The 57,671-nt window shown below is 35.6% G+C and carries 49 protein-coding genes, 1 tRNA gene, 1 pseudogene and 1 riboswitch (1 of these 52 only partly in view); of the genes and pseudogenes, 39 read left to right on the plus strand and 12 right to left on the minus strand.

What is annotated here, in order from left to right; translation table 11 throughout:
* Window positions 1-191 precede the first annotated feature (191 nt).
* Both KHA93_RS03445 and KHA93_RS03450 read left to right on the plus strand, forming a co-directional pair.
* Complete coding sequence (locus KHA93_RS03445; protein ID WP_213109439.1) at window positions 192-404, plus strand: hypothetical protein; 213 nt, start codon at window positions 192-194, stop codon at window positions 402-404.
* A 28-nt stretch (window positions 405-432) separates the two neighbouring features.
* On the plus strand, window positions 433-1,326 hold the full coding sequence (locus KHA93_RS03450; protein ID WP_213109440.1) for an MBL fold metallo-hydrolase: 894 nt from the start codon (window positions 433-435) through the stop codon (window positions 1,324-1,326).
* A gap of 58 nt (window positions 1,327-1,384) precedes the next feature.
* On the opposite strand, the gene KHA93_RS03455 is transcribed toward KHA93_RS03450, so the two are convergent.
* From KHA93_RS03455 to KHA93_RS03465, 3 genes are all read right to left on the minus strand, one after another.
* Window positions 1,385-1,810, minus strand: a complete 426-nt coding sequence (locus KHA93_RS03455; RefSeq protein WP_213109441.1) for a GNAT family N-acetyltransferase — start codon at window positions 1,808-1,810, stop codon at window positions 1,385-1,387.
* Between the two features lie 2 nt (window positions 1,811-1,812).
* Complete coding sequence (locus tag KHA93_RS03460; protein WP_213109442.1) at window positions 1,813-2,328, minus strand: YjcG family protein; 516 nt, start codon at window positions 2,326-2,328, stop codon at window positions 1,813-1,815.
* 111 nt (window positions 2,329-2,439) lie between these two features.
* The gene (locus tag KHA93_RS03465; RefSeq protein WP_213109443.1) at window positions 2,440-3,159 is read right to left on the minus strand and encodes an alpha/beta hydrolase; all 720 of its coding nucleotides are present in this window, start codon (window positions 3,157-3,159) and stop codon (window positions 2,440-2,442) included.
* A gap of 181 nt (window positions 3,160-3,340) precedes the next feature.
* Here KHA93_RS03465 and KHA93_RS03470 point away from each other — a divergent pair, with 181 nt between their 5' ends.
* The 4 genes from KHA93_RS03470 (at window position 3,341) to KHA93_RS03485 (ending at window position 7,381) form a co-directional block, all read left to right on the plus strand.
* Window positions 3,341-4,369: a TAXI family TRAP transporter solute-binding subunit gene (locus tag KHA93_RS03470; RefSeq protein WP_213109444.1), complete on the plus strand. Its 1,029-nt coding sequence runs from the start codon at window positions 3,341-3,343 to the stop codon at window positions 4,367-4,369.
* 104 nt (window positions 4,370-4,473) lie between these two features.
* A complete protein-coding gene (locus KHA93_RS03475; protein ID WP_213109445.1) occupies window positions 4,474-4,989 on the plus strand; it encodes a DUF1850 domain-containing protein in 516 nt (171 codons plus the stop codon).
* Complete coding sequence (locus KHA93_RS03480; RefSeq protein ID WP_213109446.1) at window positions 4,973-6,919, plus strand: TRAP transporter permease; 1,947 nt, start codon at window positions 4,973-4,975, stop codon at window positions 6,917-6,919. The genes KHA93_RS03475 and KHA93_RS03480 overlap by 17 nt, the downstream gene beginning before the upstream one ends.
* Before the next feature lie 390 nt (window positions 6,920-7,309).
* Window positions 7,310-7,381, plus strand: a tRNA-Val gene (locus KHA93_RS03485).
* A 116-nt stretch (window positions 7,382-7,497) separates the two neighbouring features.
* Here the strand turns inward: KHA93_RS03485 and KHA93_RS03490 are convergent.
* Window positions 7,498-9,056, minus strand: a pseudogene (locus KHA93_RS03490) (IS1182 family transposase); the annotation flags it as partial.
* 310 nt (window positions 9,057-9,366) lie between these two features.
* On the opposite strand from KHA93_RS03490, the gene KHA93_RS03495 reads away from it, so the two are divergent.
* From KHA93_RS03495 to KHA93_RS03505, 3 genes are all read left to right on the plus strand, one after another.
* Entirely contained in the window at window positions 9,367-10,596 is a 1,230-nt protein-coding gene (locus KHA93_RS03495) for an MFS transporter (RefSeq protein WP_233711032.1), read from the plus strand.
* A gap of 30 nt (window positions 10,597-10,626) precedes the next feature.
* The gene (locus tag KHA93_RS03500) at window positions 10,627-11,277 is read left to right on the plus strand and encodes a PadR family transcriptional regulator (RefSeq protein ID WP_213109448.1); all 651 of its coding nucleotides are present in this window, start codon (window positions 10,627-10,629) and stop codon (window positions 11,275-11,277) included.
* A 324-nt stretch (window positions 11,278-11,601) separates the two neighbouring features.
* Window positions 11,602-12,972 (plus strand): TrkH family potassium uptake protein, encoded by a 1,371-nt coding sequence (locus tag KHA93_RS03505; RefSeq protein WP_213109449.1) that lies wholly within the window; start codon window positions 11,602-11,604, stop codon window positions 12,970-12,972.
* A gap of 50 nt (window positions 12,973-13,022) precedes the next feature.
* On the opposite strand, the gene KHA93_RS03510 is transcribed toward KHA93_RS03505, so the two are convergent.
* Window positions 13,023-13,943, minus strand: coding sequence for a prenyltransferase (locus KHA93_RS03510; RefSeq protein ID WP_233711033.1), 921 nt, complete (start codon window positions 13,941-13,943; stop codon window positions 13,023-13,025).
* Window positions 13,944-14,157: 214 nt separating this feature from the next.
* Here KHA93_RS03510 and KHA93_RS03515 point away from each other — a divergent pair, with 214 nt between their 5' ends.
* From KHA93_RS03515 to KHA93_RS23470, 3 genes are all read left to right on the plus strand, one after another.
* A complete protein-coding gene (locus KHA93_RS03515) occupies window positions 14,158-15,462 on the plus strand; it encodes a uracil/xanthine transporter (RefSeq protein WP_213109451.1) in 1,305 nt (434 codons plus the stop codon).
* 21 nt (window positions 15,463-15,483) lie between these two features.
* Window positions 15,484-16,245 (plus strand): (S)-benzoin forming benzil reductase, encoded by a 762-nt coding sequence (locus KHA93_RS03520; protein WP_213109452.1) that lies wholly within the window; start codon window positions 15,484-15,486, stop codon window positions 16,243-16,245.
* A 316-nt stretch (window positions 16,246-16,561) separates the two neighbouring features.
* Complete coding sequence (locus KHA93_RS23470; RefSeq protein ID WP_267916888.1) at window positions 16,562-16,690, plus strand: hypothetical protein; 129 nt, start codon at window positions 16,562-16,564, stop codon at window positions 16,688-16,690.
* 150 nt (window positions 16,691-16,840) lie between these two features.
* Here KHA93_RS23470 and shc read toward each other — a convergent pair whose 3' ends face one another.
* Entirely contained in the window at window positions 16,841-18,721 is a 1,881-nt protein-coding gene (gene shc / locus KHA93_RS03525) for a squalene--hopene cyclase (protein WP_213109453.1), read from the minus strand.
* Window positions 18,722-18,853: 132 nt separating this feature from the next.
* On the opposite strand from shc, the gene KHA93_RS03530 reads away from it, so the two are divergent.
* The 9 genes from KHA93_RS03530 to KHA93_RS03565 all read left to right on the plus strand — a co-directional run bounded on the left by KHA93_RS03530 (window position 18,854) and on the right by KHA93_RS03565 (window position 26,508).
* Window positions 18,854-19,936, plus strand: coding sequence for a DUF2515 family protein (locus tag KHA93_RS03530; RefSeq protein ID WP_213109454.1), 1,083 nt, complete (start codon window positions 18,854-18,856; stop codon window positions 19,934-19,936).
* Window positions 19,839-20,330, plus strand: coding sequence for a CBO0543 family protein (locus tag KHA93_RS23800; protein ID WP_432806301.1), 492 nt, complete (start codon window positions 19,839-19,841; stop codon window positions 20,328-20,330). Before KHA93_RS03530 ends, KHA93_RS23800 begins: the two co-directional genes overlap by 98 nt.
* A gap of 75 nt (window positions 20,331-20,405) precedes the next feature.
* The gene (locus KHA93_RS03535) at window positions 20,406-21,569 is read left to right on the plus strand and encodes a mannitol-1-phosphate 5-dehydrogenase (RefSeq protein WP_213109455.1); all 1,164 of its coding nucleotides are present in this window, start codon (window positions 20,406-20,408) and stop codon (window positions 21,567-21,569) included.
* A gap of 109 nt (window positions 21,570-21,678) precedes the next feature.
* A complete protein-coding gene (locus tag KHA93_RS03540; RefSeq protein ID WP_213109456.1) occupies window positions 21,679-22,527 on the plus strand; it encodes a basic amino acid ABC transporter substrate-binding protein in 849 nt (282 codons plus the stop codon).
* Window positions 22,528-22,693: 166 nt separating this feature from the next.
* Window positions 22,694-23,353 carry an amino acid ABC transporter permease gene (locus tag KHA93_RS03545; RefSeq protein ID WP_213109457.1) on the plus strand — a complete coding sequence of 220 codons (660 nt, stop codon included), beginning with the start codon at window positions 22,694-22,696 and terminating at the stop codon, window positions 23,351-23,353.
* Entirely contained in the window at window positions 23,350-24,072 is a 723-nt protein-coding gene (locus tag KHA93_RS03550) for an amino acid ABC transporter ATP-binding protein (RefSeq protein ID WP_213109458.1), read from the plus strand. Before KHA93_RS03545 ends, KHA93_RS03550 begins: the two co-directional genes overlap by 4 nt.
* 97 nt (window positions 24,073-24,169) lie before the next feature.
* Entirely contained in the window at window positions 24,170-25,114 is a 945-nt protein-coding gene (locus tag KHA93_RS03555; RefSeq protein WP_233711034.1) for an AEC family transporter, read from the plus strand.
* 59 nt (window positions 25,115-25,173) lie between these two features.
* On the plus strand, window positions 25,174-25,788 hold the full coding sequence (locus KHA93_RS03560) for a hypothetical protein (RefSeq protein ID WP_213109459.1): 615 nt from the start codon (window positions 25,174-25,176) through the stop codon (window positions 25,786-25,788).
* Window positions 25,789-25,806: 18 nt separating this feature from the next.
* Window positions 25,807-26,508, plus strand: a complete 702-nt coding sequence (locus KHA93_RS03565) for an SDR family oxidoreductase (protein WP_213109460.1) — start codon at window positions 25,807-25,809, stop codon at window positions 26,506-26,508.
* A gap of 17 nt (window positions 26,509-26,525) precedes the next feature.
* On the opposite strand, the gene KHA93_RS03570 is transcribed toward KHA93_RS03565, so the two are convergent.
* Complete coding sequence (locus KHA93_RS03570; protein ID WP_213109461.1) at window positions 26,526-27,716, minus strand: ROK family transcriptional regulator; 1,191 nt, start codon at window positions 27,714-27,716, stop codon at window positions 26,526-26,528.
* A gap of 179 nt (window positions 27,717-27,895) precedes the next feature.
* Here KHA93_RS03570 and xylA point away from each other — a divergent pair, with 179 nt between their 5' ends.
* Complete coding sequence (xylA, locus tag KHA93_RS03575) at window positions 27,896-29,221, plus strand: xylose isomerase (protein WP_213109462.1); 1,326 nt, start codon at window positions 27,896-27,898, stop codon at window positions 29,219-29,221.
* Between the two features lie 60 nt (window positions 29,222-29,281).
* Complete coding sequence (xylB, locus tag KHA93_RS03580; protein ID WP_213109463.1) at window positions 29,282-30,781, plus strand: xylulokinase; 1,500 nt, start codon at window positions 29,282-29,284, stop codon at window positions 30,779-30,781.
* A gap of 24 nt (window positions 30,782-30,805) precedes the next feature.
* Here xylB and KHA93_RS03585 read toward each other — a convergent pair whose 3' ends face one another.
* On the minus strand, window positions 30,806-31,237 hold the full coding sequence (locus KHA93_RS03585; RefSeq protein WP_213109464.1) for an OsmC family protein: 432 nt from the start codon (window positions 31,235-31,237) through the stop codon (window positions 30,806-30,808).
* 77 nt (window positions 31,238-31,314) lie between these two features.
* On the opposite strand from KHA93_RS03585, the gene KHA93_RS03590 reads away from it, so the two are divergent.
* The 9 genes from KHA93_RS03590 (at window position 31,315) to KHA93_RS03630 (ending at window position 44,829) form a co-directional block, all read left to right on the plus strand.
* Window positions 31,315-32,370 (plus strand): M42 family metallopeptidase, encoded by a 1,056-nt coding sequence (locus KHA93_RS03590; RefSeq protein ID WP_213109465.1) that lies wholly within the window; start codon window positions 31,315-31,317, stop codon window positions 32,368-32,370.
* Window positions 32,371-32,551: 181 nt separating this feature from the next.
* A complete protein-coding gene (locus KHA93_RS03595) occupies window positions 32,552-33,499 on the plus strand; it encodes a homoserine kinase (protein ID WP_213109466.1) in 948 nt (315 codons plus the stop codon).
* Between the two features lie 105 nt (window positions 33,500-33,604).
* Window positions 33,605-35,185, plus strand: coding sequence for a peptide chain release factor 3 (locus KHA93_RS03600; RefSeq protein WP_213109467.1), 1,581 nt, complete (start codon window positions 33,605-33,607; stop codon window positions 35,183-35,185).
* A gap of 572 nt (window positions 35,186-35,757) precedes the next feature.
* Window positions 35,758-37,023: a group II intron reverse transcriptase/maturase gene (gene ltrA, locus KHA93_RS03605; protein WP_213109101.1), complete on the plus strand. Its 1,266-nt coding sequence runs from the start codon at window positions 35,758-35,760 to the stop codon at window positions 37,021-37,023.
* Between the two features lie 1,099 nt (window positions 37,024-38,122).
* Window positions 38,123-38,404 (plus strand): alpha/beta-type small acid-soluble spore protein, encoded by a 282-nt coding sequence (locus tag KHA93_RS03610; RefSeq protein ID WP_213109468.1) that lies wholly within the window; start codon window positions 38,123-38,125, stop codon window positions 38,402-38,404.
* Between the two features lie 122 nt (window positions 38,405-38,526).
* On the plus strand, window positions 38,527-41,619 hold the full coding sequence (locus KHA93_RS03615) for an efflux RND transporter permease subunit (RefSeq protein ID WP_213109469.1): 3,093 nt from the start codon (window positions 38,527-38,529) through the stop codon (window positions 41,617-41,619).
* A gap of 144 nt (window positions 41,620-41,763) precedes the next feature.
* On the plus strand, window positions 41,764-42,342 hold the full coding sequence (locus KHA93_RS03620; RefSeq protein WP_213109470.1) for a DUF2087 domain-containing protein: 579 nt from the start codon (window positions 41,764-41,766) through the stop codon (window positions 42,340-42,342).
* Between the two features lie 88 nt (window positions 42,343-42,430).
* Window positions 42,431-43,651, plus strand: a complete 1,221-nt coding sequence (locus KHA93_RS03625; RefSeq protein WP_213109471.1) for an MFS transporter — start codon at window positions 42,431-42,433, stop codon at window positions 43,649-43,651.
* Between the two features lie 197 nt (window positions 43,652-43,848).
* Window positions 43,849-44,019, plus strand: a riboswitch (yybP-ykoY riboswitch).
* A gap of 30 nt (window positions 44,020-44,049) precedes the next feature.
* Window positions 44,050-44,829, plus strand: coding sequence for a TerC family protein (locus tag KHA93_RS03630; protein ID WP_213109472.1), 780 nt, complete (start codon window positions 44,050-44,052; stop codon window positions 44,827-44,829).
* Window positions 44,830-44,873: 44 nt separating this feature from the next.
* On the opposite strand, the gene KHA93_RS03635 is transcribed toward KHA93_RS03630, so the two are convergent.
* Complete coding sequence (locus KHA93_RS03635; RefSeq protein ID WP_213109473.1) at window positions 44,874-45,074, minus strand: alpha/beta-type small acid-soluble spore protein; 201 nt, start codon at window positions 45,072-45,074, stop codon at window positions 44,874-44,876.
* 211 nt (window positions 45,075-45,285) lie between these two features.
* On the opposite strand from KHA93_RS03635, the gene KHA93_RS03640 reads away from it, so the two are divergent.
* Window positions 45,286-46,641 (plus strand): TrkH family potassium uptake protein, encoded by a 1,356-nt coding sequence (locus KHA93_RS03640; RefSeq protein ID WP_213109474.1) that lies wholly within the window; start codon window positions 45,286-45,288, stop codon window positions 46,639-46,641.
* 68 nt (window positions 46,642-46,709) lie between these two features.
* A complete protein-coding gene (locus tag KHA93_RS03645; RefSeq protein ID WP_213109475.1) occupies window positions 46,710-47,696 on the plus strand; it encodes a diaminopimelate dehydrogenase in 987 nt (328 codons plus the stop codon).
* Window positions 47,697-47,957: 261 nt separating this feature from the next.
* Here the strand turns inward: KHA93_RS03645 and KHA93_RS03650 are convergent, their stop codons facing one another.
* Together KHA93_RS03650 and KHA93_RS03655 are read right to left on the minus strand one after the other, a co-directional pair.
* Entirely contained in the window at window positions 47,958-49,715 is a 1,758-nt protein-coding gene (locus KHA93_RS03650) for a B12-binding domain-containing radical SAM protein (RefSeq protein ID WP_213109476.1), read from the minus strand.
* Window positions 49,716-49,923: 208 nt separating this feature from the next.
* Entirely contained in the window at window positions 49,924-50,961 is a 1,038-nt protein-coding gene (locus tag KHA93_RS03655) for an acyltransferase family protein (protein WP_213109477.1), read from the minus strand.
* A 234-nt stretch (window positions 50,962-51,195) separates the two neighbouring features.
* Here KHA93_RS03655 and KHA93_RS03660 point away from each other — a divergent pair, with 234 nt between their 5' ends.
* The 5 genes from KHA93_RS03660 to KHA93_RS03680 all read left to right on the plus strand — a co-directional run bounded on the left by KHA93_RS03660 (window position 51,196) and on the right by KHA93_RS03680 (window position 55,396).
* Complete coding sequence (locus tag KHA93_RS03660; RefSeq protein ID WP_213109478.1) at window positions 51,196-51,450, plus strand: aspartyl-phosphate phosphatase Spo0E family protein; 255 nt, start codon at window positions 51,196-51,198, stop codon at window positions 51,448-51,450.
* Window positions 51,451-51,531: 81 nt separating this feature from the next.
* A complete protein-coding gene (locus KHA93_RS03665; protein ID WP_213109479.1) occupies window positions 51,532-52,290 on the plus strand; it encodes a sugar phosphate isomerase/epimerase family protein in 759 nt (252 codons plus the stop codon).
* 396 nt (window positions 52,291-52,686) lie between these two features.
* Entirely contained in the window at window positions 52,687-53,574 is an 888-nt protein-coding gene (locus tag KHA93_RS03670) for an SMP-30/gluconolactonase/LRE family protein (RefSeq protein ID WP_213109480.1), read from the plus strand.
* A gap of 181 nt (window positions 53,575-53,755) precedes the next feature.
* A complete protein-coding gene (locus KHA93_RS03675) occupies window positions 53,756-54,337 on the plus strand; it encodes a DinB family protein (protein WP_349772253.1) in 582 nt (193 codons plus the stop codon).
* A gap of 279 nt (window positions 54,338-54,616) precedes the next feature.
* Window positions 54,617-55,396 (plus strand): SDR family oxidoreductase, encoded by a 780-nt coding sequence (locus KHA93_RS03680; protein ID WP_213112759.1) that lies wholly within the window; start codon window positions 54,617-54,619, stop codon window positions 55,394-55,396.
* A gap of 384 nt (window positions 55,397-55,780) precedes the next feature.
* On the opposite strand, the gene KHA93_RS03685 is transcribed toward KHA93_RS03680, so the two are convergent.
* Window positions 55,781-57,671: the 3' portion of an ATP-dependent Clp protease ATP-binding subunit gene (locus KHA93_RS03685; protein ID WP_213109481.1), read on the minus strand. The gene runs 230 nt beyond the window's last position; only the last 1,891 of its 2,121 coding nucleotides appear in the window; its start codon lies beyond the right edge, outside the window; it ends in the stop codon at window positions 55,781-55,783.

The raw sequence follows: 57,671 nt of genomic DNA on the forward strand, positions 1-57,671 counted from the left end.
TTTGCTTGTAGGCGATTACGGGCGCCTTGCGCTTTTCTTGACTATTGGCTATAATATGCGCCGAGGAATCGCGTACCGCGGCAAAGGAAAGCATGTATTTGGAGCGGTAATCAATATATAATTTAAAAATGGGCATATTTATTCAATAAAATAGGGTATAGTTAAGGAAAGTACTTGTAGGGGTGAAAAGGATGGGATATATTGCACCTATACATAATTATCAATACACGCAATACCATGAAAGATTAAGGGCGAAAGCGAATAAAATAGAACCTTATCCGATCAATAAAGTTCAAAAAGTAAATTTGACTCCAGATAATAACTATAATGGCATTGAAAAAAAGTTTACATATTCAATAGAAAAAGTTACAGGAAAAGGGCGACATTTCAGCGAATATGTATAAAAGCATATTTGAAAGGAATGTCTTTTTTATGTTGACGAAAATATCCGAATCTTGTTTTTGTATTAAAGGTCATGTAAATATTGGGTACATCACAAAAAATGGTCAGGGATTATTAATCGACTGCGGATTGGATAAAGGAGCCGCCAAAAAAATCGTTAAAATCCTAAAAGAGAATCAACTCCCACTTCATTACTGTATTATTACTCATGGTCATGTTGATCATTATGGGGGAGCTGCTTACTTGCAAAAGGAATTGCAAGTTGAGCTATATTCTTCGAAGCTTGAATCATCATTTGTCGCCAATCCGATCCTTGAGCCAATTTATTTATGGAATGGCGCAATGCCAATTAAAGAATTGAGAAATAAATTTTTGGAAGGGGAAGAGGCACATATAGCAAGTTTTTTAAATGAAGGATTTCAGCAGATTGGTCCTTTTTCATTTAATGTTCTTTCTTTTCCGGGGCATAGTTATGGACAAATTGGGATATTTATTGATGAGATATTGTTTGCTGCAGACTCATATTTTGGAGTAGAGGTTCTAAAGAAACATAAAGTGCCCTTTATCGTAGATGCTAAGGCAACGTTGGAGACGCTAGAAAAAATATATAATTTTATCTGTCAAGGGGCTTTACCTGGCCACGGTGAGTTTGAAACTGATATTAAACGAACAATTTATGCAAATATTGAATGTCATGAAAATATTCTTAAATACTTACTTTCAAGGCTTGAAGTTGAAGAAAATGGTATTTCAATGGAGAATTTACAAACAATCTTTTTCCATCAATATGAATTGAGTCCTGCCAATGTTGGGGCATGGCTTTTATATAGAACGTCTTATACTGCTTATATTTCAACATTAGTTGAAAAAGGACTTGTTACCATTTCCATTCATGATCATAAATTATGGTTACGATGTTCATAAAATAAACTTATTAAAAACGTAAAGCCTCGGTCTTCTTATCACCGACCAAGGCTTGTTTTTACGTTATAATTTTTTCCATCGTCTTATGTGGAATGCCAGCATCTAAAAATTCATCAGAGACGACGGTATATCCTAACTTTTCATAAAATGGTATTGCATAGGTTTGGGCGTTGAGCTTTAGAATTACGATACCACTTTCTTTTGCATGATCCTCAATGGCTCCCATAATGATTTTCCCAGCCCCAGATCCGCGATTAAGTGATAATACACATATACGTTCTATCTTCCCTTTTCCGTCCAATACTCTAAAACGGCCAGCTCCAATCGGAGTTCCTTCAGAATATAAAACAAAATGGTCAGAATGAGGTTCGAACTCGTCTATCTCAAGTTCATATGGAACTTTCTGTTCTTCTACAAACACTTTATTTCTTATGTTATAAGCATCTTGAAGCTGAGTTTCTGTACTGACTTTTACAACGTTCATATTTACTGTGGATCCCTTCCTAGTCGAAATGTTTCATATACTGTCCAAGATTCATTTTCTAATTGGTAAACAAGATGAAAGCGGTCGATCATTTCCTCATGTTCGATTCCAAGCATACGTAAGGAACCATAAACATCTGAATGTTCATCATTCGATAACTTTTGACCGATTGTCACGTGTGGAACAAAAGGATGCTCGGATTCTCCATCTGGAATTTGCGCGTAACAATCATTATGGAGTCCTGTTAATTCTTCAATATTCTCTGCTTTAAAATATATCGTATTAGTGATAGGTTGGAATGAGCTTACTTTATTGATTTTTAAATTGAAAGGTTCATACTTTTTAGCAATTTCCTCAAGCTTTTCAGTTATTGCATCCGCATCCAAATCAGTATTAAATGCTTCTTTAATAGTTAAATGCGGAGGGATTAGGGCATAGTGTGGATCATATCGCTTTCGATAGGAATTTGCTAAATCTTGTAATTTTTTGGATGGAAAAATAACGATGCCATATTTCATTTTCTTTTCCTCCTTCTTTCATACTAATGTTATGTTTTGGCAATTATAACATTCAATATCACTATATCAAATATTTAAATTTCTTCATATAGCATTGATGCAGAAATGTGATTAAGCAAACATTTTTTGCAAAGCTCTTTTTACATCAGGTTGCCAATATTTCCACGAATGTCCACCGTCAAACTCATCATAAAACGTATGGAAACCTTTTTCTTTGAATAACTGATGAAGCTGTCTGTTTGGTGTCAGGAAATCACGATTATTCGATATTTTTACAACCGTTTCCTCTTTTCCGATAACTTGATACACGTCAAGAAGTGAGGCATTTTGATGGTTTTTAACAGCTTCAAGCACTGTCTCATTTACAAATGGAGAATGTAAGATTACTTGGCCAAAAATATTAGGATATTTTAAGGCAGCCATTAGCGAAACTGTCCCAGCTAAGCTATCTCCCATAAGTGTTCTACCTTTACCCATTCCGGTTGTAGGATATTCCTTATCTAGCCATGGGACAAGCTCGTGAGCTAAAAAACGAATATAAGCTTGATGTTGTTCACCCGATGGATGGTACTTATTTCTTCTGTCAGTAACATTTTTATAATGTATCCCAACGATAATAATATTTTCAATTTGTTTTTGATCAATCAGCTCATCAGCATAGCGGGCCAAACGTCCCATTTGAAAATAGTCTTTTCCGTCTTGAACGATGAGTAAAGAGTATTTATTAAGCGGTGAAAAAGTAGCAGGTAAATATACTAACAACGATAATGTTTCACCTAGTTCATTGCTCTTAAAATCAATATCATTAATGGTTCCTTGCGGGGATGGCATTGTCATTCCTCCCTAAAAACTTGTTGGTGAATATTTTACCACAGAAATCTTTATGAAGTGATAAAAGATGCATGTAATGTTCTTGTTATAGGTATAAAGCTCTGAAATGCCCGTTTTTTGTTCACTTAAAAGAAATTTATGATAATATTGTGGACATAATTATCCTAAAGGAGGAGAATACGTGAAAATAAAGAGTCTTTTTTTAGGTGCAGCACTTATAATCATTCTGTCAATCCTTTTAACCGGTTGTGGAAGTAGTCAAAAGGATGGTGGAAATAAATCAGGTGGTAATAAAGGAACTGAGAATGCTGAAAACGGAAAAAAGGATTATGGAATTAAATTCCTAAGTATTGCAACTGGTGGTACAGGAGGAACGTATTATCCACTTGGCGGAAATTTTGCCAGTATGATTCAAGATGCAACTGGGATTGATTCAAATGCAGTAACTTCCAATGCATCCGCCGAAAATATGGCACTTATGAAGAAAAAAGAAGTAGAGGTTGCTTTTACGCAAACAGATATCGCAACGTATGCAAATGAAGGTACGATGATGTTCAATGGTGAAAAAGTTGATAACATAAGAGGGCTTGGTACGTTGTACCCCGAGACCATCCAAATCGTTACTACTTCTAAGACAGGAATTAAATCAGTAGAAGATTTAAAAGGTAAATCCGTTTCAATTGGAGAAGCGGGGTCCGGAACGAGAGCAAACGCCGAACAAATATTAGAGATGTATGGCATGACAGTAGACGATCTAAAATCACGTAATCTGTCATTTGATGATTCCACTACAGGGATCCAAGATGGAACAATCGATGCTGCGTTCATTACTGCAGGAACACCGACTGGGGCAGTTGAAGGATTAGCTGCTACAGAAGATGTGGCTATTGTTCCAATTGATAGTGATAAAATTGATGCATTAATAGATAAATATCCGTATTATTCTAAGGAAACGATCTCATCTGGAACATATCCGTCCATTAAAACGAATATTGAAACTGTTGCTGTTCAGGCGATGCTCGTTGTCCGTAGCGATTTGAAAGATGATCTTGTGTACGATATAGCAAAAGCCATTTTTGAAAATACAGATAAAATTGGCCACGCAAAAGGGAAGCTGATCAAAGCTGAAAATGCACTAAATGGTATGGGAATTGAAATCCATCCTGGTGCAAAAAAATATTTTGATGAAAAAGGTGTTTCAGCAAAATAATAAGGTGGGAATATAGGAATAGACCGTTTCTTGCCATCCGGTCTATTCTTTCTACTTTCATTTTTTGCAACACATGTTAGGGTGGAAACCTGGAGACTATGATTGTGAAATATGTAAAAATCGTATTTATTGTCATTATCATGTTTATTATTTTTTGTATACCCTTCCAAAAATCTTTTGTGATTGAAAAAGGTATCTCTGGAAAGGTCCTCGCCTATTTTCCAATACATCAAACAAACAAAACCTTTCACATACTTTATACTCATTCCATTCATAAATCCGACGTGAAAGAGACTTACATTATTTTAAACAATAATAAAATACGCCAAATCGAGTTAATGTATGAAGATACATCGATAGGTATGCCTTCAAATGCAGAAGAAGGTGAGACATTTGAGATGGTTGAAGGAAAATATGTTATACGTAATATGAAAAGAGATTTTCAATCAATAAATATGCGTGTTGCCCAAGTAGTAGGCGATCACACATTATTTGTGAACGGATGCCAATTAAAGTTGTCTTCAATAGTGGAGCCTGGTTCATTAGTAAAGATGAAAGTAAGGCGTTTATCGTTGTGGCAGTCATGGAGAGGAGTGAATATTGTTGGTAAATCAACATGAAACCTTAACAGTAGAAAAACAACAAGAAATATTAGAGAAATATGATCCAGATTCAGCAACAAGAAAATTAAAAGGGTCGATGGGCGTCGTAGTTTTCGTAGGTTTGCTTGCATTTTCAATTTTTCAACTGTATGCATCTATAACCCAAACCGTACCAAGACAAGTATTATTGTCCATCCATCTAGGATTTGCTTTATCTCTAATCTTCATATTATTTCCAGCTAGTAGGAAAATGAGAAAAAAAGATTCAGTAGTTTGGTATGATTATATATTATCAATACTTGCAGTTGGAGTAGGTGCTTATTGGCCATTAATGTTAGATACCATTGTAAACAGAGTAGGTGTCTTGACGACTCTTGATTTAACTGTTGGAACAATTGGGATTATATTAACGCTAGAGGCAACAAGAAGGGCAGTAGGACTACCAATTACAATCATCGCTACATTATTTATCGCATATGCTTATTTTGGTCAGTCGATGCCCGGATTTTTAGCTCATCGAGGCTTGAACTTTGAAGGACTTGTAAACACAATGTTTTTTACTTCACAAGGGATTCTTGGTACGCCATTATACGTTTCCGCAACTTTTATTTTCTTATTTTTGCTATTTGGTGCGTTTCTTGTAAAAACAGGGGTTGGACAATATTTTAATGATTTAGCATTATCTATTGCTGGAAAAAGAATTGGTGGTCCAGCAAAAGTAGCTATTTTTTCAAGTGCTTTACAAGGAACAATCAGTGGAAGTTCTGTTGCAAACGTTGTTACCTCAGGCTCTTTTACGATTCCGATGATGAAAAGATTAGGGTATCGGAAGGAATTCGCGGGAGCTGTCGAAGCAGCTGCATCGACTGGAGGACAAATCATGCCACCAGTTATGGGAGCAGCAGCCTTTTTGATGGTAGAATTTATTGGTGGAATTAGTTACTGGGATATTGCAAAAGCTGCAGCTATACCAGCCATTCTTTATTTCTCAGGTATATGGATTATGACTCACTTTGAAGCAAAAAGGGTTGGTCTTAAAGGACTGACAAAAGAGCAGCTTCCGAATCGAAAAGAAGTTTTGTCAAAAATTTATTTACTAATCCCGATATTATTGGTTATTTTTCTCTTAATGAGTGGAGTAAGTGTTATGAGGGCAGCTCTTTGGTCCATTGTTGGTACGATTGTTGTTAGTGCTCTCCGCAAAGATACTCGTATTGGATTTAAAAAAATTATTGAAGCTTTAGTGGACGGTGCTCGAACTGCATTATCGGTAGCTGCAGCAACTGCTTCTGCAGGAATTATTGTAGGAGTTGTAACGAAAACAGGTCTTGGATTAAAACTAGCCAATGGTCTAGTTGGACTCGCGAATGAACAATTGCTTTTAACCTTATTTTTTACAATGTTAACATCCATTGTATTAGGAATGGGATCTCCAACGACTGCTAACTATGTTATTACTTCAACAATTGCCGCTCCAGCTATTATATTACTTGGAGTCCCGGCGCTGTCTGCTCACCTTTTCGTATTCTATTTTGGGATTGTCGCTGACATCACACCTCCAGTAGCGTTAGCTGCATTTGCCGCAGCTGGAGTGGCAGGGGGAGAACCGATAAGAACTGGGGTAAATGCATCTAAACTCGCAATTGCTGCTTTCGTCATACCATATATGTTTGTCTTATCTCCAGAATTATTAATGATTGATACAACAATCCCATATTTAATATGGGTTGTGTTTACGGCATTTACAGGAATGATTGGAATTGGTGCAGGAATTATCGGGTATTGGTATAGAAAACTGTATTGGTTTGAGCGGTTACTTGCAGTAGCTGCAGGGCTAATGCTCATGTACCCAGAAGGAATGAGCGATACAATTGGAATGATATTATTTGTGATATTAGTTGTAAGCCAAATCATGACGAAAAATAAGGGAAAGTATAGATTGGCTTAAATGTGTCTGCTTTCTTGACGGAATATCATGTACGGTCATGATGAGGTGATTATTGTGACCGTATTTTTTCGGATTACCGTCTGTAATTTTAATTTACTGGCCAGTGATTTTAGTTTACTGTCCACGAACCTGTGATTACTGGCCATAGATATAGTTTTACTGTCCGCGATCTCGATAATACATGCCGTAGATATATTTTTACTTTCAGTCACCCCGACTATACTGCTCATCTACTAAATTTACTATCTGTCATGTCTTAAAGCTGATTTTTCTGTAATTGAGAGATCATCAAAAAATGACAATCTTATGGATAAACAAGAAATCCTGAAAAAATCGTTGACTCATACCCAAGTTCATTGTATATTATTAATTGTCTAGTTTAATACATATGATCCGATAGTTCAGTGGGAGAATACATCCTTGACAGGGATGGGGTCGGGGGTTCGAATCCCTCTCGGATCATCATAGAAAAGGGGCTGGGACAAAACAGCTTCTAAATGAAAAAAAGTGAAATCGACGATGCGATTTCACTTTTTTTCACTATATTTCTCATATATGTGGACAAGATCTTACGATCTTGCCGCATATTTTCTTAAATTTACGGCCATTAATGCGAGGCCGATGTCGTTTTCAACTTTCGATTTTCCACGTACAGAAAATCGAGTGAAACCTAAATTAGCCTTCAGAAATCCAAAAATTGGTTCCACGTCAATTTTACGTTGACGATAAATAGCACCTGTTTTTTCTTCTAAAAGCTTCGCTCTAATATATTCTTTTTGTTGTTCCCACTTCTCATTTATCATCAGCTTACGTTTTTTTCCTTCTTGCGCATTTGTACAACTTTTTCGAAGTGGACAATCCGTACAGTTTTCACATTCATAGATTTTAAACGTGCGTTGGAAACCTGTTTTGTCTGTTGGATTCGAATAATATTTAAACTTCACTTGTTGTCCATTCGGACAAGTATAGGCATCGCTTTTTTCATCGTATGCCCAGTTGCCCGATTTAAACGGATCCTTTTTGTACTTTCTTTTTTGTTCGTTTAAATAGTTTCCATACGTAATCAATGGTGTACGCATGCGCATGGATAGAATATTATCATAATTTTGTTCGCTACCATATCCGGCATCTGCGACGATATGTTTAGGTAATTAGAAATTCTGCTCAATTAGATCTAGAAATGGCATAAGTGTTTTCGTGTCCGTTGGATTTGAGAAAATGCCGAAGGCAAACGTATACTGTCCTTCGGACGCAATTTGGAGATTATAACCGGGCTTTAATTGACCGTTTTGCATATAATCATCTTTCATTCGCATAAATGTCGCATGGTGGTCTGTTTTCGAATAACTATTCCGTGTACTAAATATTTCGAAGTCTTTTTGTTATTTTTTCTTTCGTTCAATCCATTCATAAACTTGTTTCACAATTTGTTTCGGTGTTTTTCGTTCGCTACGCAATTTTTTGCGTCCATAGACATCATTAGAATTTTCGATTTTCCCCGTATATTCTTCAATGACTTCTTCTATGTTTTCGGCGATATGAGATAGCTCTTCAATTGAAAGTTGTTCGTTGTTTTCTCGTGTCATTTCAGGGGTGATTTGTTTTTCAAGTAGCTCATTGTAAAGCTGATTCGACTTCTCAACCAGATTCTTATGATATTTTTCAGCGGATTTCTTCCATACAAAGGTGAATTTATTGGCGTTAGCTTCGATTTTTGTACCATCAATAAAAATTGCTTCCTGATCGATTAGCTTTTCTTGCACAAGCTGACAGCGGAATTGAATAAAGCACTGACGAATCAACTCTTTCATTTCTGGATGTATACGGAATCGATTGATTGTGCGATAACTTGGCTCATAGCCTTGGGCTAGCCACATCATATGCATACTATCTTTCACAAGATCCTCGATTTTCTTCTACCAGAGAAAGCGGATTGCGTATAACCACATAAAATTATTTTAAGCATCATGCGTGGGTGATAGGCAGGGCAACCTGTATGGCGTAAGAAAGAGTCGAAGGCTCTCTCAGGAATACTTTCTACTAAATGATGAATAGAAAAAGCAACATCGTTTTCTTGTAATTTCACTTCTAAATCTAAAGGTAAAATCAGTTGATTTATGTTATAATCTTTAAACATAAGGACACTTCTTTCTGATTTAAATTTGGTATGGGTACTTAAATTTTATCAGAAGATGTCCTTTTTATTATGAAAAAAAATCAAAGCCTGTGAAATTTTACTCCTCGTAAAATTTCACAGGCTTTTTAGTGTTTAGAGGAGGGTTTTGTCCCAGCCTCTTTTTTCTTTTTTCATTACTATAGAAAACGATCTTACTTAAAAGGAAAAAAACGCATAGAACATTATTATATATAAATGTTTATATATAAATATTTACATATATAAAATAATGAGCTACACTTTTGGTAACAATTATAAGTTGAAAGGGAAGATGAATTTGTTACTTAAAGAAAATATCGCGTTTCGAAATTTATTTATTGGAAGAATTCTATGTATATTTGCTGATTCGGTTTTGTTTTTTTCTTTATTAAAATGGTTAGAGGTCCAATCAACATCCAGTAATAATTTTACATTGTTTTATATTGCTTTTTATCTCCCTGTATTTCTTTTTGCACTGCCTATTGGTGCTTGGATCCATAATAAAACATTACAAAAAGTAATGATGTATTCAAATTTTGTGCAAGTTTTCGTGATTATCCTTTTTTTATTATTTATTCCCTACATGTCTTATCAATGGGCTTATCTTTTATTAATCGTTATAAGTATTTTAGGCCTGTTTTTCGTACCTGCTAATCAATCACTTTTACCACATATTGTAGAAAATGATGATCGTCCAAAGGCTAATAGTTTATTACAATTAGGATATACAGCAGTAAAAATACTAGGACAAATATTTACAGCTTCAATGATTAAAGCATCTTTTTCACCAGTATCACTATTAACAGTCTCTGTTGGCTTATTAATTGTTTCAATATTTTTTATTAAAAACATAAAACCAATGGTAAGGATGGAACAAATAATAAAACAAAATCAATGGAAATTAATAATAGAGGGGGTTAGTTATGTCGTAAAACAACCTCAATTAAAGGCATTATTTTTATTCTTAGCATTGGCAATGTTATTTGCGACATCGGTTGATTTAATTTTAATTTCTTTTTTGAGTGATATACTGCATGTAGGAGTCGAAAATTTAAGTTTTATTGGAACTGCATCGGTATGTGGGATAGCTATTGGAGCAACAATTGTTCCTAAATTCTATAAAGAAGTAGAGAGAAAATGGCTCATGATACCACCATTATTTGCATTGAGCATTAGCATAGGTAGCCTTTTTTTTATCACAAATTGGGTTCTAATTCTACCGTTTTTCTTTTTTCAGGGGATTGCGTTAGGTTGCTTTAATGTAACGTTTGTCACGTACTTACAAGATGTTATTTCAAGTGATAATTACACTAGGACCTTTAGTCTGTACAACATGATGCTCAGCTCAATGGCATTGCCGGGGATAATGATGGCGGGATTATTTATTAATAACATAGGTGTTCTAAAAACGATCCTTGTTATTTCTTTTATTATATTTGTGATCGGCATTGTAGGAATCTATTTTACTCCTAAATTGGGGCATGGGCAGATAAAAGAAAAAAATCTTAATGAAGCAATGTGAGATTAGAAAGATATTGAAAGGGTGAAAGTAATGTCTTTGCGCTTTGGAATACTTGGATTATTAAGTGAGTGGGAGGCCAGTGGATATGATATAAAAAAAGAATTCGATGATCTCATGAGTATTTTCTGGCATTCTCATTTATCGCAAATATACCCGGAATTAAATAAACTTGAAAAAGAAAATTTAATCAGTAGCAAATTAATTGCTCAAGAAGGAAAACCTGATAAAAAAATATACACAATTACAGAAAACGGTAAAGAAGAGTTAATGAAATGGTTACTTGCTCCGACTGAATCTCCGAAACTTAAAGATGTTTTCCTGATGCAAACCTTCTTTATGGATAATATTTCTGTTGAAGAGGTAGTTTTCAAACTCAAAATGTATAAAAAAGAGCGTACTCAAAGATTAGATAAGATGAAGCAAATTATGATTGAAAGATTGAAAAGTATAAAAGAAAGGAATGTAATGAAGGCAAGAATCTTAATGAGTTCAGTAGTGTTAAAACGTGGATACGAACAAGAACTACAATATATTAGATGGTGTGAGGATACAATTAATTTAGTAGAGTCATGTAAGTTTCTATGGGAAAAATCTGAAGGGAAAAGATCAACAATCATACCCTTTTCAGACGTTGAAGAAATGTTTATGAATTATTTTTCGGATATGATAGAAGAATATTAGAATTTTACATAAAAAAATTGTTGAGATTAAGGAATGGGATTTGAAATTCCTCTCGGATCTTATAAGAAAAAGGCGCTTTTTATTACGGATAGCGTCTTTTTCATTTTTTTTGCCTTAGATATTTTGTTTTATTTATATCTATACAATGTAATCCATAAATTATAAGAAAAGTAAAATTTGAAGAAAAAGGGGGAGAATAAAAAATAAATGCTTCTTTACATTATGCTGACTCTAAAAGTGGAATGGTAAATTACTGATTAGTAACTCGTTGAGTGAGAAACTTACGAAGAAACATTAATGAATTTTCATTTAGGGGGCGTACGAATGCATTTTAGTTTAAAGCGTGCTAAAGAACTTTACCATGATGTTAAATGGAAAAGGATAAATCCTGCCCAAACATTAGCTTTAGGATTTTTTTTCCTCATTATAATTGGCACGTTGCTTTTAATGCTCCCTTTTGCAACAAAAGATCGACACCATCTTGATTTTATTGATGCTTTGTTTGAAGCCACTTCGGCTATTTGTGTGACAGGCTTAATCGTAGTGGATACTGAAACTACTTTTACTCTATTTGGGCAAATCGTATTAATGATCTTGATTCAAATCGGTGGACTTGGCTTTATGAGTTTAGGAATTCTTATCGCGTTATTTCTTGGGAAAAATATTGGCTTAAAACGTAGGCTATTAATTCAAGAATCGTGGAATCTTCTTTCAATCGGGGGAATTATTAAAGTCGTTAAATTCGTATTTCGCTTCACAATTATTATTGAAGGAATTGGAGCGATCATTTTAGCGATTCGATGGGGAGGCGAATACGGTTTTCCGCTGTCGATTTACTACGGTATATTTCATTCAATCTCTGCTTTCAATAATGCAGGGTTTGATCTTATGGGACATTTTCAAAGCGTCACAAAATACGCGGGAGATTTCACTATCATATTGACCCTTAGTTCGTTATTGATAATTGGAGGAATAGGCTATACTGTCTTTTTGGATGTTGTAAAGAAAAAATCGATAAAAAAACTTTCATTACACTCAAAAATTGTTCTGTTAACGACACTCATTCTTAACGTTCTGGGTACTTTATTAATATTTACTTTAGAATATCATAACCCTGGCACAATTGGAGATTATTCATTAAAAGATAAAATACTATCTTCTTATTTTCAAGCAGTAGTTCCAAGGACAGCTGGTTTTAATGCTGTGAACATGTCTGAACTAACATTAAGCTCACAATTTATTACAATTATCCTTATGTTTATTGGTGGGGGCTCAGGAGGAACAGCAGGAGGAATAAAAGTTACCACTTTCGCAATTATTCTTCTTGCTGTATGGAACCATATAAGAGGGCATTCAGATGTGAATATTATGGAACGACGTATTCCAAAGGATCTTATATATAAAGCTTTTACGATAACTGTTTATTCTGTATCCATTGTCCTTTTGATTTTGTTTATATTAACATTGACTGAAAAAGCACCGATGAATGTCTTACTGTTTGAAGTAGTGTCTGCTTTTGGAACTGTAGGAATATCGTTAGGATTGACACCTGAATTAAGTGATGTCGGAAAAGTGGTAATATCGATATTAATGTTTATGGGTAGAGTTGGCCCTCTTACTATTGCTTTTGCCCTTGCAAAAGCTAACAATACACAACCATATAAATATCCTGAAGAGAGAATCATGCTTGGATAATTGCAAAACAAAAGCCCTAAAAACACTTAGGGCTTCTTCCCATATCAAATTTAAATGTTAAAAGTCATAATAGATGCGATGGTCATAACAATACCTGTAATAATGTATATTTGTATTGTTTTTTGATTTGCTTCCAGTAGTTTAGGAATGTTATTCATATGTTGTCTTGTGATTTTAATTGATTTAATAGCAAGTGGTAAACTAATGAAGCCTAAAAGCCAAAATGGATTTTTTAATAAAATGGCAAGAAACAATAAACTTAAATAAGCTCCACCGTATAATAATCCATAAATGATAAGCCCATTTTCCTTGCCAATTCTAACAAGCCAGTTGCGCTTGCCACCTTGTATATCGGCTTCATAGTCTGGATATTGGTTAATCCATAGAACCGCCGTAATTAAAAATGCGACTGGAAGACCTGCAATTACAACTTCCCAGCTCCAAGTGCCAGTAAGTAATAAAAAAGTTCCACACATGATTAACGGTCCGAATGCTAAGCCGACTGCAAGTTCACCCATGCCCCGATAATTTAATTTAAAGGGTGGAAGGCTATAAAAGACGGCTAGAGCTAACCCAATCATGCCAATCCAAAAAATTGATGGTTCTCTTAGTACCGCAATGAAGAATCCGATGATGAAAGCTCCTAACAACGTAAGAACAGCAATAACCATCGTTTCTTTCATTGTTAATTTTCCATCTACTATTGTTTTTTTACCACCACTAAAAGGGTTTCTCTTATCTTCCGTAATAAAACGATCCACTCCAGTTTGGTAGTCAACAAATTCATTAACAGCATTTTTACCAATTTCAATTAAGTAGATTCCTAGGAGGGCAAGTACAAACCACCCAACATCTAATGTTTTTGTGTAACCATAAGACAAAGCCGCCGCGATAAACATTGGAATGGTAGATGCAATCCAAATTTTCGGATCAGACAATTGCCAAAAGCCTTGCCAAATTCTTTCCATCATGGTCACCCTCATTCTTATATATTTTTTTAGTAGATATTGTGAAAAACTTCACAATATCTACTTTTATTTTAGCATAATTTTCTTGTAAATGAGTAAGTTAATTTGTTTTTGTAGAGGATTTTTTGTGAAATAATATATTCTAATACGCGAAACTAATTATTTTTTTGTTAAAATGGTTAATACGATGTTTTTTACTATGGGAAGAGGGAAATCAATGAGTAAATTATCTTCATTAACAACAATGTTTGCTTCCTTACAATGGTTATTTTTTATTTTTGCCAATATCGTTGTCGTTCCTGTATCTATAGGATTTGCCTTCGATCTTTCGTCGGCAGATATTGCTTCTATTTTAAGAACGTCTTTGATTGTAACAGGAATAGCTTGTATGTTACAGGGGCTTTGGGGACATCGCTACCCTTTAATGGAAGGGCCGTCGGGAGTTATATGGGGAATGCTTTTGAATTTAAGTTTATCTGCCCCAGTTCTTGGATTGAGTTTAACGGAAGTAGGGGGAGGCATTGCAACGGGGATGTTACTTGCTGGTGCCGCTACCCTTCTAATTGTTGTTCTCAAACTCATTCCATTCATTAAAAAAGTCTTCAGTCCAATGGTGCTGAGTGTTTATTTATTCCTCCTTACCTTTCAACTTGTTTTTGTATTTTTTAAAGGGATGCTAAAGGTAAATGAGGATGGGACGTTGGATTTACCAATAACTTTATTTTCATTTTGTATTGCAATCTTAGTGGCGCTTATAAAAGTAAAAGGTAGTAAGATGGTCGGGAATTTTTCCATTCTAATTGGTATGATAGGTGGTTGGATTTTGTACAGTTTACTTTTTCCGACTGAACAACAATTAAGCACGGGGGCTGTAGGTCTTTTCAACTTGTTTCCTCTTGGGAAGCCTAATTTAGAGTTAGGAATTATTGCTATTACATTTTTAGGTTGCCTTATCAATTTAATCAATACCATTACATCTATCCAAGCTGCTTCTAAATTAATGAATGAAAAAGCAGAAATGAGTCAATATCGAAATTCGTATATATTGACAGGTCTTTATACTTTTGCAGCGTCTTTGTTTGGGTTAGTTTCTTATGCACCATTTGCATCATCAATCGGATTTTTGGAAAGTACACAGATTTATAAGAAAAAACCTTTTATTATAGGCGGAGCACTGATTTCTTTACTCGGAATCGTTCCGTATTTTTCTTTACTACTTGCAACATTGCCAATTACAGTCGGAAACGCAGTTCTTTTCGTAGCTTATCTTCAATTGTTTGGAACTTCTTTAAAAAGTTTAGGTGGGTATTCGTTTAATTCCATAACAATCCATCGAATTGCCGCTCCTGTTCTCATTGGAGTTTGTTTAATGACTGTTGGAACGGAGCTTTTTAGCAATTTTCCAGCGGTGATTCAGCCTCTTATCAGCAATGGATTTATAATGGGAGTATTAATATCTATTTTTCTAGAAGCTGTAGTAAATTGGGATACATTAGGATTAGAGAAAATATCGGCAGAATAACTGATAGGAGAGCGATATAAAATGCACGTATTTTTTATTACGGGTGCCTCAAAAGGCATTGGTTTTGCACTAAGCAAGGAGTTAATGCATGAAAATAACTTACTTGTTTGTGTAGCGCGTACTAAAAATGATGAACTTTTTCAAATTGCAAAAGAAAAAAACTGTAGATTGGCCTTTCTTGAATATGATTTAGCTGAAAGTTCTGGATTAGGGGAACTAATGAAAGAAATGCTTAGTTTTATGCCTGATCATTCGGAATCAGTTACTTTAATTAATAATGCAGGAGTCATCGACCCGATTGGACGAACAGAGAGTAACCAACCTGAAGCCATCATTAAAAGCATTGCGGTGAATCTAACAGCTCCAATGGTTTTGACATCTGCTTTTATTAAACAACTTGATCAGTATCCTATTTCCAAAAAAGTCATTAATATTTCGTCTGGTGCTGGTCGTCACCCATATTCAGGCTGGAGCAGTTATTGTGCGGGTAAAGCGGGTCTTGACCACTATACGAGAGTTGTTTCCGAGGAACAAAAGCATCAACCAAACGGTGTAAAAGTCATTTCTATCGCTCCAGGAATCATTGATACAAGTATGCAGGAACGAATTCGTGAAAGTAATAAGAAGGAATTTGAACTGCTTGATCGGTTTGTGGAGTATAAAAAGCAAGGGATGCTTAGCACACCTGAACAGACTGCGAAAAAGCTTATCCAAATAATAAAAAGTGAAACCATTAACGACCTGGAGGCTGTTATAGATATAAGGGATTTTCAAATTTATTAATTGGCGGTTATCAATATGTCATGCCTGATGACGATAAAAGAATCGTTTCATATTTTGTAAGGATGACGCAAACAAGAGAAGAAGCTTTAAGTTATACGGTATTAATCTAAAAGCTCATTATCGTTTGAAAAATCTTGACTCCAATAGATTAGAAGAATTTACTGGTGAAGATTTCATGGTTAATGGGTTTACGATCTAAGCAAATGAAAAATGGGAATCTCATGTTTTATTAATCGATTCAATTAAATAGACTAGAATTGTTCAAATAACTTTTAAAACAGCCAGTGGGAAAACGTTAATTCCACTGGCATTTTCTATGATTAAGAAATTAACTAGTCTATTAATCTCCTTTAATTTTACAGGATTTAGAAAAGAAGCTGTTCAAAGTAAAGTTAGGGCCAATGATCCTGACGGTGTCTATACATCCAGTGGATGGTCACGATGAAGCGTTCAATGTGTCCTTGACCGCACAAAAAATGAGTGCCAGGTAACGATGGAGCATCCAATGTGCCCTTCACCACTAAAAAAATAAGTGCAAAGTAAAGATGAACAGCTTTTCATCTTCCACTCGCATGTAAAGGACTGATTTAATAAATCAATACTTCCTATCATAATTAGCCAAAGCCAATAATGGAAAAATATATCGATAGCTATGATAACGAATGTAAAATCCTCCACCCATTCCTTGACCGACAGGATAATCTGTAGTCCAGTCGTCCTTATCAATGGCTTCCATTAAATATGAAATCCCAGATTGAATTTCTGGAGTAGGTTGATCGTGAACTGCAATTAATGTATCAATTGCCCACGCCGTCTGTGTGATATTACTTGCACCTAGAGGGGTGTACGTACGGTTTGTATCACTTTTACACGATTCGCCCCAGCCGCCGTCTTTATTCTGTATGTGCTTCAACCATTTTATTGCTTTTTGAATTTTGGCGTCAGTTGGATCTCCTCCCGATGCCATTAACCCAGTAATCGCCGCCCATGTTCCATATATATAACATATTCCCCAACGTCCATACCATGACCCATCTTTTACTTGATGGTCCATTATCCATTCTTTCCCTCTATCCATCATTTTTGTATTTTTAGGCAAGTTCGTATAGAAGCCAAGAAACTCAAGGGTTCTGCCCGTTAAATCAGCACTACTCGGATCTGTCAATAAAAACCTTCCACCTTCAATGGGCAGCAAATTTAATATTTTTTTATCTACATTTCTTTCAAACGCTGGCCAACCACCGTCTGAATTTTGCATAGAGGTTACCCAATACACACCTTTATCCCACGATTCTCGATATCGTGCATCTTGTTGCACAAGTGGGGAAATGGCTCTTAATGATGCTGTTGTATCATCGACGTCGGGTTCTATCGTATTGATATCTGAAAATCCCCATCCGCCTGGAGGAATCCCGGGATTATGAATTGCCCAGTCCGCGTACTTATCTTGTTGTCTGCTAAGTAAATATTCGTTTGCTTGTGAAATCATCCGATCATCAACTGAAACACCGGCCTTTTGAAGTGTAAAGCTAATTAAGGAAGTATTCCACACATTAGCGGTTGTATATTGCATATGCGTATGTCCGTCAATTTTACTTTTCATTGCCTTTAAGCCTTTGACAGCTTTAACGATAAGCGGATCTTTCCGTGAATGTCCTAATGACATTAAGGCAAAAATCATTAAAAATGTAGCGCTGAAATAATTATATAGAGTCCCATCTGGTTCTATACGATTAAGCATATATTGTTTTGCCTGTTGCATAGCGAGCGAGTGTATATGCTGTGGCAAGCCTATAATGCTTTTTACCCCTTGCTCAATTGATGATAATATACCTCTGGATTCACGAGTTTCTGTCCATTTAAAAAAATCATCTGATCTGGAAATATATAAATCTGATAAATCTGGGCTCCTTTTTGTTTTTTTACTAAACTTATTATCGCCTAAAATCATTAGCGGTGCTAAATTAACCCTTCCAAACGAAGAGATATCAAAAAAATTAATTGGAAAGGATGTAGGTAATAGAATAAACTCTACTGGTATTGGGAAGTGGGTCTTTTGCAGAGTTTGTCCGGTTAATGCAAGCATAACTTTCGTAAACATATGGGCTTTTTCAATGCCACCATGAGCCAGTATATATTCTTTGGCTTTACGAAGCTGTTCGTCTTTTTTTGTATAATAGCCTGAATAAAGAAGTGCATAGTAGGATTCTACCGTTGAGGTTACATTTCCTTCATCTTCATCATAAAACAACTTCCATGAACCGTTTTTTTCCTGTTTACTCAAAATCCGCTTCGTCAAATCCATTATCAACTCTTCATCATTTATTCCCAAAGTTCTTAATAAAATAATCATGTAAGCATCTGTAGATATCCCTGTATCAAACGCGTAACCCCAAGAACCATCACCCAATTGGTCATTTTGCAATGTATGGATCAAACTTTTTATATGTTCTTTTACATGATGCTTTTCCACCATAACAACTCCCTTATAGGTCTATATCCATAACATATTCCATAAAAAAATAAAGGATTCTCTATGGGGTGATCCATCATTTTTTTAAATAAAAAGTTAAAGGAAAGGCGAAAACTCCCAGAAAAATTAGTATATATGAAGTCGGAATTACTAAAAAAGCAAAGAAAGATTCCAGTAAACGAAATGTTTTTGACTTCGGAAGAAAAGCAAATCCTTCAAAATATTCGTTTGCAAACTGCTCGCTGGAATATAAATAACGTGACTAGGACAAAAGCATATCTTGATTTTTTTTGTAGTTATTCTGATATCCAGTGGGCATTTCTAGGACATATGGTTTCAAGGAATGGCGGCTGGAATATGACTGATTTAAAAGGGGATCTTATTTCCAAACTCATGAATGACGAAACTAAAAATGTGTTTTTTTCTTTTTTAGAACGTGGAAATTGGCTTATTTTTCAAGATGCTTTTCCGCAATTTTTATTGTATGCGGAATGCGTTCGAAGAAATAAAAATTTATTTTATCTACTTCCATATTTAAACGTATCGCTATTTATGCAAGTCATATGGGAGTATTATTGGCGCTTTCGGGATCGCTATGTTCTAGCAATCGCTCAGGTAATTAATGAACAAAGTTATTTGGAGCACCGAATTATTCATAGTCCAAAATATAAAGATAAAGTGCTGAATTCTTTCCAGTTTGTTTTACAAGATTTTTTATCGGTTAATCATATTTTATTTCCTTTTTATAATGGAAATAAAATAACTCTTTTAGGGCAGACTCTCCAACAATTTGATTCATTGCATGAACGGATTATGCTTGGAAAAAGATTGTATCGAATCCTTTTTCATCATAGTGATCAGTATGAGAAGTTTTATCATTGGGCCACTTCCAACCCTCATACAGGATCACGCAAGGATTATTGGAAAAATGTTTTTAATGACGTTAATGAGGGCGTTCCTGGTAAATATTCGCGGCGGCTTAAAGAATGTCAGGTGAAAAAAGGGGAACCGAAACTGTATAGTCCAATTCTAAGAATAGCGTGGGAGAATGTAAAGCACCCTGAAGCTGAATTGGGTGATTGGTATAATCATTGGGATGTAATTAATTATTTACTTGAAGATGATCAAGATATCAACGGCCAAATTGAAGGTGACTATTGTGAAGCATTGGAGAAACTCGAACTTGCTGCGATGGCGAAAAATATTATTTTTAAATAGATATTTTCCATATATAGTTACAATGTTTTTTGCTGCCGTACTTGGGAGTTTATTAGATTTATATTTTGTGAAAAATGGGTTATATGAATTTCCGCTACGCCTATTTCCTCATCTCTTTTCCATAAATATTATCTTTACTTTATGTGCTCTCCCATTACTGACATTGTTTCACTTAATAATAATGAAAAAAATAAACACTCTTGAAAGATGGTTAGTCATTTTGATTATTAGTTTTTTAGCGCCTTTAGGTGAAATGATATCGGAAAGGTGTAGTTTATTTATTCATAGTGAAAGATGGAATCATAGTTACTCATTTATAGGATATTTTATTTACCTCATCATTGCATGGAATTTGTTCCAGTGGTTAAGTGAAAAAAGTCTTCATATAAAATGAAACTACATTGCTATACTTAAAGAAATGACTTATTTTTATAATAATAGAAAATGTCATTTTTTGGAGTGAATGAATATGAGGGCAGTTCATTTCGGTGGAGGGAACATCGGAAGGGGATTTATTGGTAGTTTATTATTTCAATCGGGTTTTGAAACATGCTTCATAGATGTGAATAGTGAGATTGTTGATCAGCTTAATGATAGAAAGCAATATATCGTTAAGCTCGCAAATCGAACCCAAGATGAATTGATCATACAAAATGTACATGCAATAAACAGTTCTTATCATAGGGATGAGGTTATCGAAGCGATTGTCAATGCAGATCTAGTGACAACGGCAGTCGGTCCTACTATTTTACCCCATATTGCAGGTCTTCTTGCAGAGGGGGTAAAAAAACGTATTAATACAACAGGAAAACCACTGAACGTCATCGCCTGTGAAAATATGATTGGTGGGAGTACATTTTTAAAAGAAAAGGTATACGAAAATTTGGAAGAAAATGAACAAAAAGATTTTTCAAAGTTTGTTGGATTTCTCGATGCTGCCGTTGACCGAATCGTACCGAATCAAGTAAACGAAGATCCATTAACTGTAACGGTAGAACCATTTTATGAATGGATTGTGGATGAAACAAATATTGTAGGGGATATGCCATTTGTAAAAGGTATTATTTTTGTTGATGAATTGAAACCTTTTATTGAACGAAAATTGTTTACTGTAAATACAGGACATGCAGTTGCGGGATATTTTGGTTATATAGCTGGTGTACAATCAATTTTCGAAGCGCTTAACAATGAATATATCAAAATTTTAGTAGAACAAACATTATCAGAAACCGGTGAATTATTGATTGCAAAATATGGTTTTGATAAAAATTTGCACGATGACTATGTTCAAAAAATAATCGATCGCTTTGCTAACCCTTTCATACACGATGATGTAATTAGAGTGGGACGATCTCCTATTAGAAAACTGGGAGCTCATGATCGTCTTATCAATCCAGCAAGTCAATATACGGTACGGTTTGGAAAAACCCCTACGTATTTAACAAAAGGTATAGCAGCAGCATTTCATTTTGATTATAAAGATGACTTTGATGCTAGACAAATTCAACAATTGATTAAACAAGCAGGAATTGAAAAGGCAATCGAAAGATACACTCAATTAAAACAAGAATCTATTTTATCCAAAGCGATTTCAAATCAATATCATAATCTACGAATCAATAGGATAAAATAACTATGAATAATTATACAAAAAACATAAATAAAAATATAAAAAGAGGTTGTAAAATAATTAATTACAAGCTATTATACTTATATTGAATACATTACAAGGGGTTGGCAGAATGAAAATCTCATTCAAAAAATCGTTATTTGCGCTTGCTGCTAGTTCTGCATTACTATTAGCTGCGTGTGGCACATCGCAAAACGATTCAAATAAAAATGGAAGTAATGATAATCAAAAGAAAGTTTTACATGTAGGTACCGAAGCAACTTTTCCTCCATTCGAGTTAGTTGATAAAGGAGAACTCACTGGATTTGATGTTGAGTTATTAAAAGCTCTCGGTGAAGAAGCAGGATATGGTATCGATATTAAAAATACTGGCTGGGATTCTATGCTTGCTGGACTTGATAGCAAGGATTTAGACATCGGTATGTCAGGAATCACGATTAAAAAAGATCGTTTAGATTCGTATGATTTTTCCATTCCATATTATGAATCTGAAGGTTTCTTAATATTATTTAAAGATAATGTTGATATTAAGAATGCGGAAGATTTAAAAAATCTTAAAGTCGGTGTTCAGAACGGAACAACTGGTGCAGAAGCAGCAGAATCCGTTGTAGGTAAAAATGCTAAAAACATTTCCAAATACGAATCATCTGGCTTAATGTTTCAAGCTTTGCTAAGTGGTAGTGTTGACGCAGCGGTAACGGATAAGCCAGTTGCTGAGGAGTATATTAAACAAAACCCTGATAGCAACATCCAATCAGTGGAAGATAAAGAACGCTTTAAGCCGGAATACTATGGTATTGCTTTCCAAAAAGGAAGCCCATATAAAGAAGATTTTGATAAAGCTTTAATCACATTATTTGATAATGGAAAGTATACTGAGATCTATAAGAAATGGTTTAATGAAGATCCAGATCTTGAGTCTTTAAAAAATGCAAAATCATATATTGAGTCTTTAAAATAAGCAGGGAATCATATTACCAATTGATTTAACAGAAATTAGATTTTATTATTAAATTAGTGGCTGTCCTTAGGCTATTTGCCAAGTAGACAGCCGCTTTTCATGAGATGACATATTTATCTGAAAAATGTTTCAAAAAGAACTTTTAGGTGAGAGGAGGAGCTATCGGATGGGTAATTTTCGATTTGATATTATTATTGACTATTTGCCATTATTTATTAAAGGCACGTTATTGACACTCGGATTTACAATTGCCGGAATTTCATTAGGTCTTATTTTAGGTTTAGGTATCGGTTTAGGGAAAATGTCTAATAAATCATTCATTCGTCTCCCTTTTGTATGGTATATTAACTTTTTCAGAGGGACACCATTCCTCGTTCAAATTCTCTTAATGCACTTTGCGATTGTTCCACTATTTATGTCTCCTGCCAATCCAATCGTTTCGGCCATTATCGCCTTAGCATTAAATTCAGCAGCGTACATTTCTGAAATTTTTCGTGCTGGGATTCAGTCAATTGATAGAGGACAGACGGAAGCAGCTCGTTCCCTTGGGATGACTCATACTCAAGCAATGAGGCATGTTATCCTACCACAGGCAATTAAACGGATGATTCCACCACTTGGTAATGAATTTATTACATTATTAAAAGAAACCTCACTAGCGGCGATTATTGCTGCACCTGAATTAATGTACTGGGGCCGAGTTGCCGGTTCACAATACATGAGAGTGTGGGAGCCTTACATTTTTGTTTCGATTATTTACTTAGTGTTGACGTTATCACTTACTTATCTAATGGATTATATTGAAAGGAGACTGAAGACTGAATGATCTCCGTTAAACATTTAAAAAAATCTTTTGGAAATAATGAGGTTTTGAAAGATATTTCGCTTGAAGTTAAACCACAAGAAGTACTCGTCGTTATTGGTCCTTCAGGATCTGGGAAATCTACCTTTATTCGTTGCTTGAATTTGCTTGAATCTGTTTCTGGTGGACAAGTAGTTGTAACTGGAAAGGATTTAACTGATAAGAAGACAGATATAAATGAAATTCGAAAAAATGTTGGAATGGTTTTTCAGCATTTTAACTTATTTCCTCATAAAACGATTCTTCAAAACATTACACTTGCTCCGACTAATGTAAAAGGGGTCTCGAAAGAAGAAGCCGAAAAAAAAGCAAAAGAACTTTTAGCAAAGGTTGGCTTGTCCGAAAAAGCGGATGCCTATCCTGATTCACTTTCAGGTGGACAAAAACAACGTGTGGCAATTGCTAGAGCCTTGGCTATGGAGCCGAAAATTATGTTGTTTGATGAACCAACTTCTGCCCTGGATCCTGAGATGGTAGGGGAAGTACTGGAAGTAATGAAGCAGCTAGCAAGAGAAGGAATGACTATGATCGTCGTTACTCATGAAATGGGCTTTGCCCGTGAAGTAGGAGATCGTGTCATTTTCATGGATAATGGATATATTGTGGAAGAAAACATTCCAAATGAGCTTTTCTCAAATCCACAACATGAACGAACTAAATCGTTTTTAAGTAAAGTGCTCTAAGATCTGAAGGCGCCTTTTTCATAGGCGTCTTTTTGTCATAATATTTTAGCAGGAATCTAGCAAAAAATGTCGAACTAGAATAACATACGTTTGTAAAATGGAAGAAGAGATAATCGGGATGACGCATTTACTTTTTATATTTATTGATATCATATTGCCAATTTTTATATTAATTGCTATTGGAATCATCATGCAAAGGATTTTCCAGCTGGACTTATATACACTTGCAAAAATAAACATTTACTTTTTAAGTCCGGCACTTATTTTTATTAAACTATATGAAAGCTCTTTCTCTCTATCATTATTTTTAACTGTAATATTGTTCAGTTTTGGATTCGTTGTGATATTGTATGTAATAAGTATGGCGACCGCAAAGCTGTGTAAATTAAATGATAGGATGAAGCTTTCTTTTTCAAATAGTGTGATGTTTTATAATTCCGGAAACTATGGAATACCTGTCAACGATTTGGTTTTTAGACAGGATCCTTTTGCAATGTCAATCCAAATAGCCGTCATGGCTTTTCAAAATACGCTGACTTTTTCATATGGAGTCGTTGCGCTTAAATCAGTACATGGTGGAAAATTAAAGGCTGTGTTAGGATATTTTAAAATGCCTTTGTTTTACGCTATGTTTATAGGAATTTTATTTAATGTGCTACATATTCCTATGCCAAATTTCATCCTTACGCCAATTTCATATATTTCAAATGCTTTAATTGCCATGGCTTTGTTGACGGTAGGAGCACAAATTGCTCACATTAATATTACCTTTACATATATTCCACTGTATTTAACTATTTTCTATCGTTTACTAGTTGGTCCGGTAATCGCTTTAGTCGGATTACTTATGCTTGGAATGGATGGGATCATAGCTCAAGCATTGCTTATTTCTACTGCAATGCCTACTTCCGTAAACAGTGCAATCATTGCTCAGGAATATAATAATGAACCTGAATTTGCTTCTCAAGCAGTGATTGCAACTACATTATTCAGCTCCTTTACGTTAACATTAGTAATATTTGTTGCCATGCATATTTTCTAAATTACACCAAGAAAGAAGTGATCGATGTGAAAAAACCTCTTAAAGAAATACTTTCGGAAATGACTACATCTGAAAAAGTGAAATATATTTGGGAGTATTATAAATTTTATATTATTGGAGCTGTTGCACTAGTTGTTTTAATTTTCTCCATGGTGCATAGCATCGTGAACAAAAAAGAAGTTGTGTTAAACGGGGTAGTCATGTCGGGATTGTATGACCCTGAGTATATGGATCAATTAGAGAATAAGTTGTATGAAGAATTTTTGACAAAGGAAGAAAGAGATAAATCAAATATTGTGATTCAAACAATCAATTCTTCTACTGATCAATTAGATATGAAGATGGGAGCAGACATGCAAAAAATGGCTGCAGAGCTTTCTGCCGGATATATTGATTTCTTTATTGTCGACAAAGATTTTTATGATAATATGAATGATCAAAATCAATTAATGTCTTTTCAAAAAACAAGCGGAATAACGGATTGGCCGATTCCAAACGAACATCTGCATTTTTCTAAAGAAGATAAGGATGATATCACTGGAATTGATATATCTACAATAGGCTTATTAAGTGGCATGGTGAAAGATGGGGATAAAATCATTTGTGTACCAGCTAACGCAAAGAACACTAAATATATTTCTCGTTTTCTTCAATATTTAAATAAAAATATATAGAGAGGAATGAGGTATAGAATGCGAGTTTTAGTTACTGGGGCAAATAGGGGGCTTGGACTAGCTCTTTGTAAGGCAGCCGTTGAAAGAGGGCATACGATTTTAGCATGTGCACGGAACGGAGAGCAACCGTCTGGAAGCTTAAAGGATCTTGTGGAGGAATATCCAAATCATATTTTTCCACTGGCACTTGACGTAACCGATGAAAAATCGGTAGCGGCGGCAGCAGCAAAAGTAAAGGAAAAATGGGGATCCATTGATGCCATTATTAACAATGCTGGCGTTTTGTACGAAAGGGACGTAAAAATTGAGGAGTTGGATTTTTCTTTACTGGAACTGACGATGAATGTAAATTTGTATGGCCCGATGTGCGTCATCAAACATTTTTTACCATCACTTTATAATGGAACTGATCAAACAATCATCAACATTTCATCTGATGCAGGAAGCATTACTACTGCATATGGCGGAGATTATCCGTATGCCATTTCTAAAACAGCTCTCAACATGTTCACAAAACAGATTAAGCATTATGTATCTGACAAAAATATTAATGTTTATGCTGTACATCCAGGCTGGATTAAAACAGATATGGGCGGGGAAAAGGCTCCAGGTTCTCCTGAAGAAACAGCTAATAATTTATTGGATATTTTAGAAAAGAAAAAAATAATAAAAGAAGACTTATTTTTTATAAAACATAATGGCGAATCTATGAAATTATAAGAAAAAATCTATCCCGCTTATTCATAAGTTGGGATAGATTTTTCTAATGACCTTTTCAGAAAATGTTCTACTGAGAAAGCAGCTACTCCTAATGCTGTTGCAGGAAATGCCGGATCGGAAAACAGTACTTTTACTTCAGATTGATGCGACGTCATCGCACGGTTTTTAACATAATCTTGTACCGTTTTTTCCATCCAAGGTTTGGCACCTGATAAACGATTACCGACAATTATTTTTTGTGGATTTAGAGCATGTACTATATTCACAATCCCCATTCCAAGGTGAACGGCTGTTTCTTTTAATATTGCGATTGCTTGCTCATTCTCGTTTTCTGCAAGTTCAATGATTTGTTCAATATTTGCATTATCATCTGTGACCAATTGAAGCTCCAGTGCTTTTTGAATAACGTATTGTTCAGAAGCATAAAGCTCCCAGCAACCGGTATTCCCACAACGACATGTTTCTCCGTACATATTAATTGTTATATGACCAAACTCACCTGAGAAACCTGAAGATCCTCTATATAACTTTTCATTAATGATGATTCCCGTTCCAATTCCAATTCCTGTACTAATATAGACAAGATTATCTATATTCTTCCCAAGACCAAACATTTTTTCTCCGTAGGCACCAGCATTTGCTTCGTTTTCGATTACGACAGGAATTTGGAATGCCTCTTCAATTACTTCTTTGATAGAAGAGTTTTTCCAGCCTAAATTGGGGGCTAGTACTACTGAACTGTTATTATCAACAATTCCTGGAGCTCCTATTCCAATCCCGACAATGCCATATGGTGTATTAGGAGCTTTAGACATTAATTCCTGGATATCATTATGAATTTGCTTCAATGTTTGCTCGAAAGAAGTTGGGATGAACGTATGTCTCTTTTTTTCAATGATATTTCCTTGCAGGTCGGTTAAAATTCCTAATATATAATTGACTCCTAAGTCGATGCCAATTGTGCATCCAGCGTGTTCGTTAAATACTAGCATGACGGGGCGTCTACCGCCGCTAGAAACTCCTGGACCTGTTTCGAGGATTAGTTGTTCGTCAATCAATTCTGCAACCAATGTGGAAACAGTACCTTTATTCAATCCAGACTTAAGCGCAATGTCTGCACGTGAAATGGGCGCGTATTGAATAATTAATTGAAGCACAATCGTTTTATTCTCTTTTTTTATCAATTGTTGATTCCAAGTAGGATTCATACAGTCGTTCTCCTTTAAGACGTTCAAACTAAAATATATTTTATCACAAATACTTTGTTTAATGAATAGACAAAGAAGAAAAGAAGATGTTATACTATTGGCAAGCAAGTAGTGGCGGATAGAAATACATAATAGTAAATGTAAACGCCATCATTAAAAAATATATGGAGGAGATAATTATGGCATACTTTGATGAAATCAACCAAATTCAGTATGAGGGATCTACATCTAAAAATCCTTTTGCCTTTAAGTATTACAATCCTGAAGAAAAGATCAATGGAAAGACAATGGAGGAAATACTCCGCTTTTCCGTTGCATATTGGCATACATTCACAGCAGATGGAACGGATCCATTTGGTGTTGGAACTGCCATTCGTCCGTGGGACCATCTCAAAGGGCTTGATCTAGCTAAGGCGCGTGTAGAAGCTGCTTTCGAATTATTTGAAAAATTAAATGTCCCTTTCTTCTGTTTTCATGATTCTGATATTGCACCTGAAGCAGACACATTAAAGGAAACATATGAACATCTTGATGTGATTACGGCAATGATTAAAGATTACATGAAAGATAGCAAAGTAAAATTACTTTGGAACACAGCGAACATGTTTACACATCCAAGATATGTACATGGAGCTGCAACTTCCAGTAATGCAGATGTTTTCGCTTTCGCAGCTGCAAAAGTGAAGAAAGGTTTAGAAATCGGAAAAGAGCTTGGAGCTGAAAACTATGTATTCTGGGGCGGGCGTGAAGGATATGAAACGCTTCTTAATACAGATATGAAGCTAGAACTTGATAACTTGGCCCGTTTCTTCCATATGGCTGTTGATTATGCAAAGGAAATTGGTTTTGATGGACAGTTCTTAATTGAGCCTAAGCCAAAAGAACCGACAAAGCATCAATATGACTTTGATGTCGCAACTGGACATGCGTTCCTACAAAACTATGGTTTGGAAAAATACTTCAAATTTAATGTTGAAGCAAATCATGCTACTCTTGCTGGACATACATTTGAACATGAATTACGAGTTGCACGTATTAATGGCATGCTCGGTTCTGTTGATGCCAACCAAGGTGACACATTAATTGGATGGGATACAGATGAATTCCCTACTGACTTGTATTCTACAACTCTAGCAATGTATGAAATATTACTAAATGGCGGATTAGGAAAAGGTGGACTTAACTTCGACGCTAAAGTTCGCAGAGGTTCCTTTGAACCAGAAGACTTATTCCACGCACATATTGCAGGAATGGATAGCTTTGCGATTGGGTTAAAAGTTGCCGCTAAACTTTTAGAAGATCGTGTATTGGAAGATTTCGTCGCAGATCGTTACAGCAGCTACACTGAAGGAATTGGATTGGATATTGTGGAAGGAAGAGCAGATTTCCATAAGCTTGAAGAGTACGCACTTCAATTAGGTAATATTCAAAACCGTTCAGGAAGACAAGAAAGATTAAAAGCAATTGTCAATCAATACTTGCTTGAAACGCTTTCTGGGAAATAAGTGATTACGCGTGCTGGAGTTGAAAAATTCCAGCACTTTCTATATGAGAGGGTGAGATCTGTGAAGTATGTGATTGGTGTTGATTTAGGAACGAGCGCGGTAAAAATATTGCTTATGAACCAGTACGGTGAAGTATGCCATGAAGTATCGAAGTCATATCCGTTAATTCAAGAGAAATCAGGCTATAGCGAACAAGATCCTGAACAATGGGTTGAAAAAACAATTGTGGGCTTAAAAAAAATGGTTGATCAATTTAAGGGGAGTATTCAAGATATTGATGGGATTAGCTTTTCCGGACAAATGCATGGACTCGTGTTATTGGACAGTAACCACAATGTTCTGAGAAACGCAATTCTTTGGAATGACACAAGAACAACGGAGCAATGTAGAAAGATTGAGGAAATTGTAGGTGTAGAAAGGCTTCTTGCTGTAACGAAAAATCCTGCACTTGAGGGATTTACGTTGCCAAAGATTTTATGGGTAAAAGAACACGAGTCAACTATATTTGAAAAGGCAACTGTATTCCTTCTTCCAAAAGATTATTTGCGCTATCGACTAACAGGACTTATCCATAGTGAATTTTCGGATGCAGCTGGAACATTGCTTTTAGATGTAGGGGAGAAGAAATGGAGCGAAGAAATTTGTGAGCTGTTAGGAATTGATATATCCCTTTGTCCACCGCTTGTATCATCACATGAACAAACTGGCACAATTACAAGTGAAGTGGCTGAAAAAACAGGCTTATCACCTGACGTAAAAGTGTTTGCTGGTGGTGCGGATAATGCATGTGGAGCTATTGGCTCAGGCATTTTATCTGATGGAAAAACGTTATGCAGTATTGGAACGTCTGGAGTCGTTTTATCGTATGAACAAAGAAATGACCTTGATTTCGGTGGAAAGGTTCATTATTTTAACCATGGCGAAGAAAATGCTTATTACACGATGGGAGTAACACTTGCTGCTGGATACAGCTTAAGTTGGTTTAAAGATGTGTTCGCAAAAGACATTGATTTTGAAGAACTCCTAGACGGTATAGATGAAGTCCCGATTGGTGCAAATGGTTTACTTTTTACACCTTATATTGCCGGGGAAAGAACACCGCATGCAGATTCAGTTATTAGAGGAAGCTTTATCGGCATGGATGCATCTCACGAAAGAAGGGATTTTGTTAGAGCCGTCCTCGAAGGGATTACATTTTCATTAAATGAATCAATTGAGATATTTAGAGAGAACGGGAAAATGATAGAAACTGTTATTTCGATAGGTGGTGGAGCAAAAAATAATGCTTGGCTGCAAATGCAGGCTGATATTTTCAATGTGAACATCATGAAGCTAGTGAGTGAGCAAGGGCCAGGGATGGGAGCCGCTATGCTTGCTGCCTATGGCTGTGGTTGGTTTTCCACACTTAAAGAGTGCTCTGACAAATTTGTTCAAGTAAACGAAACATTTACACCGAACGAGGAAAATGTAGCATCTTATAAGAAATTGTTTAACTTATATAAAAATGTTTACTCAAGTACAAAAGCATTAAATGAAGGATTGCAGGAATTTAGAAAATAATAAAATGACCGTCAAAGTTGGCGGTCATTTTATGTTCGCTTCAAGCTGGATGTCTACATTTCCTTTTAAAGCTCTAGAAATCATACAGCTTTTTTCTGCTTTTTCCGCAAGTTTTTGAGCAAGATCAATCCGTTCTCCCTCAGCTAAAATTACGGTTGGTCGGTGGATAATGGTTTTATATGTAATAACCCCTTTTTCAACTTCGACAATACCTTCCGATTCCATTGAAAGTTTAGAAACTGAAATAGCTGCGCGCTCCAACATCGCTGCAAGTGTAATGATATAACATGTAGCCGCAGCACCTAAGAGCATTTCATCAGGGTTTGTACCCACTCCTGGTCCATCCATTTCAGGTGGAATAGATACTTTTGTTTTAAGATTCCCTGCATCAATGGTTCCGACACTATTACGTCCACCAGGCCAATCTGCTTTTAATAAAAATGAATGTAAAGCCACTTTAAAATCCTCCGTTTCATGAAACTCGTGTTATGATTATAACATCTAAGATCTTACTACATAAAGGAGTATGAATGATGAGTGAATATCCTCAAGTAAAACATACTGTACAGTTAATTAAGGAATTAGTTTCGATTCCGAGCCCATCTGGTAATACACGAAAAGTGATTGATTTTTGCGAAGAGTATTTATCAGGCCTCAATCTTGAGATGAAAAGAAATCGAAAAGGTGGCTTGCTTATCACTGTTCCAGGAAAAAATACAGATCAACATAGAATGTTGACGGCACATGTCGATACACTTGGAGCGATGGTAAAAGAAATTAAATCAAATGGAAGGTTAAAGCTTGCGATGATTGGCGGATTTCGCTGGAATTCAGTCGAAGGTGAGTATTGCGAAATTGAAACGGACTCGGGAAAAACATATACAGGAACAATATTGATGAAACAAACCTCTGTTCATGTATATAAAGACGCTGGGGAAGCAAAAAGAAATGAGCAAAATATTGAAGTAAGAATTGATGAAATAACTAATAGTGAAGAGGAAACAAGAAAACTTGGGATTAATGTTGGCGATTTCGTTTCATTTGATCCGCGTGTGCAAGTAACTGCAAGTGGTTTTATCAAATCAAGACATTTGGATGATAAAGCGAGCACGGCTATTTTACTGCAGTTAATTAAACATATTCATACCGAAAAGATTGAATTGCCTTATACTACTCATTTCTTAATTTCAAATAACGAGGAAATTGGATATGGTGGAAATGCTAATATCTCTCCGGAAACTGTAGAATATCTAGCGGTAGATATGGGAGCACTTGGTGAAGGGCAAGCATCAGATGAATACACGGTTTCCATTTGCGCAAAGGATTCTAGTGGTCCATATCATTACGGTTTAAGGAAGCATCTCGTTCAATTAGCGAAGGATCATAATATTGAATATAAAGTAGATATATATCCATATTACGGTTCTGATGCGTCTGCAGCGATAAATGCGGGGCATGATATCGTTCATGGTCTAGTCGGCCCTGGGATCGAATCGTCCCATGCATTCGAAAGGACCCATGAATCTTCACTTATTAATACGGAAAAGCTTTTATTAGCTTATGTACAATCGCCGATTGTTAACATTTAATTTGAAGTGAAAGTCTTTAATAAATAATGAAAAATTAATCAATGTCCGGACTCGTGCAAACTATATGCAACGACTGTCCGGACAAATGCATTTATTAATATGTTCGCAATTTATTCAATTTTCTTGATTTAGACCAATTTACGAGGAACATTCATATGTTAAGAAGGTGAAATAAAGTACTATGGCTAATAAAACGAATTTCTCAGAAGATGAATTAAAGCAAATTCTTTCAAGTTATGACTTAGGAAACTACAAAGACTCTACGCCTTTTACAAGTGGAACCGTTCAAACAAATATTAAAGTAAAAACAACTAAAGGTCAGTTTGTTTTTAGATATTATGAAAACCGTTCTGTACAATCAGCTTTATTCGAAACGAACTTTCTTGCCTATTTAAAAGATCATGATTTTCCCTGCCCAAAACCATTCTTAAATCAGTATGGAGAGTTTGTGGGAATTTATAAGCAGAAGCCATATGTTCTTTTTGAATATATGGAAGGAGAACATATTACTAATCCTAGTGAAAACCAAAAAACGCAACTGATTAAATTGGCAGCCGAGTTACATAATATTAGTAAAAATTATATTCCATTGTATAAAGAAGATCGATTGAATTATAGTGTTGTAACATGTAGAAAACTAGCAGAACAACAGGCAAAACAATTATGTACAAATAATGCGAAAGAAAAATTAAGATGGCTTGAAAAAGAATTAGAAAGCCTGGTTCTACCAGAATCATTACCTAAAGGGATTTGTCATTCTGACTTTCATTTTTCCAATATTCTTTATAAAGACGGTACATGTAAGGCGCTAATAGATTTTGACGATGCGAACTATACATACTTATTATTTGATCTTATCGTCCTCATTGAATATGGCGCTTGGCAACATGATGTGGACGAATACCTTAATGTAAAAGAAGCGAAGAAAATAATATCAGAATATATGAAGTATAGGCCATTAAGCGATATGGAAAAAAAGCATTTATTTGATATTTATAAATTGAGTATATTGATTGATTGTGTTAGGTATTTTGATAGAGGAGAAGTAGAAAATTTTTACGAAAGAAGAAAAATAGAATATCTAAATCATATAGGAAGAATGAAGTTTTTCGAAAACCTTTTCAGATAAAGCTGCTACTGCAGCAGTTTATGATTTTTTTTGAACTAACCGTTGATATTCATTCTTGCAAGGAATATGATAGAAAAAGACTGAACAACGGAAGGAATTATGTGTATGGCAAAAACATTAAAAGCAGAAGTAGAATCGAGAAGAACTTTTGCGATTATCTCTCACCCAGATGCCGGAAAAACAACAATGACGGAGAAGCTTCTCTATTTTGGTGGAGCGATTCGTGATGCTGGTACTGTAAAAGGTAAAAAAACAGGAAAATATGCAACATCCGACTGGATGGAGATTGAGAAACAAAGAGGGATCTCAGTTACTTCGTCTGTTATGCAGTTTGATTATGAGGGTTTCAGAATTAATATATTGGATACTCCTGGACACCAAGATTTCAGTGAAGATACGTATCGAACACTTATGGCAGTAGATAGTGCAGTCATGATTATCGACTCTGCAAAAGGGATTGAGGAACAAACATTAAAATTATTTAAAGTATGTAGAATGCGGGGAATCCCGATTTTTACATTTATTAATAAATTGGATCGACAAGGACGGACTCCACTCGAGTTACTTGCAGAATTGGAGGAAGTGCTAGGAATCGAATCGTATCCAATGAATTGGCCCATTGGAATGGGGAAAGAGTTTTATGGCATTTATGATCGCTATAACAGCAGAATAGAACAATTCAGAGTCGATGAGGATCAAAGATTTTTGGAATTGGATGAGGATGGCGAAATACTTGGAGATCATCCTTTAAAAGAATCGGACTTATATACTCAAGCTTTGGAAGAGATCATGTTATTGGAAGAAGCCGGAAACGAGTTCTCAGTAGAAAAAATAAATAACGGAACATTGTCTCCTGTATTTTTCGGTAGTGCCTTAACTAATTTTGGCGTCCAAACATTTTTAGAAACCTATTTGAAATTTGCTCCGTCTCCTCAACCAAGGATGACAAATGAAGGGGAAATTGATCCATCTTCCGAAGGTTTTTCAGGTTTTATTTTTAAAATTCAAGCGAATATGAACCCTGCTCACCGTGATCGCATAGCTTTTGTCAGAATATGTTCTGGTCAATTTGAACGTGGCATGAATGTGGCTCTCACACGAACTGGAAAACAAATCAAGCTTTCCCAGTCAACACAGTTCCTTGCTGATGATAGAAGCACTGTCAACGCAGCAGTCAGCGGCGATATCATTGGGCTATATGATACCGGGACGTATCAAATCGGCGATACGATTTATGAAGGTAAGCAAAATATTCAATACGAGAAGTTACCTCAATTTACACCGGAATTATTTGTAAGAGTCACTGCAAAAAATGTAATGAAACAAAAAAGCTTCCATAAAGGTGTTGAGCAGCTAGTACAAGAAGGTGCTATCCAGCTTTATAAAACATACAGAATGGAAGATTATATTCTCGGTGCTGTAGGACAACTTCAATTTGAGGTTTTTGAACACAGAATGAAAAATGAATATAATTCCGATGTCATTATGGAATCAATCGGATCAAAAATCGCAAGATGGATTGAAAACGACAAAATAGATGAATCACTTTCAAGTCAAAGAAGTCTACTCGTTAAAGATCGATTTGATAAACCTTTATTCCTATTTGAAAATGATTTTGCTTTGCGTTGGTTCCAAGATAAGAACCCTGATATTAAATTGTACAATCCGATGGATGAACATGATTGAGTTATAAAAAGTAGTGTCTTTGTGAAAACAAGACACTACCTTTTTGTGTGCCAGGCATGTTCATCAACTAGACGGTGAAAGTCCGTTATGGGCGTAGGGATATGCGAACCATTAGTCGAAGGCAAGGGTGTCCACGGCGACGTGGAATCTGAAGGAAGCTCTAGGCAAATCCTCGGTCTGAGGTATACGAATCACATTCGAGGTTATTATTTCAGGATGAGTCTGCAAAACAAGATAAAGTCCAAAATATCCCCAGATGAAATAATAATAAATGTGGCAGATATATGAGGAGAAAGTTGATGTACTTACCCTGGGAGATCTCTTAGTACCTCGTACAAGAGAACCTATTCAGCGATGAATAGTTGAACTAAGAGAAGTCAGCAGATGTCGTAGTACCAACACATAGAGTTGGGAAGGACGGAACGAAAGGAGAGACTATGTTAGGGTCATTTACGAGATAACCATGACACAGCCAACCTCTAGGACTATTGAGAGGCAGAATGTTCGGAAAACAGGAGCACCCTCAATAGAGTGGAGTTATCCTCGTACAACCCCCATAACATAGGAACAGTATGCAATTTACTAAAACTCTGATAGAGATAATTCTAGATAGAGATAATCTAAACCAAGCCTTTGAAAGGGTTAGAAGAAACAAAGGAGCAGCAGGAGTCGATGCGAAAGATATTGAAGCTACTCGCCATTATTTAAAGGAAAATGGTGCGGAAATTATCCAATTAATTAAAGCTGGAAAATATAAACCTCAGCCTGTTAGAAGAGTTCAAATACCAAAGCCCAACGGTGGAATTCGAAACTTAGGAATTCCTACTGTAACTGACAGGGTCTTTCAACAAGCGATAGTTCAAGCTCTAACTCCAATATTCGAACCGCAGTTTAGTCAATATAGCTATGGATTTAGACCGAATAAAAGTGCTCATCAAGCCATTGAGCAAGCTAGACAATACATTGAGAATGGCTACAACTTCGTCGTAGACATAGACCTGGAGAAATTCTTTGACAGAGTCCAACATGACAAACTGATGTCCCTTGTGGCAAAGTCCATTACAGACAAGCCTGCTTTGAAACTAATTAGACGGTATCTTCAAGCAGGAGTCATGGAAAACGGAGTGGTTACAGTTAATCGAGAAGGAACACCGCAAGGTGGTCCACTAAGTCCTCTTCTAAGTAATATCATTCTTAATGAATTGGATAAAGAACTGGAGAAGCGCGGACACAGGTTTGTCAGGTACGCAGATGATTGTAATATCTACGTTAAAACTCAAAAGGCTGGAGAAAGAGTTAAGAAAGGTATTACAGAGTTCATTGAAAAGAAACTAAAGCTCAAGGTTAATGAAGAGAAAAGTGCAGTGGGAAAGCCGAGGGCACGTGTATTCTTAGGAGTGAGTTTCTACAAAATTAAGAAGCATACGAGGGTATATGTGCCTAAGAAATCAAAGAAGAGGTTTGAAGATAAGTTAAAGAGACTAACCAATCGTAATTGGGGAGTAAGTATGGAGTATCGAATTGTGCGACTTAATCAGTTAATCCAAGGATGGGGCAACTATTTTAAAATCGGCGATATAAAGAAATACGCAAAACTTTTAGATGCGCATATCCGAAGAAGATTAAGAGCATGTCGCTGGAAGGAATGGAAGAAAACTCATACAAAATACAAGAACCTTATAAAGTTAGGCATTTCAAGAAAGGAAGCTTGGAGGAATTCCAACTCAAGGAAAGGTTATTGGAGAATATCTAAATCTCCTTACCTAGATATAGCTTTAAACAAGGAATATTGGCAACAATTAGGATTGAAATCTCTATCATCAATTGTAAATTCATAAACTTTCGAACCGCCGTATACCGAACGGTACGTACGGTGGTGTGAGAGGTCGGCGCCGTGAGGCGCCTCCTACTCGATTGATTATGTAACCAAAACTTCTGTGAATAACAATCTCCCAGAGGGAGTCAGTGAATATCTTGCTAATCTCCATTTTCCTAATAAACTCAACGAGCCTACTCTTAAAGGTTATCAATCTGTGTATTGAGAGCTAAGCAACGGAAAAATCATTGATGAACAATCTCAATCCGTGTATTGAGACCTTGAGCAATGAAAAAATCATTGATGAACATCCTCAATCCGTGTATTGAGTACTTGAGTAATGTAAAAATCATTGATGAACGGCCTCAATCCTTGTATTGAGACCTTGAGCGATGTAAAAATCATTGATGAACGGCCTCAATCCTTGTATTGAGACCTTGAGTAATGTAAAAATCATTGATGAACAACCTCAATCCGTATATTGAGACCTTGAGTAATGTAAAAATCATTGATGAACAACCTCAATCCGTATATTGAGACCTTGAGTAATGTAAAAATCATTGATGAACGACCTCAATCCTTGTATTGAGACCTTGAGCAATGTAAAAATCAACGATGTACGACCTCAATCCGTGTATTGGGACCTTGAGCAATGTAAAAATTATTGATGAACAACCTCAATCCTTGTATTGAGACCTTGAGCAATGTAAAAATTAAAGATGAACGACCTCAATCCGTGTATTGGGACCTTGAGCAATGTAAAAATTATTGATCAACAACCTCAAACTTTTTGTTAAGACCTTAAACACTGCAAATATCAATGACGAACAATCTCAATCCGTGTATTGAGACCTTAAGCAATGTAAAAATCATTGATGAACAACCTCAATCCATGTATTGAGCCCTTGAACAATGTAAAAATCATTGATGAACAACCTCAATCCAGACATTGAGACCTTGAGCAATGTAAAAATTCACCTATGAACGAACTCAATCTGTTTTTTGAAACCTTAGCAATGCAAAAGCCATCGTGGAACAAATTGTTCAATTGTTATCTCCATAATACTCACCTGTAGCTTTTTCATTTTTTCGGACATACTACCATAAAGGGAGGAATGTTTATGGCTAGAAGAAATAGGACACTTGTTCCTGGGGCAAGAGCCGCTTTAGATGATCTTAAAGCAAAAGTAATGTCTGAAAAAGGATATGATGTAAATCCAAACAACCCTAATGAAGTAAAATATGAAATCGCAAGAGAACAAGGTATTCCGTTGGAAAAAGGCTATAATGGACATTTGTCGGCGGAAGAAGCGGGTAAGGTTGGGGGTCCCATCGGAGGCAATATGGTTAAAGAGATGGTTAGACTAGCACAAGAAAAATTAAGTAACAATAGCCAAAAATAAAAAGCCGGACCATGCGCACCGGCTTTTTATAATGACAAAAATAATCCATCATTTCAATATATTTCCACTTTGTAAATTGTTATAATTGTAAGCGTTAAGGGAGTGGGAAAGGGGCATACATAATGAATTTGAGTAATTTTTCAATAAAGAGACCTGTTTTTACAATAGTAACAATGTTTCTCGTCATTATATTAGGAATCGTATCACTTTTAAAGATACCATTGAAATTAATACCTGAAATTAATCCTCCAGTAGCGGTAGTTGTTACATCTTATCAAGGAGCAAGTCCGGTTGAAGTCGTTGAAAAAATAACGAAACCATTAGAAGCCAGTCTTGCAACGTTACCTGGTATTAAAAATATACAATCTGTTTCAAGAGAAGGATCGAATTTAATCCTTTTAGAGTTCTCATGGTCCACATCCATTGATGATATCCAAAATGACGTACTTCAACGTATTGATCAGACCCCAATCCCTTCAGATGCAGGGAAACCGCGATTTTTGAAATTTGATCCTTCTCAGTTCCCAGTTATTCAACTTTCACTTAAAACTGATAAAGATGAAAAGAGTCTTAGAAATTTAACTGACAAGTTAACGACGGAATTATCAAAAGTAAAAGGAGTCGCAAGTGTAAACGTCACGGGAAAATTAATAGAAGAAATCAACGTGACAATTCATCAAGATGATTTGAAAAAATATTCATTATCACAAGCGGATGTAGTGAGTATTATTCAAGCTAACAATATCTCAACTCCTGGTGATACAGTTCTCACTGAAGGAAAAGAGCTAACGACCCGGATCATGAGTATGGTTCATTCAGCCGATGAAATTGCTAATCTTGTTATTACGGTAAACCCACTAAATGGAGAGAAAATTAGAATCAAAGATGTTGCTATGGTTAAGCAGCAGGAGCAAATCTCAGAAAGCATAACAAGGACAAATGAAAAGCCATCCGTATTGTTGAATGTACTTCAAGAGTCTGACGCTAATACGGCCGAGGTTTCAAAGGATTTTCAAAAAGAATTAAAGACTCTTTTAAAGAAGGATCAATATAAAGGAATTGAATCAGACATCCTTTTTGATCAGGGTGATTACGTAAGGATAGCGATTGGGAATATCGCGAATTCATTAATCATCGGTGGAGCATTGGCAATGCTCGTATTGTTTTTCTTTTTAAGAAACATTAAGAGTCCTCTCATTATCGGAATTGCCATCCCTTATTCTGTCATCGTGACATTTGTATTAATGTTTTTTGCAGATTTTGCATTAAATATTATGACATTGGGAGCACTTGCTCTTGGCATAGGAATGCTTGTAGATAATGCTATCGTCGTAATTGAAAATATTTATCGACATTTATCTATGGGTAAAGAGCCAAAACAAGCGGCATTGGAAGGGGCAAAGGAAGTTGCTGGTGCCATTACAGCTTCCACTCTTACAACAGTTGCTGTATTCTTACCTGTTGTTTTCATCAGTGGTCTACTAGGTCAATTATTCAAGGAATTTGCTTTTACGATTTCTTTTAGCTTATTTGCTTCATTATTTGTAGCTTTGACTGTTATTCCAATGTTAGCGAGTAGATTCTTAAAAAAGCGACATGGTGACTATGAAGCGATACGTCGTAGATCGAAACCAATGAATATGCTCGACCAATCCATTCGTTGGTCATTGCGACATCGATTTTTTGTATTATTTATCGCAATCGTATTATTTGTAGGTGGATTATTCGGAATGACTACAGTTGGTATGCAATTTCTCCCGCCAACAGATGAAGGTTTTTTCAGTGTAAACGTTAAGCTTGAAAATGGCGCAGCATTATCCGAAACCGAAAAATTTATTAGCATAATAGAAAACGAGTTAAAAAAAGAAAAAGATGTTGATGTTTATGTCAGCTTAATTGGGTCCACACAAGAGTCTACTTTTCAAGGTGGAGGATCGGCTAATAGTGCCGAAGTATATGTAAAATTAATACCTCTTGCAGATCGAAATAGATCCTTATTTGAAATTGTGGATGATATTAAGCCAAAGATTGAAAAAGAAGTAGGGAAAGTAAATAAAGAAGCTAACATCCGTTTTAATGTACAAGCTGCATCAGGTATGGCACCACAAACGTTGACATTTAATGTAACAGACACGAATAAAAAGAGATTGGAAGATAGTACAGATAAAATTTTCAATGCATTAAAAGATTTGGAAAATGTATCGGATCTATCAACAACAATCGCAAATACAGTGGAAGAAGTACACATATCGATAGACCGTGACAAGGCGTTTGAAGCAGGACTCACTCCTGTCCAAATCGCAATGATATTCAATGACGCCACTCGAGGAGTCCAAGCTTCGCAAATCATAACGGAAGATAAGGAAGTGTACGGGATTTTCGTGGAATATGAAGAAAGCATTACGAGGGATGTTGATAATTTAAAATCCTTATTAATTAGAAGACCTGACGGATCTTATGGCAATTTAGGGGACTTCGCAAAGATTGAAATAGGAACAGGCCCAGTGGAAATTCAACGTATTAACCAACTAGATTCAGTAGAATTTACATTAAAATACAGTACAGAAACAAACTTAGGAACAATGTCAAAAGAAGTTGAGTCGGAAATTGCATCTTTACACCTTCCTAGTGATACGGAGATCACATATAGCGGTGAAAAGGAACTGCTTGAGGACTCAATCGATGATATGATTATGGCATTCATTTTAGCCATTATTCTTATTTATATCGTCATGGCAGCTCAATTTGAATCATTTAAATATCCTTTTGTTATTATGTTTACTGTGCCACTCATGGTTATTGGTGTCGCCATTGCCCTAGTTACTGCACACATGCCGATTAGCGTACCTGCTTTTATCGGAATCATTATTTTAGCTGGAATTGTTGTAAATAATGCGATTGTCATTGTTGACTATATTAATCAACGCAAGCAAGCAGGATTATCTAGTTATGACTCACTTGTGGAATCAGTAAAAGACCGCGCTCGTCCAATTTTGATGACTGCCTTAACAACGATTCTCGGTTTAGTACCACTTGCATTGGGGATAGGGGAAGGGACAGAAATGAACCAACCAATGGGGGTAACTGTTATTGGTGGATTAATAAGTAGTACCTTTTTAACGTTATTTGTCATCCCGGTTGTTTATAGCTTATTTGATCCTGAAACAAGGAGAATGAATCGGAAAAGAATAAGATGGAAGAAAGAACATAGTTAAGTTAACAGTGAAAATAATTATAGGTGTGAATTTGCCAAAAAGAGATGTTTAAAAGTTACATCTCTTTTTTGTTTTTATCTTGAAAAGTTACTTCAATTCGATTATTATCTAATTAGATAATAATAAAAGTAGGTGTGTTTATAGATGCAGTTAAATAAAATTGTTGAATTTCATAAAGCATTAGGCGATCTCACGCGGATTAAGATTATTGCTTTGCTACAGCAAGGACCGTTGCATGGTCAGGCAATCGCAGAGAAGCTTGGACTTAAGCCGCCTACCATCACACATCATATAGCAAAGCTGCGTGAAGTTGGATTAATTAGAGAACGACGTGATAAAAACACAATTTACTTTTCATTAAATACAAAAATTTTAGAGATGAATGCAAATGCTATTTTATCTGTAGGAACGGGGGGTGTGTCCAATATGGAAATGTCTGTGACAGAAGAAGAACGGATAAAGATTATTCAAAATTTCTTCACAAAAGAAGGAAAGTTGAAAAACTACCCTGCACAGCGTAAGAAAAAGCTTGTTGTGCTAACACATATGGTTAAGGGATTGGAATTTGGAAGGGTATACCCTGAGAAAGAAATCAACGAGTATTTAAAACAGTTTCATGAGGATTATGCAACATTAAGACGTGAACTTATTATGTGTCAATATATGTACAGGGAAAACAATCAATATGAATTAAATCCTATTGAATTATGGTGGTTAAAGTAAGGAGGTGTCTAAGTTTCAGACACCTGTTTTTTTGTAAATCTAATTAGATAATTGTGAAATTAGATGAGTATGAAAGGAGTTGATATTTATGGGCCTTACGTTTCTTAAAGAAGAAAAACAATACCGTCGCTTATTCCTAGCTGGAATTGTTAACGGTATTGGAGACCGTTTTAGCTCAGTTGCTGTGCTTGCCATGCTTTTGCATATAACTGGTTCAGGCTTTGCTGTAGGGGTGACATTAGCAATACGGCTTATCCCTTTCTTATTATTTGGACCAATAGGGGGATGGGCAGCTGACAAATTTTCACGAAAAACGATATTAGTTACGACAGACCTTGTTAGAATTGTGTTTGCTTTATCATTTTTATTTGTACACAGCAAAGAGGATCTTTGGATTGTCTATATTAGTTCATTCATCTTAGCAGCTGGGGAAGCTATTTACAGTCCAGTGCGGAAATCATCTATTTCGACCTTAGTGAAGCAAGAAAATTTAATCAAAATTAATAGCTTGGAACAAGTTATGGTTGGGATTGTTTTAATTATTGGTGCCTTTACAGGTGGGATTGTTTCTGCAATCTTTGGGGCAAATATTACATTTTGGCTAAATGCGATTTCTTTTCTAGGTGCGGCAGTTATTTTAGCTACGATAGCTTTACCTAAAAATAAAATGGAGAAGGATATGATAACAGAAGGAAGAGAGAAACGATCTAATTCAACATTTCGAAAAGTTGTGTTAATGTCAATTCCAATCCAAGTTCTGCTTATTTGCGAAATATTAATAGCTTCAATAAATGGGATAGATAATGTCCTTATCAGTGTGTATGCCGTAAATGTGTACCATCTTGGCGATGTAGGAGTTGGTCTTTTTTATGGTGCATTAGGAATGGGCTTAATGTTAAGCTTTTCTGTAGCTAATCGTCTTAACAAAAATTTCTTAGCTATAGGTTTAATTTGTATTATGCTCGAAGGGATGTTCCTTTTGCTGTTAAGTAAAACACATATAGTTTGGATTGCTTTCTTCACGTTTTGTGGAGCAGCTTGTATGGCTGGAGTTGGTAATACTTGTTTTGATACGATTCTCATGAAGGAAATTCCTGAAGAACATCGAGGAAAAATGTTTGGACTAATGGCGACCATAGGTAACACCATAATGGGGATATCTATGTTTTTAGCGGGTTCAGCATTACAATATATTTCACCACGGTCTCTAGGTATGATTGGCGGAATTGCCTATATTATTATCGCCACTTTGCTCTTGACTGTCTTTTCAACGAAAGTATACCGAAAGAGAGGAACTATTTATAGATAGAAATTAAATTGCGTAAAAGAATGTAAATTAATTGATAGCCAAAAATAAACGGTCAAGCAGAATTGCTGAGTGTATAAAGACTCTCAGTAGTTCGTCTAATTCTATTAGACAGACTTTTCATTTTTGACTAGTATCTTTTAAGAATATTGCTTTACTAGATTCCATATATTATAATATTAATAAATAAATACATTTGACGTTAAGTCAAAGGGGAGTAGCGTTAGGTGAACGAATGAATTTCACCTAAAACAAAGTCGTCATTTCGTGAAGGAATTCACCGGCTTTGTTGGCATAATGAATGTCCAGCAAGACCTTTGCCCATATGGCAGAGGTCTTTTTGTTTTCATTGAAATCAAAATTTCCTGCCTGGGGGGATGTAAAAAAAAGGAGGAAATTTGATGGATTTATCGATTATTTTAGAGTATGGATGGGTATTTTTAGTACTCATTGGATTGGAAGGTATACTTGCGGCAGACAATGCCGTAGTAATGGCCGTAATGGTAAAACATTTGCCGGAAAAACTACAGAAAAAGGCATTGTTCTACGGATTGTTAGGTGCATTTATTTTCCGCTTTGCCGCACTATTTGCGATTACTTTCCTCGTAAATGTATGGCAAATTCAAGCAATAGGCGCCGTGTATTTAATATATCTTGCAATTCACCATATGGTTAAAAATAAAAATAAAGAGAAAACCACAAAAACTGTTAAAAATAGTAAAGGCCAATCATTTTGGATGACTGTTTTAAAAGTAGAGATAGCAGATATCGCATTTGCGATTGATTCCATGCTTGCAGCTGTCGCCTTAGCTGTAACATTAAAACCAACTGGATGGTTCCAAGTTGGCGGAATCGACGGTGGACAATTTACAGTTATGCTTTTAGGAGGACTCGTCGGAGTCGTCATAATGCGTTTTGCGGCGACGTCATTTGTAAAACTTTTAGCAAAATATCCTACACTGGAGACAGCTGCCTTTTTAATTGTTGGCTGGGTTGGAGTGAAATTATCAATCTTTACCTTAGCGCACCCGAATGTATCCATACTTGATGAACATTTCCCAGAATCTACCGCATGGAAATTAACCTTTTGGATTGTGTTAATAGGTATTGCCTTAGGTGGATATTTAATATCAAAGAAAAAAGCCATTCATAAAAGACAATCGGCTAATTTATATAATTAATATTAAGAGGAAGCTAATCCAGGTGATCAGCTTCCTCTTTCGATTTATTGTTGCTTTCCGCCTAATTGAGCTTGTGCTTGTTGAACTAATCTTTTTGTTATTTCTCCACCAACTGATCCATTAGCTCTTGAAGCTGTATCTGAACCAAGAGTTACTCCGAATTCTTGGGCGATTTCATATTTGACTTGATCTAAATATTGTTCTATTCCTGGTACAAGTAATTGATTACTGTTTCGATTGGCCATTTAAATGCTCTCCTTTTATTTAATTTACTTCGTACTTATAGTATGGACTCATACAGAAAAAGCATAACTGGTAAATGCATCACCTTTATCTGAAAAATGTATATAGTGGAAAAGGCATGCTAGGAAGAATAAAATGGATGTTTTTCTTTTCATTGCTACACTTTTTCTTTAATATAGAAGCATGATGTAACATTGGGGGATAATAATAGGCATGAAACACTTAAAGAAACATAAGTTGACTAGGCTAACTCCGTTTAGGATCCTAGTTACATATTACGTATTAACGGTCGCTTTTTCGGCAATTCTTTTAAGTCTTCCGTTTGCCCGAAAGCCTGGTGCTGAATGGTCCTTTATGGATGCTGTGTTTACGGCTGCAAGTTCTGTCAGTGTAACGGGATTAACAACTGTAAATATCGCTGAAACATTTACAGTACCTGGTATTTTTTTATTAATGTTTGTGTTGCAAATAGGCGGAATTGGAATTATGACTATCAGTACGTTTTTTTGGCTGCTACTAGGGAAAAAAGTTGGACTGATGCATAGACAATTAATTAGAACCGATCAAAATCAAATCAATCTTGCAGGCCTTGTTGCACTATTAAAACAAATTATATACATCATTTTAATGATTGAACTTTTTGGTGCTCTTGTGCTCGGAATTTACTATATTAAATATTTCCCTACTTGGCAGGAAGCATTATTACAAGGTTTATTTGCTTCCATTAGTGCAACGACAAATGCTGGATTTGATATAACAGGGCAATCACTTATTCCGTTTGCTCGAGATTATTTTGTTCAATTTGTGACGATGCTTTTAATTATTTTAGGTGCGATCGGCTTTCCTGTATGGATTGAAGTGAAAAGATTTTTACTTCATAAAAATGAAAAGATTCGCTTTCGTTTTAGTCTTTTTACTAAAATTACGACTACCACTTATTTTTTACTATTAATAATAGGAACCGTTGTAATTGTTGCAATTGAATTTAATCATTTTTTTATTGGAAAGTCTTGGCATGAGTCATTTTTCTACGCATTATTCCAATCGACAACGATGAGGAGTGCCGGTTTGCTTACATTGGATGTTAATCAATTGACTATATCCACTATACTTTTTTTATCATTTCTAATGTTTATTGGTGCGTCCCCTAGTTCAGTTGGCGGCGGAATTCGAACAACAACTTTTGCTCTTAACATCCTTTTTCTGTTTCATTTTGCAAGAGGCCGTTCTTCGATTAAAGTCTTTCAGCGTGAAATACATCAAAATGATGTCATCAAATCTTTGGTTGTTTTAATGCTTGCTGTAATATTGACGGGTATGTCGATTTTATTATTATCCATTACTGAAGATGCTAGCCTTATTTCTATTATTTTTGAAGTAGCATCTGCATTCGGTACATGTGGCGCTTCAATGGGCATTACTCCCTACTTATCTGATTTTGGGAAATCCATATTAATTTTGTTAATGTTCATTGGAAGAATCGGCATTTTGTCCTTTTTATTCATTATGTCTAATAATGAAAAAGAACCTGACTTTCATTATCCAACAGAAAGAGTCATTATTGGATAAGTTATTACTATGATTTCTTATAAAAAAGATTTATCATATTTTTATACAGACAACAGGAGGGGTTTATTATGGGAAACAAAATTAGAATTGGGATTACTGGTTATGGAAACTTAGGTAGAGGGGTAGAAGCATCAATAAAGCAAAATCCTGATATGGAACTTGTAGCTGTGTTTTCCAGGCGTGACCCTGCAAGTGTAACTGTAGCAGATCCGAATGTAAAAGTGCTGCCGATCGCGTCTGCTGAGGACTATAAAAACGATATTGATGTAATGATTTTATGTGGAGGATCTGCAACTGATTTACCTGAACAAGGACCGTCTTTTGCAGCACACTTTAATACAATTGATAGCTTTGACACACACGCAAAAATACCAGAGTATTTTGCCTCTATGGATGAGGTTGCAAAGCCTTCCGGAAAAGTAAGTATTATTTCTGTGGGATGGGACCCAGGAATGTTTTCAATTAATAGGCTCCTTGGTGAAGCGATTTTACCAGTTGGAGAAACTTATACTTTTTGGGGAAAAGGCTTAAGTCAAGGACATTCTGACGCTGTAAGAAGAATCAAAGGGGTAAAAGCTGCAGTTCAATATACAATTCCAATTGAAGAAGCTGTAAATCGAGTAAGAAGTGGTGAAAATCCTGAATTGTCCACTAGAGAAAAGCATTTAAGGGAGTGCTTTGTTGTAGCGGAAGATGGTGCTGATCTTTCCGAAATTGAAACAACCATTAAGGAAATGCCACACTATTTTTCGGATTATAATACAATCGTTAACTTTATTAATGAAGAAGAGTTTCGTGTAAATCACTCAAAAATGATGCACGGTGGATTTGTCATAAGAAGTGGAGAAACGGGTGAGGGCAATAAAGAAATCATGGAATTTTCTTTAAAGCTTGATAGTAACCCGGAATATACAGCAAGTGTTTTAACAGCCTATGCAAGAGCTGCATATAAGCTTAGCATAGAGGGACAGGCGGGAGCTAAAACGGTATTTGACGTTCCACCTGCAATGCTCTCTCCAAAATCACCTGAACAATTAAGAAAAGAACTTTTATAAAGGTAAAAAAAATCCGGAGCTTTTTACGGAGGAAACTGAAAATCATTCTTTTTTACAGATTAATTAATTTGCATTAAAAAAGCCGACCGTAATAACCCAGAAGTGGATATTGCGGTCGGCTTTGCTGTTGATTAGAGCAAAAGGTGCTTGACTCCTGCGGGAATACTGGGCAGGAGAGACCCCGCGGAAAGCGTTCGCCTAATCAACAATCAAATCTAAGATTGCATTAAAAAATAAATGGTATTTTCGGTGTCCTCCAATTTAGCTGCCGGTTTTTTTCTGAATGCTTATCGAATCCAATGGATAAATGGTTGGACTTCCGTCTGTAGGTTCGAAATGAATTAATCCAAAAGACGTTCGAGGAATGATTTTTTCGTTTTGTTGATAAGTTTTTATGCAAAAAGGGAACACTTCAATTTGTGTATGCTTATAAAGCTCTCTTTCGTTTAATTTCAGTTCACTCATTAATTTACCTTCTTTTATTATTCCTTCGTAAAGTTCAGAGCGAGTTTTTCGTTCGACAATATCATCCCACCATGCTTTTCGAGGTTTATAACGTCGATTTATTAAATAATCGTATTTCATTAACCCCTCAGCTAAGTCAAAATGTTTCATGTTCTTTTCAGAAAGAAATTGCTTAAGACGAGTAAATAAATCTTCCAATTGGTGACCAATGCGCGACCAGTTTTGCTCTTCCCAATACGTTCCAAATTCTTGGAAGAAATCAAAGGGAGTTTCAAAGCTTTGCGAAGTTAAAAATTGGACAGTTCGATCCATCCGATGATCATTCCAATATTTTTCCAGCACATCCTCCACTTGCTTAATCCTGATAATATCATCAAAATTAATGACGTTATTGCCTAAAATTTCGTAAGGGGCATGATCCATGTATGTGTAGCCAAAATGTTTAGCAGAAATTCTTAATCCTGTACCACGAAGCATTTTTAAAAATCCTAGCTGCAATTCTTCCGGCTCTAGCGCGAAAACATCATTAAAGGTTTGGCGGAAGGAATCATAATTTTCCTCTGGCAGCCCTGCAATTAAATCTAAATGCTGCAGTATTTTACCGCCTTCTTTAACCATGCGCACAGTCCTCGTTAATTTTTCAAAGTTTTGCCTTCTTTTTACGAGTTCATTTGTTAAATCATTCGTCGATTGTACTCCAATTTCGAAGCGGAATAGCCCTGCAGGTGCTTCTTTATTTAAAAAATCAATTACTTCCGGTCTCATAATATCACCGGTAATTTCAAATTGAAAAACGGAACCAGGTCTTCTTTCGTCAATTAAAAATTGAAACATTTCCATCGCATAGCTTCTACTTATATTAAAAGTTCGATCGACAAATTTAATCGTTTTGGCGCCATGATCCAATAAATACCTTATGTCTTCTTTAATTTTTTCTCGATTAAAATACCTTACACCTACTTCTATAGAAGAAAGACAAAACTGGCAACTGAAAGGACAGCCACGGCTCGTTTCAATGTAAATGACGCGTTTCGACAAATGAGGAATATCTTCTTGAAACCTGAAGGGAGATGGCGATTCTCGCAAGTCTATTTTAGCTCGAACGGGATTGATAACGGGTTTTCCGTCTTTCATGTATCCAATTCCCAATACTTTTTCCATTTCCATATTTCCGTTTAACTCGTGTAGCAGCTGTTTAAATGTTTCTTCTCCTTCACCTATAACGATAAAATCAATTTCCGGCAGTCTTTTAAGCCAGTGAACAACGTCATAAGAGACCTCAGGGCCACCAAGGACTATTTTTACATCGGGCATTATTTTTCGTAATATTTCAATGACTTTAATCGTTTCTTCGATATTCCATATATAACAGCTAAATCCGATCACATCAGGCTTTTTATTGTATAAATCCGTAACAATATTCAATGTCGGATCTTTAATCGTATATTCCGCAAGCTCCATATTGAACTCTGGTGCTGCGTATGCTTTTAAGTGACGAATAGCCAAATTCGTATGAATATATTTCGCATTTAATGTACTTGCGATGATTTTCATTTAAAATGCTTTCTCCTTCTATTCTTATTTGAGGAAACATTGTGATAAAAGATAGTTTCCTCCTAGCGAAGCAACCATCGACTTAATTTAAAGTATGGAAGTTTTTAGGTCGATTAATAAGATGCTTTCACTTTTCTTATACAATCCTTCTTATTTTACAGGACTTGGCTGAAAACCTCAATTATAGAAGAAATGAAAAAGCGGGCATTTATTCGCTCTGCCCGCGTGGTTCACTTATACTTTCTTTTATCCGATCTAAAGTTTTCTTCCATCCTGACCATTTTAATTCAATGATTGGTTGCATTACTGTTGTTACAATTTTGCTGGATAATAGGAAAGTGAGTAACAACGAAACGAATAATAATATAATAAATGTTTTCGAATCATATACATATGACTCGATTGTACTTTCTCTAAAAGCACGAACAATAAATCCATGGAGCAAATACACATATAGTGTATTTCTTCCCAATTTTGTAAAAAAGAATTTTCTTTTTGGGATAAAAGCGAAGAATACAGCAATCATTAGAAAATTAATCGTGTAAACTCCTATTCGTTTGATGAATCCTATTGCAGAAAAAGTTTCTAAATAGCTATACGGTTTAGAACCTAACAGCCATTTCTCGTCTAGTTCTGGAAAAATAATGATTACTAAAGCAACAATAAAAATTGCTCCTGTCATTAAAATTCTCGAGCGGGATTCCGATAATAATTGAAAATGTTCCTTTTTCAAATAATATCCAACGATAAAAAATGGAAAAAATACAAATGTTCGTGAAAGGCTTAAAAAATTTGAAATCCAATCGACATAGCCTACAATCAGTCCTAATAGCAACGCTAAGCTTATAGCATATATAGGCTTCAATTTATTAAAACCAATAAGCATGATATTCCAACAAAATAAGCTTATTAAAAACCAAAGGGACCAGTGGGGATTAAAAAAATCGATAGTTAACATTGATTTGCTATATAAAATAAAGTAAAAAATGGAGTATATTACTTGGAAAATTAAATATGGGATGATTAATTTTTTTGTGATTTTTACTATATAGCCTTTTTCATAAATCCCTTTTGCAAAAAATCCTGATACGAGAATAAACGCGGGCATATGGAAGGTGTAGAGCAATTTATAGAGAGTGGAAAAGAATAAATTGGAATCAATATATGATTGAATTAGATGACCAAACACTACCAAGAAAATTAATATAAATTTAGCATTATCAAAATAGTAATCTCTTTTCGCCATAAAAATCACCAGTTTCATAGTTGATGGCGTTATTTTACCCTGAAAAAACGAAGTATAACATTACGTTTTAGTATCGATTGTATGACAAGTGACAAATATTCCACCAAATTGTTAAGAAATCGTGACAACTTGTAAAAAGAATGTCTAATTTTGCGAATCCATTTACAATTACAAATATTGTTGAGATAATGGCATAGTTGAGTTTTAAGGTCAATATATGGGGGAGAACTAGAAATGTATGGGAGAAATAAAGAAAAAGCACTATTTTTAATAAGAATTCAGGAAAAACGTGAAAAAATGTGTCTATTTGGTAGAGTTTATGGTCTCAATTCGCATAAGACGATTCAATGCAGTCAAGAGCTTGATTCTTTATTAAATGAATATTATCTACTTTTTCAATCTATCAACAAGAAAAAGTCGGTTGCGGCACCTCGAATGGCTGTAGCACATAGTTATGTAAGGCAGTATTCACTTCCTTATGCTAAATAATACATCTATCTAAAAGGAATTAGGCAACCATAAGTCGAATTGTATTGTGAAAGAAAAATAGAATAGGAGAGGAAAGAATTTATGGGAAAAGCAGCGTTACAATTATATTCTGTAAGAGAAGCCGCAGAGAAAGATTTCCTTGGGACTGTGCAAAAAGTCGCTGATATGGGATACGATGCCATTCAATTTGCGGGCTATTTTAACACTCCAGCCCATGAATTAAAAAGCGTTCTTGATGAAAAAGGTATCACTGTAGCAGGTAGTCATATCATGCTCGATGCTTTTAAAGGTGAGCAATTAATTGAAACGTTTAAATACAATCGAGAAATTGGCAATAACTTATTAATTGTTCCAGGTATAGCTCCTCATTATCGTGATAGTGAAGATGCTTGGAAAAGAACAGCTGAAGAATTCAATAAAATTGGTCAAGCATGTAAAAAAGAGGGCTTCACATTTGCTTATCACAACCATAATTTTGAATTTGAAAAATTTGGAGATACTACTGGATTTGATTTATTATTTGGAAATTCAGATCCTGATTTAGTAAAAATAGAGCTCGATTGCTATTGGGCAACATTTGCAGACCTCGACCCACTTGACCTTATTAACCAGTACGGAAATCGGATTGTTTCTCTTCATCTAAAAGATATGACAGTTGAGAACGGTAAAAAGAGAAGTATTGAAATCGGTTCAGGAAGCTTGGATATTGCAAGCTTGCTTGATGTCGGAACGAAAAATGATGTGAAATGGTTCATCATTGAGCAAGAACAGTTTGATGGTGATCCGATGGAAAGTTCAAAAGTAAATATTGAGAATTTAAAAACGTTAATGAACAAATAAGCTTATCTAACAACTCCGATTTTTCTATAGTCGGAGCTTTTTTATAATGAAAGGACATAGAAGTTTTTTATTAGTTTGTATTTCAGAAATAAGGTTAGCACTGTCCAGATGAGTATCTATCGAATAGCAAGCTTCTGGTCATTACTTTTTCGAAAGTTAACATTGGTTCGACTTGTAGATCTAGCTGCAAACACCACCTCTTTAGGTCAGAAACCAGCGTCAATAAAAGTCAAAGCTCGGCTTTTTTTCCTAAGTACATTTGCTTGGGACAGGCACTCTGGATGTGGTGAAGGAAGGTGTTGTAACATGACCTGCGCCATTCTGGAGTTTCTACGTTTATGGGCAAGGTGCTTACGCTTTTCTAAAAATATCATTTACTATGAAAGGATGAGATGATTGAGCCTCGAAGTGGAATTAATCCTTGATGTGAAAGCAGAACTTGGAGAAGGACCTTCATGGGACGGGGATTCTAACGTATTGTATTGGGTAGATATTCTCGGAAAATGTATCCATACATATGAACCTACCACTGGCAAGACTGGAATGATTCAATTACATGAGCATATTGGAGCAGTCGTACCTAAAAAGGGCGGAGGTTTTGCCGCGGTTCTGCAAAGTGGATTTTATGAAGTTGATCTACCTTCTGAGAAATTGACAGCGATCGCAGACCCTGAAGAGCATTTACCAAATAATCGTTTTAATGATGGAAAATGCGACCCTAAAGGACGGTTTTGGGCTGGAACGATGCCATATGATGGTGAGGAAGGGAAAGGGAATTTTTATGTCCTTGAACCGAATGGTCATGTTAAAAAGGTGTTGGATAATATAACATGTTCCAATGGAATCGCTTGGAATCCCGAAAATACAACTATGTATTATATTGATACCCCAACAAGGCAAGTGGCGGCATTTGATTATGATCTTGAAACTGGGGAGATATCAAATAGACGTGTGGCTGTTGAAATTCCTCAAGGAATGGGTGTACCGGACGGGATGACATCTGATGTAGAGGGGAATATTTGGGTGGCGCATTGGGGAGGTTATCGAGTTACAAAATGGAATCCGAATACAGGAGAAATGTTGGATTCTATTCCGATTCCTGCACCACAAGTGACATCATGTGTTTTTGGTGGAAATAATATGGATGAGTTATATATAACAACTGCTAGAACAGGCTTGGACGAAGAAACATTAAGGGAGTATCCTCATACTGGTGGTTTATTTATGATAAAAACGAATACTAAAGGAGCTCCAACCTTTAAATTCGGAAATTTAAGAGACTAGAATGTTAAATGACAATAAAGATGTTTAATTATGTTTATAAATTCTAATCATAGTACTCATTTAAAAGGAAATGTTGGTTAAGGGACGTTTTCAATAAAATTGGATATTTTTGTTGAATTATAGAAGAGAGTGTAAACGTTCCTCTTTAACTAATGGAGCAGGTTAAAAAAGTTATTTGTAATTGAATTCTGAAAAATTAGTTATATATTTAATTTCAGATTTGAGTAAAAAATACAAAGGCGGTATTAAATTGACCGAACTTAAACTGATTAATACTTACAAAAGCGAACTTCAAAGTTATTCATTGGAACAGCTAAGATATATATCAGAAGAAGGGGTTTGGTCTATTGGGCAAATGTATGACCATTTAATTCTTGTTGCCCATGAGTATCTAGATAATATGGAAACATGTGCTACCTTAAGTAATGAACAACCCCTAGGGAAAACGGAGTTTGGTGAGCATTTATATAGTAACGGAGGGTTTCCACCAATTAAAATTAAATTACCGGATGAACTAAATACTCCACCTAATAATTCGGATAGCAAGGACGAACTTATTAGTAGATTGGAACAAGTAATTTTAAGGATGAGCAAATGGGAATCGAAAGTGGATAATATAAACCCAAATTATAAAGTCGAGCATGGAGGATTCGGTTGGCTTAATGCAAAGGAATGGTATGATTTGGTTGGTATGCACTTTCGTCATCACTTGCGTCAAAAGGACGAGTTAGAACAAAGGTTTGTTAAGTACCGGGTGCGTTAGTAAAATAGTTATAGGTCTTTTTTGCAGTTCTTTTCCATATTTCCAATAGGAGCAATTGTAGAATATTACTTTGTTTTAACAACATTATTGAATTTAATGAATACAGGTTAAAGAAAAGTATATAACTATTTTTTGAACACCGTTCCTTATCGGAACGGTGTTATGTGTGGTTTGAGTATTAAGATTAAACAATTTTTTTGTTAATAAACATAGAATGATCGTTAAAGGGTAAACTGTCCAAAAGAAAAAATAGGAGGTTTACGTATGGAAGATCACTCAATGACTTTAAAAAATAAAGTAGCCATCGTAACCGGTGCTGCCTCGGGTATTGGTGCAGCATCAGCGATAAGACTTGCAAAATCAGGTGCCTCTGTTGGACTTCTTGACCTAAAAGAAAAGAATGCAGAAAAGGTAAAACATGAAATAGAACAGATTGGCGGAAAAGCGATTATTATGGATGTCGACCTATCTGATCCAGAGCGGGTGGAAAGCTCCGTTAATCAAGTAGTCTCAGAATTTGGACGACTTGATATTGTGTTTGCGAACGCTGGTATAAATGGAGTTATTACACCAATAGAAGATTTTGCACCAGATGAATGGGATCATACCATTTCCACAAATTTAAAAAGTACATTTTTAACTGTAAAATTTTCCATACCTCATCTAAAAAAAGATGGCGGTAGTATCATTATTACGAGTTCGGTTAATGGTAACCGAAAATTTTCAGGCATAGGCATGTCTGCATACAGCAGTTCAAAGGCAGGGCAAATGGCGTTTGGAAAAATGGCTGCTCTAGAACTAGCCAAATATAAAATTCGTGTGAATATTATTTGCCCAGGTGCGATAGAAACAAATATTGGAGAAAACACGCATCCGAATGAGGAAAAACTAAAAAAGGTGCAAATTCCAGTAGAATATCCTGAAGGAAGCCATCCACTCGAGGATCGGCCTGGGCAACCTGAACAGGTTGCCAATCTTATTCACTTTTTAGCATCCGATGCGTCCAATCATATTTCTGGTTCTGAAATATATATTGACGGAGCGGAAACGTTGTTATAGATTAATGAAAGTTCTTTTGTCCGTTTTTAGATGTACTGGAGTAATTACCTGAGACTATTTGGGACGAAAATTCAATTGTTCGGGAAGTAATTGTTGAAAAAGTCACAATTCCTTCTCGCATTTGATCCAATCGGGAAGGAACTGTGGGTAAATGTCACAATTCTTTCCCGCATTTGTTTGAATCGGGAAGGAAATTAGGAAAATGTCACAATTTCTTCTCGCATTTGATCGAACCCGGAAGGATTTAGGAATATGTCATGATTTGGTCTCGAATAAGCTCCTAATGAAGATCGATATGCGGTAATCAGATCTGTAGAGGTTAAATATGATAGCAGGTATAAAAAAACTGTCCAGCCGTAATGGCTTGGACAGTTTTATTCATAATTATGAACGTGAAACTAAAGTAATATCATTTTCCGATAACACAGCTTGCAAATTCTTTTCCTCAGGATAATCAAGGATAAAATCAGCTATTTTATCTTCCAAATGTTCTTGGATAACCCTACGAAGGGCGCGTGCTCCGAAATTTGGATGGTATCCTAGTTCAACTAACTTTTCTTTTACCTCATCCGTAACTTCAAGTTTCATTTCTTGTTCAGTCAAACTTTGATCAAGTTCATTTAGTAGAAGTTGAACAATTGATATTAAATGACTTTTTTCTAGCTTATTAAATTCAATAATATTATCAAAGCGGTTCAAAAACTCTGGTTTAAAGAAAGAACCAAGTGATTCAAGAATGCTTGTTTCTTTTACAACATCGCTTTTACCGAAACCTACTTGAATTTGTTTTGCTCCGCCTGTGCCAGCGTTACTTGTCATAATGATGACAGTATCTTTAAAACTAACAGTTCTTCCTTGACTATCTGTAAGGCGTCCATCCTCAAGAATTTGTAGGAACATGTGCTGCACGTCTGGATGTGCTTTTTCGATTTCATCCAAAAGAATAATGCTATATGGATTCCTACGAACTCTTTCTGTTAATTGGCCAGCTTCTTCATGGCCGACATATCCAGGAGGAGAGCCAATTATTTTTGAGACACTATGTTTTTCCATGTATTCGCTCATATCAAGGCGAATAAGAGCATCCTTCGTTCCAAATAGTTCTTCAGCTAAGCTCTTAGTCAATTCTGTTTTCCCTACACCAGTTGGACCGACAAATAGGAAGGAGCCAATTGGACGATTTTTTGCTTTTAATCCTGCTCTACTGCGGCGAATTGCTTTGGACACTTTTTTTACAGCTTCCTCTTGGCCAATGACCTTTTTAGCAAGGTTTTCTTCAAGATGCTTCATTTTTAGCTGCTCTTCGCTTTGAAGCTTTCCAACAGGAATTCCTGTTTTGAATTCAATAATGTCTTGGATATGGCTAACCTCAACAATAGGCTTGTTTTTACTTGAATGATCGTTTAACGACTTTTCAAGACTTAATTCCTCTTCACGAAGTTTGGCAGCGAGTTCATAGTTTTCTTCAGATAATGCTGCTTGTTTTTCTTGTTCAATTTCAGAAATTCGTTGCTGTACATCTTCATAATTTGGTGATTTCATTGTCAAGTTTAACTTCGATCCTGCTTCATCCATTAAATCAATCGCTTTATCTGGTAGATAACGATCTTGAATGTATCTGCTGGAAAGCTCCACACATGCTTTAAGAGCAGCTTCACTGTATTTTACTTGGTGATAGTTTTCATATTTTTCTCTTAGTCCTTGTAGGATTTCAAGAGCTTTGTCGATAGAAGGTTCTCCGACCTGAACCGGTTGAAAGCGTCGCTCAAGAGCAGCGTCTTTTTCAATTTGTCTATATTCTTTTAATGTTGTGGCGCCGATAACTTGAAGTTCGCCTCTAGCAAGAGCAGGCTTTAATATATTTCCAGCATCCATTGATCCTTCTGCAGAACCAGCACCGACTATGAGATGTATTTCGTCGATAAACAATAAGATGTTTTTTCGTTCCTGTAACTCTGTAATTAGTTGTTTCATTCTTTCCTCAAACTGACCTCGAATACCTGTGTTGGCTACAAGTGAAGCAACATCAAGCAAATAAACCTCTTTATTTATTAATTTTGCAGGAACGTCTTTTTCGATAATTTTTAAGGCAAGTCCTTCGGCAATGGCAGTTTTACCAACACCTGGCTCCCCAATTAATACTGGATTGTTTTTATTCCTCCGGTTCAAAATTTCAATAACTCTTTCGATTTCTTTTTCGCGTCCAATAACGGGATCGATAAGCCCCGCTTTAGCAGCATCATTTAAATTTCGACCAAATTGATCTAGAAATCCA

Origin of the sequence: Lederbergia citrisecunda, from assembly GCF_018343695.1 — a bacterium.
Taxonomy (GTDB): Bacteria; Bacillota; Bacilli; order Bacillales; family Bacillaceae_C; genus Lederbergia; species Lederbergia citrisecunda.

Bases quoted from the DNA above. Each gene is read 5' to 3' on its own strand.
- KHA93_RS03445 (WP_213109439.1), top strand. From the start codon at position 192: ATGGGATATATTGCACCTATACATAATTATCAATACACGCAATACCAT.
- KHA93_RS03450 (WP_213109440.1), top strand. From the start codon at position 433: ATGTTGACGAAAATATCCGAATCTTGTTTTTGTATTAAAGGTCATGTA.
- KHA93_RS03455 (WP_213109441.1), bottom strand. From the start codon at position 1,810: ATGAACGTTGTAAAAGTCAGTACAGAAACTCAGCTTCAAGATGCTTAT.
- KHA93_RS03460 (WP_213109442.1), bottom strand. From the start codon at position 2,328: ATGAAATATGGCATCGTTATTTTTCCATCCAAAAAATTACAAGATTTA.
- KHA93_RS03465 (WP_213109443.1), bottom strand. From the start codon at position 3,159: ATGCCATCCCCGCAAGGAACCATTAATGATATTGATTTTAAGAGCAAT.
- KHA93_RS03495 (WP_233711032.1), top strand. From the start codon at position 9,367: ATGAATTTGTTACTTAAAGAAAATATCGCGTTTCGAAATTTATTTATT.
- KHA93_RS03500 (WP_213109448.1), top strand. From the start codon at position 10,627: ATGTCTTTGCGCTTTGGAATACTTGGATTATTAAGTGAGTGGGAGGCC.
- KHA93_RS03505 (WP_213109449.1), top strand. From the start codon at position 11,602: ATGCATTTTAGTTTAAAGCGTGCTAAAGAACTTTACCATGATGTTAAA.
- KHA93_RS03510 (WP_233711033.1), bottom strand. From the start codon at position 13,943: ATGATGGAAAGAATTTGGCAAGGCTTTTGGCAATTGTCTGATCCGAAA.
- KHA93_RS03515 (WP_213109451.1), top strand. From the start codon at position 14,158: ATGAGTAAATTATCTTCATTAACAACAATGTTTGCTTCCTTACAATGG.
- KHA93_RS03520 (WP_213109452.1), top strand. From the start codon at position 15,484: ATGCACGTATTTTTTATTACGGGTGCCTCAAAAGGCATTGGTTTTGCA.
- KHA93_RS23470 (WP_267916888.1), top strand. From the start codon at position 16,562: ATGATTAAGAAATTAACTAGTCTATTAATCTCCTTTAATTTTACAGGA.
- shc (WP_213109453.1), bottom strand. From the start codon at position 18,721: ATGGTGGAAAAGCATCATGTAAAAGAACATATAAAAAGTTTGATCCAT.
- KHA93_RS03530 (WP_213109454.1), top strand. From the start codon at position 18,854: ATGAAGTCGGAATTACTAAAAAAGCAAAGAAAGATTCCAGTAAACGAA.
- KHA93_RS23800 (WP_432806301.1), top strand. From the start codon at position 19,839: ATGATCAAGATATCAACGGCCAAATTGAAGGTGACTATTGTGAAGCAT.
- KHA93_RS03535 (WP_213109455.1), top strand. From the start codon at position 20,406: ATGAGGGCAGTTCATTTCGGTGGAGGGAACATCGGAAGGGGATTTATT.
- KHA93_RS03540 (WP_213109456.1), top strand. From the start codon at position 21,679: ATGAAAATCTCATTCAAAAAATCGTTATTTGCGCTTGCTGCTAGTTCT.
- KHA93_RS03545 (WP_213109457.1), top strand. From the start codon at position 22,694: ATGGGTAATTTTCGATTTGATATTATTATTGACTATTTGCCATTATTT.
- KHA93_RS03550 (WP_213109458.1), top strand. From the start codon at position 23,350: ATGATCTCCGTTAAACATTTAAAAAAATCTTTTGGAAATAATGAGGTT.
- KHA93_RS03555 (WP_233711034.1), top strand. From the start codon at position 24,170: ATGGAAGAAGAGATAATCGGGATGACGCATTTACTTTTTATATTTATT.
- KHA93_RS03560 (WP_213109459.1), top strand. From the start codon at position 25,174: ATGACTACATCTGAAAAAGTGAAATATATTTGGGAGTATTATAAATTT.
- KHA93_RS03565 (WP_213109460.1), top strand. From the start codon at position 25,807: ATGCGAGTTTTAGTTACTGGGGCAAATAGGGGGCTTGGACTAGCTCTT.
- KHA93_RS03570 (WP_213109461.1), bottom strand. From the start codon at position 27,716: ATGAATCCTACTTGGAATCAACAATTGATAAAAAAAGAGAATAAAACG.
- xylA (WP_213109462.1), top strand. From the start codon at position 27,896: ATGGCATACTTTGATGAAATCAACCAAATTCAGTATGAGGGATCTACA.
- KHA93_RS03590 (WP_213109465.1), top strand. From the start codon at position 31,315: ATGAGTGAATATCCTCAAGTAAAACATACTGTACAGTTAATTAAGGAA.
- KHA93_RS03595 (WP_213109466.1), top strand. From the start codon at position 32,552: ATGGCTAATAAAACGAATTTCTCAGAAGATGAATTAAAGCAAATTCTT.
- KHA93_RS03600 (WP_213109467.1), top strand. From the start codon at position 33,605: ATGGCAAAAACATTAAAAGCAGAAGTAGAATCGAGAAGAACTTTTGCG.
- ltrA (WP_213109101.1), top strand. From the start codon at position 35,758: ATGCAATTTACTAAAACTCTGATAGAGATAATTCTAGATAGAGATAAT.
- KHA93_RS03610 (WP_213109468.1), top strand. From the start codon at position 38,123: ATGGCTAGAAGAAATAGGACACTTGTTCCTGGGGCAAGAGCCGCTTTA.
- KHA93_RS03615 (WP_213109469.1), top strand. From the start codon at position 38,527: ATGAATTTGAGTAATTTTTCAATAAAGAGACCTGTTTTTACAATAGTA.
- KHA93_RS03620 (WP_213109470.1), top strand. From the start codon at position 41,764: ATGCAGTTAAATAAAATTGTTGAATTTCATAAAGCATTAGGCGATCTC.
- KHA93_RS03625 (WP_213109471.1), top strand. From the start codon at position 42,431: ATGGGCCTTACGTTTCTTAAAGAAGAAAAACAATACCGTCGCTTATTC.
- KHA93_RS03630 (WP_213109472.1), top strand. From the start codon at position 44,050: ATGGATTTATCGATTATTTTAGAGTATGGATGGGTATTTTTAGTACTC.
- KHA93_RS03635 (WP_213109473.1), bottom strand. From the start codon at position 45,074: ATGGCCAATCGAAACAGTAATCAATTACTTGTACCAGGAATAGAACAA.
- KHA93_RS03640 (WP_213109474.1), top strand. From the start codon at position 45,286: ATGAAACACTTAAAGAAACATAAGTTGACTAGGCTAACTCCGTTTAGG.
- KHA93_RS03645 (WP_213109475.1), top strand. From the start codon at position 46,710: ATGGGAAACAAAATTAGAATTGGGATTACTGGTTATGGAAACTTAGGT.
- KHA93_RS03650 (WP_213109476.1), bottom strand. From the start codon at position 49,715: ATGAAAATCATCGCAAGTACATTAAATGCGAAATATATTCATACGAAT.
- KHA93_RS03655 (WP_213109477.1), bottom strand. From the start codon at position 50,961: ATGGCGAAAAGAGATTACTATTTTGATAATGCTAAATTTATATTAATT.
- KHA93_RS03660 (WP_213109478.1), top strand. From the start codon at position 51,196: ATGTATGGGAGAAATAAAGAAAAAGCACTATTTTTAATAAGAATTCAG.
- KHA93_RS03665 (WP_213109479.1), top strand. From the start codon at position 51,532: ATGGGAAAAGCAGCGTTACAATTATATTCTGTAAGAGAAGCCGCAGAG.
- KHA93_RS03680 (WP_213112759.1), top strand. From the start codon at position 54,617: ATGACTTTAAAAAATAAAGTAGCCATCGTAACCGGTGCTGCCTCGGGT.